Source organism: Bacillus sp. USDA818B3_A, assembly GCF_009928415.1.
Lineage (GTDB): Bacteria > Bacillota > Bacilli > Bacillales > Cytobacillaceae > Neobacillus.
In genome coordinates this window covers 57,672-111,753 of record NZ_JAABNN010000018.1, presented here as the reverse complement: position 1 = coordinate 111,753, position 54,082 = coordinate 57,672, and the positions used below count along the sequence as shown (strand labels likewise).

The following is a 54,082-nucleotide window of genomic DNA, read 5'->3' as shown; positions in this document are numbered from 1 at the left end:
GGCTCCCCGGCACGCCCGCGGAAAGCGAAGCCGCCTGGAACGGAAATCAACAGCCCAATTTAGACACACACCTAAATTTTAGAGACTTTTTCAGTGCCCTCGAGTTATTTTTTCTTTTGTTCAGCCAGTTGAAGTGCTTCCACATTGTTAATAATCCCATTTCCAAAATAAGGACTTCTTTTGGATTGTTGATTCACTCGTTGGGCGGTCTGGCTAATGATTTTGGTTACTTCCGTATTTGTCAACTTAGGATTAATCGAACGAATTAAAGCCGCCAAGGCCGTAACATGCGGGGCAGCCATGGAAGTACCGGAAAGTGACGCATATTCCCCGTTAGAAAAAGTGCTTGGAATATCAACACCAGGCGCGGCTACATCCACATAATCCCCAAAATTAGAGAATTCAGCCCGTTTTCCATCCCAGTCGACTGCTGAAACCCCTAAGACCCCTGGATAGGCAGCAGGGTAGCTTCGCTGGCTGGTATTATCATTTCCAGCTGCAGAAATGACCACGACATTTTTCTCCAAGGCATAGTCAATTGCACTTTCAAGGACATCGCATGTCTGATAATTTCCAAGGCTTAAGTTAATCACGTCTGCTCCATGGTCCACTGCCCATCGGATTCCTTCTGAAACATAAAAGGAACCGCCCGTTCCATCAGCGCCCATAACCTTTACTGGCATAATCGGGTTATACCAAGTAATCCCCGCCATGCCAACACCATTGTTCGTATCTGCCGCAATAATTCCTGCAACATGGGATCCGTGTCCATTATCATCATCTGCGTTATTGCTGTCATCAATAGCATTATAGCCTGTAGTTAAACGCCGGGCGAGATCCGGATGATCAAGGTCAACACCTGTATCCACAACCGCAATTTTTACTTTTTTAGAACCACGGGTAAGATTCCAGCCCCGTTCCGTTCCAACCGCTGGTAAATTCCATTGATAACTTTGATAATAGGTGTCATTTACATCATTGGGTAAAATGATGTAATGAGGTTCTGCATATTCTACTGCAGGATTATTAATAAAGTACTTTTCAAGTTCTTTGGCTGTTTGGTTATTGGACTTAAAATTATATACTGTTTCATGTTTTTCTTTCACACTTCCATCAATACCCTTAAGATACTGATTTAGACTCTCCTGTGACGGGATGGTTTTAAAACCTACGACTATTTCATTTTCATAGTAATGGCTTTTGTCCTGCTTATTATGATGAATCACCTTGATAGCGGAACTGTTGTTTAGCCTGTGTAGAACCTGATGATTGGCCTTAATCATATTAATTCTTTGAATATGTCCATTACGTGATTGGACATTTTGTACCTGCAATGGTTTGCCAGTGGTATCCGTCCGGGTAATTGTGTAATTCCGCTGTTCCCCTTTATCCAAAAAGTAGGGACGGAGCGTAGCAAACAAGATAATACCTAAACCTAAGGAAAAAATCCCAAAAATTAACCTTTTTCGCATAGCTGCACCTCTAGTAGTAGATAGTTTCATTATTAGCATGTTTCTTTTTAAGACTTTTATGAATACTACTGGAAAACACTCGCAGAAGCATTTTTACATATAGGAGAGATGGAATGAGGGAAAGGCTCAAGTAAGCGCATGAAGAAGAGCATTGAGTGTTTAAAATTGCAATTATAACTATTTGGGAGCATCTTAAAATCAAAGGGAACCCGCTGAATTTCAATCAGCGGGTTCCCTGTTTCTCTACAGGCCTATGCATTTAAAATTTCATTAATTTGTTCAAGACTATCGCAAGATATCTTCACACCAGAAGCCTTTACATTTTCTAAAAGCTGTTCAGGACGGCTTGCCCCGATGAGGGCACTTGCCACATTCGGCTGTCTCAAAATCCAGGCAAGTGCGAGCTGGCTTAAGGTTAGATTTTCATCTGATGCAATTTTCTTTAACTGTTCCACTTTATCTAAGTTTTGCTCGGTAAGTACATGTGATAGATTTAAATCTTTTTGTGCGGCACGGCTTCCTTCTGGCGGAAGTTCGCCTTTTTTGTATTTTCCTGTTAATACGCCTTGTGCTAATGGAGAGAAGACCACCTGACCAATGCCGTGTTTTTCGCTTACCGGAATAACTTCCTTTTCAATATAGCGGTGCAGCATGCTGTAATTTGGCTGATTGACAACAATACGATCCAGTAACTTTTTATCGGCAATATGAACAGCCTCGGAAATTTGTTCAGCTGTCCATTCACTTACTCCCAGATAAAGAACCTTTCCTTGGCGGACAAGATCATCCAATGCCCGTAGTGTTTCTTCCAGCGGGGTTTCATGATGGAAACGGTGACAATAGTAAATATCAATATAATCCATGCCAAGACGCTTTAGGCTGGCATTACATTGTTCAATAATATGTTTGCGGGATAGGCCATGATCGTTCGGTCCTTCGCCCATATTGCCAAATACCTTGGTTGCTAAGACATAAGAACTTCTTGGATATTTGCTTAACGCTTTTCCTACAACCTTTTCGGCCTCGCCTCTGATGTAAACGTTTGCGGTATCGAAGAAATTAATCCCTAATTCATAGGCTTGATCGATAGAGGCAACGGCATTTTGTTCTTCAACATATCCGCCGTATGTAAGCCAACTTCCTAAACTGATTTCACTGACCTTTAATCCAGTATTGCCTAAACGTCGATATTGCATCTAAAAAATCCTCCAATACATGTGAATTTAGGGGTGATTTACAATGTCTTGCCAATTCAAACTATACTACATAACTATGGTTAGGTCTAATGTTAACTACTTAATAACTTTATGAAATTTAACTTCAATCGTAAGGATAGGTTTAGTAAAATAAAATAGAATGGTCATTCAGGGAGGGAAGTAAATTATGGTGGACAATCAAGTAATAGTTGTAACAGGCGCAACGAGAGGAATCGGCCGAAATACTGCCTTATATTTTGCAGAAAAGGGTTATCAAGTAGTTGGGACAGGAAGGGATTCCGAGAAACTAAAAGAAGTTCAAAAGGAACTAGAAGACTATTCAACGGAACATACAATGGTTCGTATGGATATAACCAACCCTGCTGAAGTAAAACAAGTAGCAGAAGATGTTTTTAAAAAATACGGGCGCATTGATGTTTGGGTTAATAATGCCGGTGCCTTCATGGCAATTGGTCCTACTTGGGAAGTAAAACAAGAAGATTGGGTCAACGATGTAACTACCAACTTGATTGGAACATTTCACTGTACCCAAGCAATTATCCCGATTATGCTAAAGCAAGGATTTGGCAGTATGATCAATATTGTTGGCGGCGGAACTATAGGAGCCTTTAAATATGGAAGTGGATACGGAACCTCTAAAACAGCGATTGCCCGATTTACTGAAAATTTATCGGAAGAGTTGAAGGAAACTCCTATTCAAGTATTTGCCCTTGATCCAGGATTGAATGATACGGACATGACCAGGTACCAAAGATATACAGAAGTTGGTCAATCCTATTTAATAGATATCGAATCGCTATTTGAACAAAACATTGACGTTCCACCGCATCAAGCACCACAGTTTGTTTATTACATGGCAGCAGGGGAACTAAATGACTATGTCGGACGCATTGTATCCGTCTATGAGGACATTGAGACATTAAAGAATCTTAGTAAAGAAGATATTGATGCTGACTTTTATAAACTTAGATTAAAGAAATAAGTGGAAAGATTTCTTGGCTTACCGTAAAGGTAGGTCATTTTTCATATGTTCATCTCTTTGCATGGGAGGTGTATACTGTGAGAATACTTTTAGGGCATAACCTTTTTAGTGGGAGGTCTAATGAAGGTTTTATCAATGAAACAGCCATGGGCAAGCCTTTTTGTTTTAAGAGAAGCCAAATATGAAACAAGAACATGGAAAACCGCCTATCGAGGGCCATTAGCCATTCATACAAGTAAACAAGTGGATAAAGCTGCATGCTCTCATAAAGCTATTCAAGCCTTACTGGGGAAACATGGTCATTCAGTGGATCATCTTCCAACAGGGAAAATTATTGCGGTTTGTAATCTAATCAACTGTTTAAGGGTTGCAGACAATCAAACCACATGGGCCAACCTCGAAAATGGCGCCATCGTATCAGGTAATGACTACTTCTTAGGAGACTTCAACGAGGGAAACTACGCCTGGGAAGTAACAGACATGAAGCAACTAGAACAGCCCATCCCAGCAAAAGGGCACCTTGGATTATGGGAATACGATATCTGAAGTGTCAGCCACCAGTGGACACTGTCTTTCCACGGTGCCTGACACCATTAATACTATATCTGTAGCTTAAACTTGGCATTTTTCTTTAAAGTTACAGCGCTGGCATTTGTTCGATGCTTTCTTTTCGAATTGGTCTATGCTGAGGGGTTTATTTCTCGCCGGGTTGTCGAGAAGCCCAAGCATGTGATAGATGCTATCATTCATTAATGTTTGAGCAGAATCTATTTCGAACGGAGTTAATTTATACTCCTGGCTTGTCCCGGTTAACAAATACTCATTTCTTAGGACAATGTCTTCAATTGGAATATGGTGCTGCTTTGAAAGAAAGAGGGCATAGAAGGCGAGCTGTTTTCGGTCATCTTCTGATTCTTTACCCGTTTTCCAATCGACCACAATCCATTTATTCTGACTAACATCCTTGTAAACAAAGTCGAGGACAACAAACACATCGACACCATTTACTTCAAAAGTTTGAAAGTCCTCCGAGTGCAGGACGTGCATCTCTAATTTGTTGAGAATATCTTGATAGGTTTTACTGCTAAAGAAATGGTTAATACATAGCCGCAGTTTCGTTTTTGCAGAGGCAATTACGTCAGGACTGAGCCCCTCACCATAATAAATTTCGTGAAGCATTTGATATCGCTTCGGTTTCTGAAACCACGAACTGCGAAATTTAGTGGAGTCTAAATAGGCCTTATTTAAGTTCCTCGTTACCAAATCAACCATTTCGCCCGCTAATAAAAGTCCTTTACCGTTTAAAAAGTTTTTCAGCTGCTGGTCAATCACTTTATGGATTTCATCCCCTAAGAGGATGGGAATGTTCTTTATGTTTTTAAGACGATAGGCGGATTTGTTTTCTTCTGGAGCATCATACTCCCAGCCATTATGAGATTCATAATATTGGTGATAATATTTCCGTACGCATTCTAAAAAAGTCTTATGCCTTGAGTTGGACCAAGAAAATTGGGGATAATCGCGGTAAACGTACATAATTACTCCTCTTCACTTACATTAGATTCATACTAGTTTTATTGTAGGGGCAAAAGGATGAATAAATCAATTGGCATGTTTTAGGTGTAGTCATGCTAAAATAAATCTAACATCAAATGGAAGGTAAGGTAGATTAAATTTTATGAAGAAGGCAACAGCCAATATACAAGCCATATTAATTGCAGATCTTCCGGAGACATTTGTAACAAGAAGGATTCCCGAGACGTTACTTGAATTTGGCGGAATTAGGGGCGACCGCCATTTTGGGCTGACAAGTAAGGCAGATTCAAGACAGCCAATGTATCCAAGAGGTACAGAAATCCTAAACCGCCGGCAGATTACGATTGTTTCAGAGGAAGAACTAAGTCAAATCGCTAGCGAACTTGGGGTTGAAAAAGTACTGCCAGAGTGGTTAGGGGCAAATCTGTTAGTTAAGGGATTTCCTGAGTTAACAAAATTACCGCTAGGTTCACGAATTTTATTCCCAAGTGGGGCGGGCTTAATTTGTATGGGGGAAAATATGCCATGTACCCTGCCAGGAGAAGAAATTCAAAAACAGTATGAAACTCATAGTAAGCTCGCCACTCGTTTTGTTAAGGCAGGCTTTAAGCGGAGAGGCGTAGTTTGTGCTGTCGAAAGACCGGGCACAATCAACGAAACAGATGAAGTACAAATTTTAATTAACAACTACTCAAACCCTATGCAATAAACTGGAAAAAATAAACTGACTCAAAAAACGTGAGTCAGTTTTGTCCATTATATAAAAATACCTTCAAATTATCCTTTGAATCAAGTGTGGCAAGCAGGACGTCTTTGACTTCCGTCTGATATAAACGTTCTAAAGAGGATATGACCCAGCTTTCGTCTTTATGTATTTGTTTTAACTCTTCTGGATTGAATCTGCCTTCTTTAATAATTGTTCTTGGTAACTCAAATGGTTCTGTATTTATTTTGCCGGCAGCGGGTGTAATAGGTGAGTATTTAGGGTCTATAAAGACTGAAATTTTTCCATCCGCTTCCCAGAGGGCTAAGGCTACTTTTTTAATATCCGCCACTTTTTCTTCACGCAATTCCTCTAATAAAACATCAATTGATATTCTCGCTTTCTTTAACCCTTTATAAATAATTTCTCCATCTTTAACAATCGTAATCGGGGCATGATTCATTAACTTCCTAAACCATGGCCATTTAAGTATCAGCCAAATGCCGCAAAGATACAGGACAACTAAAACAACCGTCGTTATAACTGAACCTTTAAATTCCAGATGCTGGTCGGATAACGGGTGGGCGATAATATTGCCGATCACTAGGGCGATAACAAAATCAAGCAATCTTAATTGGGAGATAGCCCGCTGACCTAATACTTTTGCGACAATCAGCAAAAAGAAAAAGGCAACAATGGCCCGGAGGCTCCATTCAAGCAAAGTCAGCGATTCCTGAGCTTCTGTGAAATTCAAACTAGACACCACACTTTCTTAACCTGCACTACAGTTTAGTTTATCACTGATGTTTTTGTGTAATTCCTTAGAAAACCTTTTTTAAAATAAATCAAAGAAGGCCCAGTCCTACTTGTTATAGGGACTGGGCCTTCTATTTCATTAACCAAAAGGAGCAATCGACATTAGTAAAAATTACTCTTCCTCTGTATAGGCTTCTACTGTTGTATCTCTACATTCCCAGCATTCAGTCCTATTTCTCTCCATAATTGATAATTCTTTTCCACAAGAAATACAAATATCCATAGGTCAAGATTCCCCTTTCCAGTGAAAATGTTTTACAAGTATATGAGTACAAATAATCAAATATGACTGTATTTACAATGTATGTCAGCTTATAAACGTTTGCCCTTGTCTAATTGAAAAATTTTATTGCTGGAAAAATAATTTTTATTGTTAGTCAATCGGGGGATGGGATGATTGTAATGGCTGATTTAGATGGTTTGAAGGAAGAATAATCTATGGACAAAGAAGGGTACAAAGTGGGACCAAAATTACCAGTCGAACTAGGAATTCGATCATTGGGCAGCTCCTTCGTTTATTATTTGATAACCACAGTATAGGCTGTATTTGTAAACTGAAGGTCTATTAAATGTAAATTTACTGTCAATTTTAGTTAGTGGGAGTTCCTTTACCCTTCAGAGGAAAAATTGGGAACTGTCGGTCAATGAAAAAAGGGTTCATTGCCCTTCAGAAGAAAAAAGGGAAGCTGGTGGTCAATGAAGTAAGTTCATTGACCGAGAAAGGCTTTAGTGCAACCAAAACAAGGATAATATCCAGCTTAATAATTAAAACGGAGCTAATTGCAGATAATTTAAATAGGACAACTAAAAGGAGGGCAGGCAAATGGAAACTAACAACTTTGATCCAAACCTAGATCCATCATCTAAAGGGAATCAAAAAGAGAATCTAGAAATAAGTTCAACTGGTTATGGACTCGAATCCGTTACAAATGAAACTCGAGAAGGACATAATAAACAAACCAAAGGGTCGAACCAATCTTGCGGTGGTTTGTAAACAAGTGGTAAAACAAATCCCCCAAACGAAAAGTATGGGGGATTTATTAGCAATGTAATCACTTTTTTAAGTATTTCTCCCGTAAATCAGCAATCCCCTCTTTACAAACCCCATAAGAGAGCCAGGAGCATCCTTTACAAATATAATCCAAATCATCTGGCTCCACTTTTTCAGCAGTTAATTGAACTAAAAAGGACTTATTGTAAACAGCTCCTTCGATCAATCCCAGGTGACGAATGACATTGAGGTCCATTGTTAGGACATGTTCATTTGAACCAATACTTGCCTCACAAGTGGTTTTTCCCTTATGGGGGCAAGTACAGCAGGTATCATCTAGCGCTGCTACTACTTGGATTGGATAGTCCAAACGATCATCCCTGATTTGCTCGACAATTTCACTCATTTTTTTTACAAAATCAGGGCTATAGCCCATCCCACGAAAGCCATGAACGCACAACAAATGGTGTCCACGTAAACTCAAACTCATCCAGGTTCACTCCTTTGTCTTCGATTATACCGTTTTTTTCTGAATTATTTATCGTAATTTAGTGATGTAAACTTGATTAATAAATGTTAATATTATTAGAAATATATTCCAATTTGGTTAAGCGCACTACTAGAATACGGTTGTTTTTTGTAACAGTAAAAAAGAAATTCAAAAGAAAAGATCAAGATAGCGGAGAGGTTATAAAATGAAATGAAGTGAGTAACTTGGGGGGGAAATACATGGATCAGCACTTGTATAGTATCATTGTCATTATCGCCATCGTTATCTTCGGCATTTATCGGCGGGTTCGCCGGAATATTGGCTGGCAGGAACTGAATCCTAGGAAACTAGTTATCAGGACGATTATTTTCTTTATTATTGGGCTGGTCTTTTTATTCGGGGGACTTACCCATCCAATCAGCTTAATTTCAGACGGAATCGGGATTTTATTAGGTATCCTTCTCGCCTATTATGGAGCAGCCCTGACAACCTTTGAGAAGAGAGAAATGTTCTGGTATTACCGTCCAAATATATGGATTGGCAGTACGGTTACTTTTATCTTTTTAGCTCGACTGATCTATCGATTTTACCGGATGAGCACATCTGGGATTTTAACCACTGCAGCCACACAAAAGCAAACAAATAGTTACCAAAATATGAATGCTGCCTTCGGAAACTCATGGACAGCGGGACTATTGCTGATCATGTTTGCTTATTACATTTTCTACTATTTAATTTTACTAAGAAAAAAGAAGCAATTAACACAAACAGAAAACTAACATCATGTGCAATAAAAGCCTCTCTGTAAATGAAGAGAGGCTGGTAATTAGTTCTCTGTATGAGATTATTCTAAATAATTCTTACACCCTGTTCATCAATTACGACTTTTTCATTTTCACTTAGGTTGGTAAATACGACTGGTGTAATGATCGACGGCACTTTCTCTTTAATGAGATCAAAATCAACCTCGAGCAGTTTTTGCCCCTTCTTAACGGTTTGCCCATCCTTGACAAAAGAAGTAAACCCTTCGCCTTTTAAGCTAACCGTATCCATCCCAACATGGATTAAGATTTCTTTTCCGTTATGATCCATAAGGCTCACAGCATGTTTGGTAGGAAAGACACTTACTACTTTTCCATCGACTGGTGAAACAACCGTTCCATTTACAGGTTGGACAGCGAAACCATCTCCCATCATTTTCTGTGAAAAGACAGGATCTGGGACGGTCTCAAGTGGTACTATTTTTCCCTCTAACGGTTGTAAGATAAATGGATCACTTTCAGCCGTTTTCTTTTTGAATAAGCCTTTAAACATTTGAAAAACCACCTTTATGTATTCTACAAAATAGGACTTAGGAACCGGTTCCAAATCCGGATTATAAAATTTATGGAATTATTTTAATTTTAATAAACTACAGAAAAAAATTCAACGATTATATTCTAAACGACTTTCTTAATGGTAAAAATGATTTTATACTAAAATAGATGATCTAAAAAGAAAAACTATTAAATTAGCCGATGAATGAAAAATACAAATTGGTTAGAGGAAAAATGAGGTTGAAGTTATGAAAACTATTGCAGACATTGCCCGATTATCGGGTGTTGCCAAGAGTACTGTTTCTAGGTATCTAAATGGCGGGTCTGTCAGCGACTTAACGAAAAAAAAGATTGAGCGGGTGATAAAAGAAACGGGTTATATTCCGAATACTTTTGCTCAAAGTTTAAAGGCGAAGAAACCAAATATTATTGGGACAATTGTGCCTCGCTTGGATTCCTACGCGACCTCCCAAACTTTAATAGGAATCGATGAGCAGCTTAGACAACTGAATTACCAAATGTTAATATCAAACACTAGTCAGGATCTAGAACGTGAAATCGATAATATTTACACCATGGCAAGGCAAAAGGTGGCAGGAATTATTTTATTAGCAACACAAATTACAAATACGCATCTGGAAGCCATTCAACAGGTACAAATTCCAATTCTGCTCGTTGGACAACAGCATAATGAAGTGTACAGTTTGATTCATAATGATTATGAAGCCGGCTATGATATAGGAAAATATATCTTAGCTAAAGGACATCGGAAAATTGCCTTCTTGGGTGTACCTGAATACGATATTGCTGTTGGGGTAAAAAGAAAGGAAGGGTTTAGACAAGCTATCCAAGAAGGCCATGGCTGTGAAGTGAAGTATTACGAAACAAGTTTTAAAATGGCTGAAGCTATTGACAAAGTACCGGAGATTATTGATGATTTTAACCCAACTATATTAGTTTGTGCTACTGACAATATTGCACTGGGAGCGATCAAAGCGGCTCATTTAAAAGGGATAAGTGTCCCAAGAGACTTATCTGTTACAGGATTCGGCGGGTATGAGGTAACCGAGATTGTTCATCCTAGTTTAACAACGGTTAAATTTTTCTATAAAGAGGCGGGCCAAACGGCCGCCCAAAGTATGGTCCAACTAATCAACAGTGAAGAGCTGCCATCGTTAATTTATTCAAAATATGAAATTATAGAAAGAGAAAGCGTTGACAACATAAATAATCATAAATTATAATATAGTGGAATCGGTTCCATAAAGGAACCTTTTAATCGGTCCTCGATTAGAACCGGTTCCACGTTCAACTAAAGAATGGAACTTATATTTTTTTTAATAATTTTGGAACCGGTTCCCAAAATTATTTATTTTTTATTCACTGGAACCGGTACCACCCAAAAGCTATAATAAAGGAGAATGAGAAATGAACCACAAAGAAGTTGCACAGGCGATTTTAACTGCCATTGGCGGTAAAGAAAATGTTTCAGCTGCAGCACATTGTGCTACAAGATTACGTTTAGTTTTACATGATGAAGAAAAGGTCGACCAAGCTGGGTTAGATGGAATAGAGACGGTTAAAGGAACCTTTTCAACAGGTGGACAATTTCAAATCATTCTCGGTGCCGGAATTGTTAACGAAGTGTATAAACATTTGATTCAACTAGCAGGAATCTCCGAGATGTCCACAACTCAGGTAAAAAATGAAGGAACGAAGAAACAAAACCCACTCCTGCAGCTCGTAAAATTACTTTCAGATATTTTTGTCCCGATTATCCCTGCGATTGTTGCAGGCGGTTTGTTAATGGGATTAAATAACGTATTAACGGCAAAGGATTTATTTTTAGAGGGAAAATCGTTAATCGATGCGAATCCGGGGATGGCTGATTTAGCCGGGATGATCAACACGTTTGCAAATGCAGCCTTCGTATTTTTACCCGTATTAATCGGATTCTCAGCTACAAAACGCTTTGGAGGAAATGCTTTTTTGGGAGCGGCATTAGGGATGATTATGGTTCATCCGGACCTGTTAAATGCCTATAATTACGGGGCTGCTTTAGTTGATCATAAAGTACCTGTCTGGAACATATTTGGCTTTGAGATAGAAAAAGTAGGCTATCAAGGAACCGTATTACCCGTTTTGGCATCTTCTTTCATACTAGCAAAAATTGAAATTAGTTTACGGAAGATCATTCCATCTGCGTTAGATAACCTGCTTACCCCGCTATTATCTATTTTGGTAACGAGTGCGTTAACTTTTACCGTCGTAGGTCCAATCATGAGAACGGCTGGTAACCTTTTTACAGACGGACTTGTTTGGTTATATGATACAACCGGATTTATTGGCGGCGCTCTCTTAGGATTATTCTATGCCCCAATCGTTATAACTGGTATGCATCAAAGCTTTATTGCTGTTGAAACACAACTGATTTCTGACATAGCAAAAACGGGCGGGTCGTTCCTTTTCCCAATTGCTGCAATGTCCAACGTAGCTCAAGGTGCGGCAACTCTGGCTGTACTCTTAGTAACTAAAGACCAAAAGCTGAAGAGTCTTGCTTCTGCTTCAGGTATTTCGGCACTATTAGGGATTACAGAGCCTGCCATGTTCGGCGTCAATTTAAAGCTGAAATATCCATTTATCGGAGCAATTATTGGGTCTGGCGTTGCATCTGGATTTGTCACCTTCTTTAAGGTAAAAGCAGTTGCACTAGGTGCTGCCGGCCTGCCAGGAATCATTTCAATTAAGCCGGGCTCGATTTTATCTTACGTAATAGGAATGGCTATCTCCATTTTAACAGCCTTTATCGTTACCTTTGTACTAGCGAAACGTGATGCTAGAAAAAGTCATGCAGATAAGATCAAACAAGCGGCATAATCAATAAAAGGGGGGAATCACTAGATTCTCCTTTCTTTCTTAAGGAGTAAACAATCATGATTTGGACAAAAGAGCGGCGGTATCGCCGAATAGAAGAGGCGGACAAAGAAGAACTCTTACAATTAGAATTGCAGGTTAGGGATTGTCAATGGCGTCAAACCTATCATATACAGCCGGAAACAGGTTTATTAAATGATCCTAATGGATTTTCTTATTATAACGGGGAGTATCATTTGTTTTATCAATGGTTCCCGCTAGGACCTGTTCATGGTCTGAAATATTGGTATCACACGAAGTCAAAGGATTTGGTACATTGGGAGAATGCTGGGATTGGGATTGAGCCGGATCATGATTATGACAGCCATGGCGCCTATTCAGGCAGTGCTATTGAACATGACGGCAAATTGTATTTACTTTATACAGGGAATACACGCGATGAGCAGTGGGTTCGGCATCCCTATCAGTGTCTGGCAATTATGGATCAAACGGGGGAAATAAACAAATGGGACCAGCCTGTTATACTGGATGTACCAGAAGGTTATACGGATCATTTTCGTGATCCGAAAGTTTGGAAAAAAGGCAATGACTTCTACGCGGTAATCGGAGCACAGCGGGAAAACGAAACCGGCTGTGTGGTGTTATATCAATCAGCCGACCTAATTAATTGGAAATTCAAAGGAGAAGTGCAGACAAACCTAACCTCGTTTGGCTATATGTGGGAATGTCCCGACTATTTTGAACTGCAGGAACAAGGTGTATTGATTTTCTCTCCCCAAGGATTAACCCCGAGTGGGGATCAATATCAAAATATTTATCAATCTGGATATGTGATTGGCGGTCAGCTTGATTTCAATAACCAGACCCTGACTCATGGGGCATTTCAGGAGCTTGATAGAGGATTTGATTTTTATGCCCCGCAAACCATGTTAGATCCAGACGGCCGCAGAATCTTAGTAGGCTGGATGGGGCTTCCGGAAATAGATTATCCATCCGATAAAAATGGATGGGCTCACTGTTTAACATTACCAAGAGAAGTATCGATCCGTGGTGAAAAACTTATCCAGCAACCTGTAAAAGAGCTTCAAAGACTTCGCAAACAGCAGTATGATATAAAAGACAGGATCGACTGTGAGATAAAGGTCTATGAACATTTTAACGGGTCATCCTTTGAAATGGTATGTGAATTTGAGGATTTTGATGCTGAAGTAGTTGGTGTTGAATTCAGGGCCGGGGAAAAAGAAAAAACAGTCATCAAATATGATGCCAAACAGAAAAAAATCATTTTAGATCGTACTAACTCAGGAGAGCCTGTTGGCGAAACATTTGGAACGGTGAGAAAATGCGTCATGGATACTCAAGCGATAAAGTTTCACCTTTTTGTGGACACTTCTTCAGTTGAAATCTTTATAAATGATGGGGAAGAGGTATTTACAAGCCGGATTTTTCCAGGGCCGGACAGCAAGGAGATTCGTTTCTTTGCAGAGGGCGGAAAAGCATTATTCAAAGCTAGCAAATGGAACATTTAACAAAATCAAGAGGTGAAGAAATTGAAATCATTGTGTTCAATAGGGGAAGTTCTAATTGATTTTATCCCTCTCCAAAAGGGTAAAGCATTAAAGGATGTAAATGGGTTTGAGCGCGCCCCGGGAGGCGCTCCTGCAAATGTGGCAGCAGCAGTGGCGAAATTTGGCGGGAAGGCATCGATGATTACCAAGCTGGGCAAGGATGCGTTTGGTGATTTTCTTTTAGAGCAGCTGCAGCAGGCGGGGGTGAACACAGATAAAATCTCAAGAACTAGTGAGGCAAATACAGGGCTTGCCTTTGTATCGCTAAAGGAGAATGGTGAACGGGATTTTTCTTTCTATCGCAACCCATCTGCCGACCTTTTGTTACATGAAAATGAAATAGAGGAGAAGTGGTTTAGTGAGGGCGATATTCTTCACTTCTGTTCTGTAGATTTAGTGGAAAGTCCAATGAAACAGGCACATGTCAAGGCTATTTCTTCAGCTAAGGCGAAGGGCAGTCTGATCAGCTTTGATCCGAATGTGCGGCTGCCGCTCTGGGAAAAACCAGATGAATGCCGAAAAACCATACTGGAATTTATCCCAGCGGCACACTTGGTAAAGATATCTGATGAAGAGCTGGAGTTCATTACGGGGATTCAAGATGTAGAACAAGCGATTGAATCCTTATTCGTTGGGGACGTACATGCTGTTATTTTTACAAAAGGTTCTCAAGGCGCAGAACTATTTGTGAGAGGACAACATTATCAATCAACAGGGTTCTCTGTGAATGTGCAGGATACTACCGGTGCAGGAGATGCTTTCATTGGCGGCTTTTTATACAAGCTGCTAGAAAAAAACGTCAGTCAAAAAAACTTAGAAGAAGTTCTATGTAAACACCACCAAGAGATTCTTACGTTCTCCAATGCAAGCGGTGCCCTTACGACCACAGGAAAAGGCGCGATATCCTCACTGCCAACAATAGAGGAAATCAACCAAATTCTTTAAAAACATTAGCAATGTTATTAAAAATTAATTATTGACAATTTTTACATAGCTTGTTAAGGTTGTAAAAAAATATTCTTATCCAGAGAGGCGGAGGGACTGGCCCGATGAAACCTCAGCAACAGGTCTGCAGAGACACTGTGCTAATTCCTGTGGGTGAAGACCCTGATAGATGAGAGCATTCGTTTCTATTTGTCAGCTGCGCACTCGTTTGAGTGCGTTTTTGTTTTACCTGGATAGAACTAAAGGAGTGTAATATGGAGAATAAAAACAGGCAAGAATTTCAAAGAAAGATGCACGCACGTCATTTAATTATGCTATCGCTTGGCGGGGTAATAGGCACTGGATTATTTCTAAGTACAGGTTACACCATTCAACAAGCAGGTCCGTTTGGTACCATTTTATCCTATCTAATTGGAGCGTTAGTTGTTTATCTTGTTATGCTTTGTTTGGGGGAACTCTCCGTACATATGCCCGAAACAGGGGCATTTCATAGCTATGCTGCGAAATATATTGGACCGGCGACGGGGTATACTGTAGCCTGGTTGTATTGGCTGACTTGGACCGTTGCATTAGGTTCAGAATTTACTGCGGCGGGCTTACTTATGCAGAGATGGTTTCCATCTATCAATGTCTGGGTCTGGAGTGCCTTCTTTGCCATTTTGATTTTTGTACTAAATGTATTAACCGTCAAGTTTTTCGCTGAGTCCGAATTTTGGTTTTCTTCGATAAAGGTCATTGCTATTGTACTATTTATTGTTTTAGGTGCGGCCGCACTTGCTGGGATACTTCCAATGTCTCATCCGAATTCAGCTCCATTCTCTAATTTTACAAATGCAGGCTTATTCCCTCATGGTGTTACTGGAATTTTAATGACTATGCTTGCGGTTAATTTTGCGTTTTCAGGAACAGAACTAATAGGAATTGCTGCAGGAGAAACAGAGAATCCGGAGAAATCGATACCGAAAGCGATTCGAACCACCTTGTGGCGATTGATTATCTTTTTTGTCGGAACGATTGTTATTTTATCTACGTTATTACCTATGTCGGATGCTGGGGTATTAGAGAGCCCATTTGTTGCGGTACTTGAACGAATAGGGGTACCTTATGCAGCGGACATTATGAACTTTGTGATTCTGACTGCTATTCTATCAGCAGCAAACTCAGGCCTGTACGCCTCCTCTAGAATGCTTTGGTCGCTAGCAGACAAGAAAACCATATCGCCGATCTTTAGAAAAATGACAACAAAAGGAGTTCCAATTAATGCGGTCATTTTCAGTATGGCAGGCGGAGCTTTAGCCTTACTCTCAAGTATTGTTGCACCAGATACGATTTATATCGTGTTAGTTTCCATTTCTGGATTAGCAGTGGTTGTAGTTTGGATGAGCATTAGCGCGTCACAGTTCTTTTTTAGAAGACAATATTTAAAAGAGGGGAACTCTGAAAAGGACTTGGTGTATCGTACACCACTATATCCTCTCGTACCAATTGCATCATTCATTCTGTGCCTGGCATCATGTGTTGGAATCGCATTTGATCCCACACAACGAATTGCTCTATATTGCGGGGTTCCATTTATTTTATTTTGCTATGTTAGTTATTATCTAACACAAAATGTAAAGAAGAGGGGTGTAGAATATGTCCAACAAAATCAACCCAATTAATTCAATCTTATCTCAACATTCTATTATGATTCTTGACGGGGCCTTAGCTACAGAATTGGAGGCACACGGTTGTAACTTGGCCGACCCACTTTGGTCGGCAAGAGTGCTAATAGAAAATCCAGATTTAATTTATCAGGTTCATTTGGATTATTTTCGTGCTGGAGCCGATTGTGCGATAACGGCAAGCTATCAAGCTACTATTGAGGGATTTGCTGCCCGTGGAATTCAAGACGACGAAGCGCTGGAGTTAATAAAGAAAACGGTGCTGTTAGCAAAAAGAGCAAGAGATGATTTTTGGAAGGAAAATACGGAAGAAAATCGTCCCAAACCATTGGTTGTTGCCTCTGTTGGACCTTATGGGGCATATCTTGCTGATGGTTCTGAATATGTAGGAAATTATGGTGTTTCTGATGAGACGTTAGCAGCGTTTCACCGTCCTAGAATTTCCGCGTTGATTGAAGCAGGTGCAGACCTATTAGCATTTGAAACGATTCCATCCTTGCAGGAAGCGCGTGTACTTAATTCATTGTTGAGTGAATTTCCAGAAGCATATGCTTGGCTATCTTTTTCCTTGAAAAATGAAGACGAGATTAGTGAGGGGACTAAGCTCGCTGAATGTGCTAGTTTTTTTGAGCACAGTGAACAAATTGCCGCGATTGGACTTAATTGTGCACCAACTGATGTGGTTACAGGTGCGATTCAAAAGTTTAGGGAGAATACCAAGAAGCCTATTCTTGTTTATCCGAACTCTGGGGAAACTTATAATCCAGAAACAAAAACATGGCATGGAGAGGAACAATGTAAAGCGTTTGACACTCTATCCGAAGAATGGTATCAAGCAGGGGCACGACTCATAGGAGGATGTTGCAGAACTGCTCCTAGGCATATTGAGGAGATTTCAAAAAAATGGCGCTCTGCTCAGGTTCTAAATCAGTAAGTTAATAGGAAGATAGCAAAAAAGGGGCAGCAATTTAACTTTGCTGCCTTATTTTTTAGGCTTTGCTATAGGTCATTGCTGATATTGTAATAAATGTTCATTGGGCATAATATTTTCATTTCGCAGGTTATTAACTGCTAAAATACTTATTTTCTATTTTTTCTGCGGTCCTTGTTGCTAAAGCTTGGGTTGTAAGAGTGGGGTTAGGTCCGCCAAGGCTATTGAAAAGGACGCTGTTATCCGCGATGAATAGTCTTTTAACCTGATGTGCTTCGCAGTTTGTGTCTGTCACATAACCAATCCGCATGGTGCTGTGCATATGAATAAATACACCTGGCGGCATGTTTGTGCGAATGATTTGTTTGGCACCGGCCTTTTTCAAAATTTCTGCTGCAATTCTAGTCAAGTATTCCCTTTTAGGATAATCCTTTTTACTAGGTTTATATGTAAGGATGGGAACATGGCCATTTACATCCAATCGAACGGGGTCTAAAGAAATTCCATTCCTATGATTCGCCTCATCACCAATGATTACGGCAATACTTAAAGTTCTTGAATACTCGGACATGACCTCCTTTAGTGCTGTACCCGTAAGGACTCCTTCAAAAACTGATGGAGCGGCAGGATTAAAAAGGGCATAACCTGATTGGCTTGACCCGTATAATAAGGTTGAATAGGCACCAGGGCTAGTTCCAAAAGCCAAAAGCATCCCAAGCCCAGGGTAGTCAAATCGCGCCCCGGAAGTTTGTCCAATGTACGGTAATCCCTCAGAAATACCCAAAAGATTATTTAAAACCCTCTCATCAAATACACCGGTAATACAATCAAACCAATGGTTCGTCAAACCTTTACCCACCCAAGGATTTTCTGGCAGTTTCGAATTCAGCCAAAGGCGGGGCGTTTCAATCACACCAGCTGCAGAAACAATAACTTTTGCTCTTATGTCTGCTGTTTCCGCTGTCCATGTGTTCCTAATCTTTACCCCGCTCGCTCTAACCCCGCCAGCTGGATCATTCTCAGTTAGAATCTTAGAGACAAAGGTGTTTGGTCGAATCTCGACATTTCCTGTCTTTAGTGCAAGTGGTATATAACTTACTAAAGTAGATCGTTTTGCCACAGTTTCAATGGAAGGGCCTGTTTTACATCCATTGATACAATGACCTCTGAGCGTACATCCTAAATGAGGCTCATTGAAATCAAATGCAGGATTATTTATCTCAGGGTCAGGCTGGAGAATGGCATTGGGCTGCGGACGGTATCCTGGAGTTGTCACATTTTGAGTCGTTAACAGGGACCAGCCTGCTTTTTTTGCTCCATAAAAAAATAATTCTTCTTTTGCTGTCATAGGTGCAGGTTTCACTGGAAGAGTCGCTTCAACCTTTTCGTAGTAGGGAATCATTTCCCGATATGAAATGGGCCAAACTTGGTCTACTGCACTTGGATAGGCCCGTGGTGAGTTTGCCAGATATTGAAGGGTGGTACCGCCGACTCCGGAATTCTGCCAGATAAATCCTTTCTGCTGAATGCCTCGAAACCATGGCTTTTGATTTCTATCTGCCGGTCCCCAGCGGAATTTTCCTGACACCAAATCGTTCATGTCTTCTTCATAATCAGTAAAACAATCGTCCAAAATTTTTTTATCCAAATCTGCTGCGCTTGAGCTGCTCAAAGCCCCAGGGTTCTTGTTGGGCTCAGGCCATTTATTGTTTCCGTACCATGGCCCGGCTTCCAAAAGTAATACAGATAGCCCTTTTTCACCAAGTTCTTTGGCGATGACCGCTCCGCCGCCGCCGGCACCAATTACAATTACATCAGCATCAAGACACATGGCAACTGCCTCCTATTCTATACACTGATCGACCAGGTATCCCCGAAATGCGTGATAACCTTTAGATGGGCCAGGGTATTTAACTTGGATCCAACTTATGGGAAATCCCTCTAACTCACGATAGTTAGGCGGGTATAAACGTGTCCGGCCATACCCGGACCATTCGGAATAGAAACCAAACATAACAAGCCTGTTCAAGAGATCAATGACAGGCAGTATAAAACGCGGATTTTGGTTAAAAGGATAAGGTATATCAGCAGGCTTGACAGCAAGGTGTTCTAAAAGAGTGACAGAACGTAAACGGTCTTCGGGTGATAGGCTTGAGAAAATTCCTTCATTAGGAATCTTATATAAGTTAAGGGGTTGTAAATTCCCACTGTTTAGAACTAATTGATGGGCTGATATTTCTAGCAGTTCTGCAGTTTGTCTTGATAATGAGTAGTTTGTATTATTTATAAGGGATATGGAATGGTCTAGTGTCCAGATGATGTATTCATGGATAAGTAAATCAGATGCACCAAAGTATTGTATGGTACCAAGCTTTAGATCATGCTGTGGAGTATTTGGGATTATTGCAGTTGCAAATGCTTTAAATACGGTATTTGTAAATGAATCAGTGTTCAGAGCCCCCGTATTTAAATACATATATTCCACCCCTATAACTAGGTTTCTAAGCTCTTATATTTATATGTCCGATTAACGGGGGAAATTTCTAATTTTTTTTTGGACAAAGCTTGAAATCTTATATGGACAATAATAGGGAGCCGAAGTCATCTTTATCCTTATAAAGTACCTCTAATGAGGAAGGCGTTCTTCCTTATTGAGAAAATACCTTTGCCTGAAGTATAGCCATGGCATGTTCAATTTCCTTTAACTCTTCTGTCGACGCATTTTGTATTCGATCGAAAAAACGAGATTCTATCGATGCAAAGGCTTCATTCATCATCTTTTTTCCATTATCCGAAAGACGAATATATTGTTTCCGTCGATCTTCTGTATCAGTTATCTTTTCAATTAAACCTTTTTCAATAAGCTTTCTAAGCTCACGGCTCGTGTTTGGCATAGACATATTAAGACAATCGTTAATTTCACTTGGTGTCACAGGGTGACCAACCGCGATATTTTCAAGGATATTATATTGAACTTGAGAAATGGAATCTGATTTCACGTCTTTTGTTAATTCATTTGTTACACGATGAACAGATGCGGTAAATGATACAAGTTTATAGAATAATTCTCTTTTGTCCAATTTCTTTCACCTCTTATTGTGAAGATATCAAAAATATTATCAAAATACAATTATCAATTGATAAACAACTAAAATGGTGCTACTATTTACTTATCAGATGATAAGTAAGGGGTGCGATATGAATCTGCTAGTTATTTATACCTATCCAAATCATCAAAGTTTAAATTACGAATTTTTGCAAAAAGTGATTAAGGGCAGTAAAGAAAATCCTGCCATTAAAGAATTACAAATCTTGGATTTATATGAAGAGAACTTTAATCCTCTGCTGGTCTTTAATGAACAAAAAAAGAGACGTGACATGCATATCGATCCGGGTACTGAAAAGTATAGACATCAAATTAAATGGGCTGACAAGATTGTATTTATCTATCCAATATGGTGGGGAAGACCTCCTGCTATGCTAATGGGTTATATCGATCAACTATTTGCTTCCAATTTTGCTTATAAAGACAAGAAAGGACTCTTCCCAGAAGGGCTTTTGAAAGGAAGGTCTGTGGTATGTATATCAACGATGAAGGGACCTGCTCACTATCCATTACTCTGGCTGCATAATGCTCATAAAATTCTAATGAAACGTGCTTTATTTAATTTCGTGGGAATCAAGAAAGTGAAGTTTTTTGAGTTTGGTAATATGGAAAGTCCAAAGGGAAACCATGGAAGGAAGCTTGAGAAGATATATAAATATTTTAAATATATAGCTGATTAAGAGGTTATCACCATTTATACTTGTGTTGTCCTAATATAGGAGAGGGGAGATACTTTGTTAATCCACCCTTTCCTTTGGGAATTAAGCTAGGTATTTATTACCAGGAGTATATTATTAAAATGTTTAATGAAAGCGTTGACATTCAGTTAATACGTGATAGAATGAAAGCATAAACAAACAACCAAATAAATCTTTTAGGATTGTTACTGGTCCGGCAGGCAAAACCTAAATTACTCAAAGTATAAGAATGCTATTTTCTTATATTATGAGTAATTTAGGTTTTTTGTTTTTCTCGGACTGAAAGCGAATACAAAAACTGTTTTTAAAATTATGGAGGTGTTCTTAATGGCTAAAAAGGACTACACAGGCCTAACGAGGAACATTTTAGAGTTAGTCGGAGGAAAAGAGAATATCAACAGTGTTTTCCACTGTGTGACAAGACTTCGTTTTAAATTAAAGGACGAGAAACTTGCTAAAACGGAAGAAATCAAAAACTTAGATGGTGTTGTGACCGTTATGCAAAGCGGCGGGCAATATCAGGTTGTCATCGGAAACCATGTACCTGATGTCTATGCCACATTCTTAGAAGTCGCAAACATCAGTGCCACAACAAACGACGATTCAAGCAGCAATGAAAAAGTTGGAGTTGGCGCCAAATTCATCGATATGATTTCAGGAGTATTCACTCCGATCCTTGGTGTGTTGGCGGCAACTGGTATGATTAAAGGTTTTGCTGCATTAATCCTTGCTTTAGGCTGGGTGTCAGCGACATCAGGGACCTATAACTTACTGAATATTGCTGGAGACGGTTTATTCAATTTCTTACCAATCTTCCTAGGTTACACAGCAATGAAAAAATTCGGTGGAACACCGTTTATCGGAATGGCTATCGCAGCAGCGTTAGTGCATCCGACATTGACAACACTAACAACAGGAGATCCGCTTTACACATTATTCAAAGGTTCGTTATTCCAGTCTGATATTCGCATCACTTTCTTAGGTATTCCAGTGATTATGATGAGTTATGCTTCATCCGTTATACCGATTCTAGTTTCAGCGTTTTTTGCGGCTAAGGTAGAAAAAGGTTTCAAAAAAATCATTCCAGATGTTGTAAAAACATTCATCGTTCCATTTTTAACGATTATGGTTATGGTTCCATTAACTTTCTTAGTGATTGGCCCCGTTTCTACATGGGCAGGTACTCTTCTTGGTGCAGCGACTTTATGGGTTTATAAGTTAAGCCCTGTTATAGCTGGATTAATCATCGGAGGATTTTGGCAAATATTTGTTATCTTCGGGCTTCACTGGGGACTTGTTCCGATCGCTATTAACAACTTAACCACTCTGCATTACGACCCAGTTCTAGCCACAACCGTTATGGTATGTTTCGCACAAATTGGTGCAGTATTAGCGGTTATGTTAAAAACAAAAAACAAAGGTCTAAAATCACTAAGTGTTCCAGCTTTCATCTCAGGTATTTTCGGTGTCACAGAACCAGCTATTTACGGGATTACACTGCCACTTAAGAAACCATTTATTATGAGCTGTATTGGTGGTGCAGTCGGCGGTGGTATTATTGCTGCTACTGCAGGGAAACTATGGATGTTTGGGGGAATGGGTATCTTCGTTTTCCCAGCCTTTATCAAACCAGGTGCATCCCTGGATATGTCTTTCTATGGGGCAATCATTGCATTAGTTGCAGGCTTTGCTGTAGCGTTCATTTTAACTTATCTATTCGGTTTTAAAGATCCGGCAAGTAAAGAAAAAACAGCAAATGAACCAAAGAAAGAAAAAGTTTTTGATAAAAACCGTATTCAAGAGGTTGCCAGCCCTTTAAAAGGGAAGGTTATTCCATTGAATCAAGTTGAAGACGCGGCATTTTCAAGTGAAGCATTAGGAAAAGGAATTGCCATTGAACCAACGGAAGGAAGAGTAGTTTCTCCAGTCAACGGTGTGGTAACGACTTTGTTTAAAACAAAGCATGCCATTGGGATTACATCAGATAATGGCGTAGAAATTCTGATTCATATTGGGATGGATACGGTTAAATTAGAGGGTGAACCTTTTACCGCACATATCCAACAAGGTGATTCAGTCAAAGTCGGTGATTTATTAGTAGAATTTGATATTGCTAAAATCAAGGCTGCCGGCTTAGAAGTAACAACGCCTGTTATTATCACAAATAGCGGGGATTATGCAGAAATTAATCCAACAGCAAATAAAGCGATTGAACAGAAGGAAACATTATTGACGATTTGTGGTTAATGAAAAGGACCATCCTTATGATTCACAAAAGTGCCTTACCCAATCAGGGTTAAGGCACTTTTTGTTGTTAGTAAAAGTATGATAGACTTTTAATGAGGTGGAGAATTTGGAGCAGCTGATTTATACGCTTTTGGCTTATATAAACAATTCACTTAATAAGGATATCAATTATTACATAGCAAAAAGTCTATTGGAACATATCAAAAGAATAGAGAGTTTTTCTTTAGAGGAGATTGCAGAGGCTTGTAATGTGGCTCCGTCGACCATTAATCGTTTTTGCAAAAGGATTGGTTTTAAAAACTTCTCAAATCTAAGAAATAGTGCAGCTAGTCCCATGAATGCATCTTTGTACGAACATGCTCATTCAGATTTAAATCCACAGATGTTTTTTAACCAATTAAATGAGAATATTGAAATGATCGACCATATCCCTCTGGTAGATATTGATCGGATTGTAAACCAGATTCACCAATCGAAAAGAATTGTGATTTTAGGTTTTGAAAAATATCAAATTCAAGCGATGGAATTGCAAAAAAGATTATTTCTACTTGGCAAGCTTTCCGAATGTGATACAAATCTTTTTAAACAGATTGATACATTGACTGATTTAACAGAGGAAGACATGATAATAACCATTTCCATTCAAGGAAATATCCTATCTAATCATTTTCCTATCAGTGAAAAAATCAAAAAAGCTAAAGGAAAGAAATTGCTCATAACTTTTTCTAGTGAACTTGATAAATTACAGCTGTTTCATGAAATTCTGCAATGCGGCAAAATTGAAAATAGTAGTGTAAGCAGCTATACCCTTTTGCGGGTATTTGATGTATTAATGGATCGCTATCAACGTTATTGTGAATCTATCTAGTTTTTAACTGGTCTTAACAAGACCAGTTTTTTTTGTCGAATGATAGTATGCTTATCTTATCAGCGAATTAATATTAATCATAATCGGAGGTATTCTGATGAAACACAATCGTTTTCCAGAAGGTTTTTTATGGGGCGGAGCAACCGCAGCCAATCAATTAGAAGGTGCGTATAATGAAGGCGGCAAAGGTTTATCCATTTTTGATATGGTATCCTTTATCCCGAAAGAAGAACGCACCAACGATATCGAAATGGATGTCAGAAGTGAAGAAGAATTAGCAGCATTATTAGCAGGAAAAGAGGGAGACAACTTCCCAAAACGCCGTGGAATCGATTTTTATCACCGCTATAAGGAAGACATTGCCTTGTTTGCCGAAATGGGCTTTAAGACATTCCGTATGTCCATTTCTTGGCCGCGCATTTTCCCAAATGGGGATGAGTTAGTGCCGAATGAGGAAGGATTAGCATTCTATGACAGAGTATTTGATGAATTATTAAAATATGATATCGAGCCTTTGGTGACTTTATCACACTATGAAATGCCGCTTCACTTGGTGCAAAATAATAATGGCTGGACCGACCGCCGTGTAGTAGATTACTTTGTTCATTATGCTGAAACTGTATTTAAGCGTTATAAAGGGAAAGTAAAATACTGGTTAACGTTTAATGAGATTAACGTATCAACCATTTCTCCGTACATTGGCAGCGGGATCCTTGTCGACCGTGTTGAGCATAAGGAACAAGCCGTTTATCAAGCGCTTCACCATCAATTTGTTGCAAGTGCACGTGCAGTAAAAGCATGTCATGAAATCATTCCGGAAGCGATGATCGGCTGTATGCTGGCACGTATGGAAGTTTACCCAGAAACATGCAGTCCAGATGATGTGTTAGCGGCATTGGAAGAAGATCAGAAGAATCTATTCTTCACAGATGTTCAAGTACGCGGCTATTATCCAAGCTTTATGTTAAGTTATTTTGAAAAAAATAATATCAAAATTGAGATGTTACCTGGTGATGAAGAACTCTTGCTGCAGCATCCAGTAGACTTCTTATCATTTAGCTACTACATGACAATGGTGACAAGTGGTGATACAGATCGTTTAAAAGAAAAAGGGAACTTCTTCAGCGGTATTAAAAACCCTTATTTACAAGCTTCTGATTGGGGCTGGCAAATCGATCCGAAAGGCTTGCGGATTACCTTGAAAAAAATGTACGACCGCTATCAAGTACCTTTATTTATCGTGGAAAATGGTTTAGGTGCCTACGATAAAGTAGAGGAGGATGGCTCCATCAACGATGATTACCGGATTGATTATCTGCGCGCCCATATCGATCAAATGGGAGAAGCGATCAAAGATGGAGTAGAAGTAATGGGTTACACCAGCTGGGGTTGTATTGATCTAATTAGCGCAAGCACCTCAGAAATGTCTAAACGCTACGGATTCATTTATGTCGATCAAGATGACTATGGTAACGGAACATTAGAAAGAAAGAAGAAGAAATCATTCGATTGGTACAAAAACGTCATCGAAACAAACGGTGAAGAATTGTAATAGTGTGTTAAGGGGACGGTTTTCCTGCTTCCAAAGCAGAAAAAATCGTCCCCTTGTTTCATTCTTCGTCCATTTTAAAAACAGGGCTCTTCCAATATGAACAAGCACCGATTTTCTCCAATAAACTGAAACTAGCTATGCTAGTACGTAAAATAAGGGAGAAGGAAAAATGGGAATGATTAATGGAACAGAGTTTACAGACCGGTTAGATCAGTTGGAGAATGAGCTTTGGCTGGATGGTGAAAAAATAACGGGGAAAATCTCCGAGCACCCTGCCTTTAAAGGGATTGTCCAGGCAAAGGCGTCCCTTTATGACCTGCAAAATGATCCTGATTTTATAGACGAAATGATGTTCTTTTCAGCAGATACAAAAGAACCAACGGGAGTTTCCTATTTACAGCCAAAAACAAAAGAGGATCTTAAGAAAAGAAGAAGGATGATTGAACACTGGGCTAGGCTCAGTAATGGGATGATGGGCAGAAGTCCCGACTATATGAACACAGCAGTTATGAGCTTTGCCTCGTCTGCGGGCCTATTGGCTGGAAGAGAAAATTGTTTTCCTGAAAATATTCAAGCCCTCTACAAACGGGCAATGGAACAAGACCTCTCCTTTACACATACTTTTATTACTCCCCAGGTCAACCGATCTCAAGGCTATATCGAATTATCCGAGAAGCCAATTTCTGCTAAAGTTGTTGATAGAAACGAGAAAGGCATTGTGATAAAAGGAGCCCGCTTGCTCGCTACTCAAGGCGGCTTGACGGATGAAGTTTTAGTCATTACTGCTCCCAGGTTATTTTTAGATGCAGATGAAGCATTCGCCTTTTCCATCCCCTCTAATACAAAAGGATTAAAGTTTATTTGCAGAGAATCTTTTGTAGGGGGAGAATCGAGTTTTAATTATCCTCTAAGCTCAAGATATGAGGAAATGGACTCCATCGTTGTTTTTGATCATGTACTAGTTCCATGGAATCGAGTATTTTATTACGATAATGTGGAAGCGGCAACTGACTTCATGACTAGGAGCTCCTTTCATACCTTTGCTTACCATCAAGTAGTGACAAGACAAATCATAAAAACAGAATTTATTCTCGGTGTTGCCGAGCTTCTTGTCCAAACTTTGAATGTTAGTGAGTATCAACATATACAGGAAAAAATATCTGAAATTATCATTGGTCTTGAAACGATGAGAGCACTTTTAGAGAAGGCGGAAAACGATGCTGAAATAGATGAGTGGGGCCTTATGCGTCCTAGTATGATACCATTACAGACAGCCTGTAACATTTTCCCTAAACTATATCCACGTTTCACCGAGATCATCCAAATAATTGGCGCCAGTGGGATGGTTTCATTACCAACTGAAAAATCCTTTGATTCTGAGATAAGACCAGAACTAGACCAATATCTGCAGGCCCAATCGACGACTGCCGAGACCCGAGTGAAGATATTCCGCTTAGCATGGGATCTTACGATGAGCTCATTTGGTACAAGGCAAACACAATATGAAAGATACTTCTTTGGCGACCCTATACGATTGTCCAGTAATTTATATCAGACCTATCCAAAGGAAATGCATGTCGACAGGATAAACGAATTATTAAATCGTGGATGCTGATTATTAATACAAAAGAACTGTATCCAGGATTTAAAAACTAGGTAAAATGTATTATAATATAGAAAATTATTATTCTGAAAAAGGCAAACTACTCCGAAAGGGTAGGACGCAAAGCCATGAGCCTACACGCAGCTTTTAAACGCGTATGGTCGTCAGGTTGCCAGGTTCCATTCTGTGAGCCTTGGGTGACAGAATGGAGGTAAAGTTCATGAAAAAACTAGTAATCTCAGCCCTTGTTTTTTTCTCAATTTTTGCTGGGTCCTTTGGATGCGCAAAAGCTTCCGACAATCAAACCTTAGCTACATGGCTTTGGAATCCTTGGGAATTGGTGAATAACGAATCTGGTACTCTCGCTTTTCTTGAGGGGAAGAATGTGAACAAAGTATATCTGCAGATTGACCGTGATATCCCGCTTAATGTTTACCAAAGTTTTATTGAGAAGGCTTCTGCCAAGGGAATCAAGATTTATGCATTAGACGGGGGACCTAACTGGGTGGCTCCAAAAGGCGATCGAAACCTAGATCAACTAGTAAATTGGCTGCAGACCTATCAAAAAGGTTCTTCCACTCTTCAAAAGTTTGCTGGGATTCATTTAGACGTGGAACCTTATTTATACAGCGGCTGGTCGACCAATCAGGCCGGAACGATAAAATCCTATCAAGCCTTATTTTTGAAAGCTAAAAGCAGTGCGGCTGCTTTAGCTCTGCCGCTAGAGGCAGATATTCCTTTCTGGTTTGATGAGACCACTTATAAAAACACCTATGGTAAAGGGACGTTAGCTGAATGGGTAATAGCTAACACAAACAGTGTGTCAATTATGGCCTATCGTGATTCAGCGGCAATGATTATTGACCTCGTGAAAAATGAAATAGCCCTTGCTGGAAAATATAATAAGCAGCTATTAATAGGTGTAGAAACAGGACAAACAAGTGAGGGTGACAATATATCCTTCTATGAAGAAGGGGAAGCTTATATGAACCAGGAGCTGGACAAGGTAAAAAGCTATTATGCCGGGACAGCCGGATATAGTGGAATTGCTGTTCACCATGTTGGCAGCTGGGAGACAATGAAACCTTAAAAAAAGCAGCGACCGTCATATGACGGAGCTGCTTTTTTTTGGAATAGATTAAATTAGAATGATTCCAAATCCCTCACTCAAAACCAATCAATTTGTCCAGCCACCCTTAATTAGTTACAATAATAAAAAAAGGGTGGGAGAGAACATTAAATGAAAAGAGTAGTGGTTACAGGTATGGGAGCAGTCACACCTTTGGGGAATGACGCTTTGACTACATGGGATAACATAAAAAAGGGAGTTTCAGGGATCGGACCAGCTACCTTATTTGATATAAATAAAGTAGATGTCAAAATCGCTGCGGAGGTAAAGGACTTTACTCCAGAAGCCTATATGGATCGAAAAGAAGCAAGAAGAATGGGGCGTTATAGTCAGTTTGCTGTAGCCGCAAGTAAAATGGCAGTAAAGGATGCCGGCATTGAGATTGGTGCCGATATCCAACCAGAACGAGTTGGTGTCTGGATCGGATCAGGTATTGGCGGTTTAGGTGAATTCGAGGAACAGCATCAGAAATTTATTGAAAAAGGCCAAAGACGGGTCAATCCGTTTACCATTCCGATGTTTATCCCGGACATGGCAGCAGGCCAGGTTTCCATCGAACTTGGTGCAAAGGGAATTAACAATTGTTCTGTGACCGCATGTGCGTCCGGAGCCAATTCCATCGGTGATGCCTTTCGTGTGATTCAAAAGGGCGATGTGGATATGATGATTGCCGGCGGGACAGAAGCGACAGTTACAGCAATGACGGTTGCCGGTTTTTCGAATATGACCGCTCTTTCAAAAAATCCAGATCCGAACACAGCAAGCCGTCCTTTTGATAAAAATCGTGATGGGTTTGTGATTGGTGAAGGTGCTGGAATTGTCGTGTTAGAGGAATTAGAGCATGCATTAGCCCGTGGTGCTCACATATATGGAGAATTGATGGGTTACGGGGCTACAGGTGATGCTCATCATATTACAACACCAGCACCAGAAGGGGAAGGCGCCCAGCGGGCAATGAAATTAGCATTAGAGGATGCCAGAATCTCACCAGAACAAGTGGACTACATTAATGCACATGGTACATCCACTTATTATAATGATTTGAACGAAACAGCAGCGATAAAAGAAGTATTTAAAGAACATGCTTATCGGCTTTCGGTCAGTTCGACAAAATCAATGACGGGTCACCTATTGGGGGCAACCGGAGCGATTGAGGCGATTTTTTCTCTATTAGCCATCAAAGAAGGCGTGATTCCCCCAACCATTAATTATGAAACACCTGATGAAGGACTTGATTTAGATTATGTCCCGAATGTAGCTAAGAAGAAGGACGTAGATGTAGTTTTATCGAATTCATTAGGTTTTGGCGGACATAATGCCACATTGATTTTTAAAAAATTTACTGAATAACAATAGATGGGTCCTCTAGGAAAAGGTAAAAAAAGAAGGTATCTAAAAATCTTTAGGTACCTTCTTTTAAAATTTCTGAGCTTATACTTTTCTAATTTGTTTGCTTCTTAACTGTCCGCACGCAGCATCGATGTCTGTTCCATGTTCTTGGCGGATTTTGCAATTAATACCGCCTTTTTTCAACGTATCATAAAACGAGAGAACTGACTCCTGTTCACTTCTTTGATATTGACTATGTTCATCCACTGGATTATAGGGAATTAAGTTCACATAGACCTGTTGTCCTAGAGGATGAAGAAGTGAGGCAAGCTGCTCGGCTTCTTGCTTATGATCATTTACTTCCCTCAACAGAATATACTCAATCGTAATTCGACGATTTGTTTTTTCGATATAATACTCCATCGCCTTCATGAGTTTTTCAATGGGAATGGCACGGTTTATTTTCATAATACGAGTACGAAGCTCATTATTTGGTGCATGTAAGGAGACGGCCAGGTTTACCTGCAGATGTAAATCCGTGAATTCAATAATCTTGTCGGCAAGACCACTGGTTGATACGGTAATCCGTCTAGCAGCAATGGCAAGCCCTTTATCATCTTTGATCACCTTAATAAAGTCCAATAGGTTCTCAAAATTATCAAATGGTTCACCAATACCCATCACTACCACATGACTCACCATTTCTTCTTGACCTTTTTTGTCGAGATGCAGTTGGACATTCATAATCTGCTCGACAATTTCTCCGCTGGATAAATCGCGGCTTTTCGCTAATAGACCGCTCGCGCAAAAACTGCATCCTATATTACAGCCTACTTGCGTGGTTACACAAACCGAAAGACCATATTTTTGGCGCATTAAAACTGTTTCAATTAAGTTGCCATCCTGCAATTTAAACAAGAATTTAATCGTTCCATCGGCAGATTCTTGCTTAATATGCTCCTGTAAAGTATGAATGGCGAAGTTCTCTGACAGTAATTGAACACAAGCTTGATTTACATCTGTCATATCCGAGAAAGCTGTTACACGTTTTCGATAAAGATATTCCCAAACTTGTTGAGCCCTTGACTTTTTATGACCGTGTTCCATTAGCCATGCTGTCAATTGATCTATAGTTAATCCATATATCGACTCTTTTTTCATACATTCTCCTCATTTCTTAACGATAAAACTTACCTTATTACACTCAGATTACTTATAGCAAAATGAATAGACTCTAATTGAGCCCAATCAATCAATTACATACAAGCACTTCTCGAATAAATAACCCCTTTTTTGCAACAGCTCGATCAATAATTGAAAATCTTGCATTTATTAGGATTTCATCTATGGGTTCAACAGTGACCACGACTACTCTGGTTGCAAACCTACGAGCACTTTGGAGTATTTCCAGCTGTTCTTCTGCAGTTATTACTGAACACAAATTATAGGGTAAATCAATAATGGCGACATCATAATGATTGGTGATATCGCGAATATCTCTTTCGGTTATTTCACCAGTAAGACCAAAATATGCCATGTTTTCTCGTGCCCCAGGGAGAATCAATTGATTTCGATCGCTTCCCACCATATTAATTCCCATGGACCGGGCTTCAACTAGGACCGTACCAATACCACAGCAAGGATCGATGGCCTTAATTCCAGATGGATTTGGGATAGCAATATTTACTACTGCTCTAGCAACACGCGTATTGAGTGCAGTCGAGTACCCATTTGGCTTTTTTTGATGTCGAAACCAAACGGACTCACTTTTCAGATACTCCCCAAATACCCATCGTCCGTTAACATTCATGACACCAAACCATCGATCAGGTTGACGAAGATCTGCTTTACCATGGATGTGTAATCCAATCTCACGTTCAATTGAACGCCGTTTCTCGAAGCCTGCCTTTTCACTTTTGGTCTGACCATTATTTTTTACATAAGTGACTTTAAACGTAGCTCCGCATAGCTGTAAAGTTTCTACCTGTAAAAAAAGTTCCTCAAGGCTTTCCGCCGTATAAGTTACTGTAATTCTTTCCTTAATAAAAGGGCTGCGATTTGGATCAATTTTTACAAAGCTTTCCAAGACGTTAGATTGAGACATCTCACCAAATAATGAGCGCATTTCCAACGCACATAAAGAACGTTCATCTTCTGAATAGGCGTAGGTATATATATAAGCCGGTTCTTTTTGGGGAGTAATACCCAAAGCGACATCAAACATTAAATTTTCTATTTCATCTTCACCTCAAGTTTTTCTGAAAAAAATAATCACCCCGAGTAGTTTGCTGCTTCACCTTATTATTCATTATACCAAGAAACGACACATTAGTTAAAACACCTTTAATTGGGATTTAAAAAGGTATAAAAAGTTAATGGTTAAAAATACTATCGAAATAGTTCCCATGATAGTAGTATAGTGATAAAATAAAAGTTAGAATATTCTAATTTATTATTCTGCTGAGCTAAGAGATAGATTCGAAGGAGACGAGGAGATCATGGAGAAAGTAAATACTGAGGTCAAAGGTTATTTTGGTGAGTTTGGAGGCAGTTTTGTTCCTGAGGATTTACAGACTGTCATGAACGTATTGGAAGAACAATTTTTGCGGTATAAGGATGATCCTGAGTTTATCGAAGAATATAATTATTATTTAAAAGAATATATTGGCCGGGAAAACCCTCTCACATTTGCCGGGAATTTGACTGCAAGAGTAGGAGGAGCGAAAATCTACTTGAAGCGGGAAGATTTAAACCATACTGGAGCCCACAAAATCAATAATGCCATCGGGCAGATTTTATTAGCCAAACGAATGGGCGTTAAGCGGATTATTGCGGAAACCGGGGCAGGCCAGCATGGCGTGGCGACGGCTACGGCGTGTGCGATGTTTGGGATGGAATGTGTCATCTATATGGGTAAGCTTGACACCGAACGACAAGCACTGAACGTTTTTCGGATGGAATTACTTGGCGCAAAGGTAATACCTGTTTCAAAAGGGCAAGGACGCCTAAAGGATGCGGTTGATGAAGCTTTAGGGGATTTAGTCCAAAACTATAAAAATACTTTTTATTTATTGGGTTCAGCTGTTGGACCTCATCCGTACCCAACCATGGTCAAACATTTCCAGGCAATCATTAGTGAAGAATCCAAACGCCAGATCCTTGAAAAAGAAGGCAAGCTGCCGACTGCCGTCATCGCCTGTGCAGGCGGTGGAAGCAACGCGATTGGAGCATTTGCCCACTATATAGACGAAAAGGATGTCCGCCTTATTGGGGTAGAACCAGCGGAAGCCCCAACCCTAAGTGAAGGCGTTCCAGCTGTCATTCATGGATTTAAATGTTTGACATTATTAGATGAAAACGGAGAACCTAAACCAACCTACTCGATTGCAGCCGGTCTGGATTATCCTGGTGTAGGACCAGAACACAGCTACTTAAAGACAAGTGGAAGAGGCGAGTATGTAACGGTTACGGGACAAGAAGCTTTAGAGGCTTTTCTTTTACTAAGTAAGACAGAAGGGATTATTCCAGCATTGGAAAGTTCACATGCAGTCGCCTATGCTGTCAAACTAGCTGCAGAATTACAAGCTGATGATGTGTTGGTGGTGAATTTATCCGGACGCGGCGATAAGGATGTTGAGCAAGTTTTTGATATGATTAAAAAATAGTCCAAGACTAAAAGCCCACTGCGAATTTTGAAAAGTTGTAACAAGATACCATTTTTTGACGTTTATTTTATAATTGAAAAGTATTAGAATATTTGTTAAAATACAAATAAATTTAAAAGGCTATGTGTGACTGGCGAAACACGGAAAACCGTGGGGGAGCACATAGTGTCGGAGCCGTTCGCCTGGGCAGAGGTAAGGGAGGAAGAAGGATCCCTTACCTCTTTCTATATATTAGGAGGCGATCTTCCATCATTTTGTAAGAGGTCATTCATCGTACTGGCGAATCAAGAGTTAATTAAGAATATAAAAAACTATTATATCTAAAGTGAGGTAGACAAGATGAGCACACTAGTTATAGACAACGTGAAGACTATTAAAACATTAAACAATATCGCAGAAAGCGGCCTAAAGGTATTTAATAAAGGAAATTTTACTATTGATAATGACAGTGAAAATCCCGATGCAATTGTTGTCCGCAGTTTTAATATGCATTCACTTGAATTCGGCACTAATTTAAAAGCGATCGCACGTGCTGGGGCCGGTGTTAATAACATTCCGGTTGAAAAATGCACAGAGCAAGGGATTGTTGTCTTTAATACACCTGGTGCGAATGCGAATGCGGTAAAAGAGATGGTCTTAACTTCTTTAATTTCATCTTCTCGTAACCTTTTTGATGGTGTGGCTTGGACAAAAACGCTAGTGGGTGAAGGCGAACAGGTGCCAAAGCTTGTTGAAGCAGGAAAGAAACAATTTGTTGGAAAAGAAATCAAAGGAAAAACGCTTGGTATAATCGGTTTAGGTGCAATTGGTGCACTTGTAGCGAATGATGCCCTTGATTTAGATATGGATGTAATCGGGTTTGACCCATTCATTTCAGTTGATACAGCATGGAACTTGTCTCGAAATGTACAGCGTGCGATGACAATTGAACAATTGTTTGCAGAGTCAGATTATATTACTGTCCACGTACCATTAACCAATGATACAAAAGGCATGTTTAACCAAAAGGCATTCAGCATTATGAAGCCGGGTGTTCAAATTCTTAATTTCTCACGTGGTGAGTTAGTAAATGAAGTGGACATGGCTGTGGCATTAGAAGAAGGCAGCGTTGGCAGGTATATTACAGACTTCCCGAATGAAACAGTATTAAAAATGAAAAACACGATTTCTATTCCTCATCTTGGAGCTTCTACAGCAGAGTCTGAGGAAAACTGTGCCATTATGGCAGCTCGTCAAGTGAAGGAACTATTAGAAACAGGAAACATCAAAAACTCAGTCAATTTCCCAAATGCTGAACTTCCTTACACAGGAAAACGACGTGTCGCAGCATTCCACCGCAATATTCCAAACATGGTGGGTCAGATCACATCAGCGATCTCCAGCTACAATCTAAACATCGCTGACATGGTGAACAGAAGCCGCGGTGACTACGCATATACAATGATTGACATTGAAGATAAAGTAAACGGTGATGTGATTCCTGGTTTGTCAGAAAAAATCAACCAAATTGAAGGAATCGTTACAGCACGAATTATCTAATCATCAGCCTGAAATAAAAGAAGCACAGGGATGGTTCTTCTGCTTTAAGAAGCATTTGAACCGTCACTGTGCTTCTTTGTTTGAAACGAACCGGTCACAGTATATTGACTAGAGAGGGCCCGGGCCCGGAAATAGTACTTTGTATCAGATTTTAACCCAGTAAATTGTACACTTACTATAAAATCATGCTTATCATCGGCTGAACTGGTCTTGATATGTATGTTCTGTTTAAAACTACTGTCAGTAGAAATTTCAAATTGTACTCTTGTGTTTCCATTGGTACGAGCCCATAGGACCGCGGAGGCGTCAGTTACCTCGCCGTTAGAGACTCCATGTGAAATAAACGGCCTCTCCAGTAAATGGACCAGCTGGTCTGTATGATTGGTGAATTGACCATCCACACCCAGTGCTAGCAAGAATACCATATCGTCCTCGGAATTGACCGTCCATGGGTGGACCAATAGGTAATTCTGGTGAGCGGCCTTTATCAGTCTTCGCCCTACAAGTTCCTTGCTGGGACCAACACCCGATGCATAGGCAGAGACTCGTTTAAATTCCTGGGACAGATTCTTGCCTGCCAGCATACTTCCTTTATAAAGCTGAATCAGCTTGACGTCAGGGGCGAGGTACTTTAATTTACGAAGGCTTCCCTCACTGAATGATTCGATGAAAAGTTTTTCCTGAGAGAGGACATTCATTTCTCTTAAGGCATTAATTATTTTCTCTTCCATCCCAGGGTAAAGGCCTGGTGCTTTTGTTTCTATGTAAATTCCGGTTTTTCCATTCCCTTGTTGTTTGATTAAGTCGATTGCTTCTCCAAGGGTTGGGACATGTTGATTGTTGTATTCGCTATTCGCCTGATCCGGATAAGCGCTATTAAACCAAGAACCTGCATCAAGCCGGCGAATTTCTTGGAGTGTAAAATCCTTTACCTGCCAAGGTGCACGATTGGGAAAAAGTTCTTTTGCATTGGTGGTTCTCTCCAGTGTTTCATCATGCATGGCAATCAATTGGCCATCCCTCGTCATTTGCAAGTCCAGTTCCACATAATCGGCCTTCATCAGAATCGCCTGCTTATAGGCTGCCAGCGTATTTTCTGGTCCGTAGGCAGAAGCCCCTCGATGAGCAATGACCATTACTTCTGTCGAGAGCGGACGTAAGGTGGTTTGTCTGTATTTTACCTCAACACTTTGAAGTGACTGTCCTGCAGCTGAATAGGGAGCCGCTGTCATAGATAGACAAGTTAGAAAGGCAATCATGCTTTTTTTCATTAGTCAATCATCTCCTAACGTCCTTTTACATGAGAAAAGATTATCACCGAAGACTGTTATACAAAAACCTTCCAAATCAATGACAGATCAGGAAGGTCTTTATTACTATTAATGAGGCCTCGTGCTCCGATTATTGCCTCTTTGCATTTCAGCTTCCTTTTTTAATCCTGCCAGTAAGGAATAGCACATGGCAAGCATGATAATGGCAAAAGGAAGAGCAGCAGCGATAGAAGCGGTTTGTAATACATCCAAACCGCCGGCGAGCAGCAAAACAGCAGATAAGGCAGATTGGATGACACCCCAAGTCATTTTTATTTTGTTAGAAGGATTAAGCGTTCCGCCTTCACTTAACATCCCCAATACAAAAGTCGCAGTATCGGCAACAGTTATATAATAAATAGCTACCACGGCAAAACCTAAAATGCTTAATAAGGTGCTTAATGGAAGATGGTCGAAGAATATAAAGATAGACAAGTTTATATTTTCGGCGATATGTTTTGCCAAATCGCGATTTTCGGGATTTTGAACAAGATCAAGTGCTGAGCCGCCAAACACGGACATCCACAGACATGTTCCAAGTGTGGGAACAACCAATACACCAATCACAAACTCCTTGATGGTCCTCCCCCTTGAAACCCGGGCAATGAACATGCCGACGAATGGAGCCCAGGCAATCCACCAGGCCCAGTAAAACAAGGTCCATGAAGCAATCCATTGTTCGCCCTCTCCAAAGGGACTTATTCGTAAACTCATTTGTAAAAAATCACTTAAATATAGTCCCATTGTATTGAAAAAAACCTTAATAACCGTTAATGCTGGTCCGACGAGCATAATTAGTACAAGAATGGCCACTGAAAAGATGATAGCTGCGTTAGATAAGAACTTTATTCCTTTTTCCAAGCCCGTATTAAGAGAGATGATAAAAAGGACTGTTGCAACCAGGATGACAATCAGTTGTATTAATAACGTATTGGGAATGCCGAATATGTCATGCATGCCTGCAGTAACCTGCATGGCCCCGAGCCCCAATGAAGTGGCAATACCGAAGACTGTTGCAAAGATAGACAGAATATCGATTGTTTTGCCAATCGGACCGTAAATCCTTTCGCCCAAAATAGGATAGAATGCAGAACTGATCGCTGCAGGAAGCCTTTTATTATATTGAAAAAAGGCAAGGGTTAACCCAATAACGGTGTAGATTGCCCATGGGTGCAGTCCCCAATGAAAAAATGTAAATTTCATAGCGGTGTTCGCTGCGTCAACAGTATATCCTTTTCCATACGGAGGGGCAGTGTAGTGGGTTACTGGTTCGGCGACACTCCAGTAAACAATACCAACACCCATACCAGCGCCAAATAGCATGGACAGCCATGAGGCAGTAGAGAAATCAGGTGTGTCAGTTTTCCTGCCGAGTCGGATATTTCCATATCTTGAGAAAAATAAATAGATCGAAAAAATGACGAAGAATAGAGTGGCACCGAGATAAACCCAGCCGAGATAATCAATTGAACCATTATAAACGGCATTGGTGACCTTCGTGAGATTATTTGTAAAGAAAACGCCCCAGATAATAAAAATAAGGGTCAGCAATAAAGAAATGATAAAAACACTATTTTCTTTAATTTTATCCATGGGAACCTCCTGGCATATGAAGATACTTAATATATGGATGTAGCTCTGTTAGTTATTAAAGGGATTATATTGAAATTCCCACTTATCCGTATCCATCAATTCTTCATGCGGAACCTCTATTCCGGCTCCAAGATAAATGGTGTGCCCTTCGATTGCCACCACCATAGCCTCGATTAATACATCACTGTCCTTCTTTTTAAAAATGTCTCCCAATTGCGCCGATAGCTCACTGTATGGATGAACAATTTGCGGGCCAGCGTCATCTAAGTTTTCCTCCACATTGATCATGTCTTTATAATCGATGGGATGACTGTCTGGAGCACGGCCAGGAACCATTAATAAATATTCGCTATGCTTGATCCCATCCAAGTCGCTTGTAACGACCCCTTTGTTATCAACGGTTTCAACCACTTCAAATTCATTTAAGGAATAATGATCCAGGGAATCCGGGGCAGGATTGTTAATTAAAATATAATCTCCTGCGACAGGTCTTTGATGATTCCGGAGTGTGTATACTTTATGATTAAAAATAAAACTGTCATTTTCCCTTGGTATATATTTCTCCACACTCGCTGCATTGGTTATATGCTGTGTTAAATCCCTCAGCTTTATAAGATGAATGGACAGTTTAAACATTGGTTTGACACCGTATACCTTGTGTAATTCATTATTGTAGTATACAAATTGCCCTTTTCTTACTTGATACAGCTTCACAATTAATCCCCCTTAAATCATTGATTGAGCAGGATTCAAACAAAATGATCATTCGATGCTTTGTCCTACTTTTTAGAATGCCTTTTTTTGAATATCCAATTCTTTTTAACAAAACATAATTAAATGAATAACGGAGCCATGAATGGTTTTCTTTAACCTAGAGTATCGTGTAAATCTATTAAAAAAGGACTTTTGCGTTTCAAAATCTCTGAGAGGGTTATAGTAAGATACATAACGATACGATTTAAGGGAGGCTTTAAGAAGTGGAGAAAATTCTTCAAAACCAAGTTGCTTTCATTACAGGTGCTGGATCAGGAATAGGTAAGGCTGCGGCGATAAAACTCGCTGAAAGTGGAGCGAAGATTGCTCTAGTAGATTTGCATAAAGAAAACGTGGAAGAAGTTAAAAATCAGATAGAAGAATTGGGTAGTGAAGCATTAGTTTTAGAAGCGAATGTTTCTCATCCAGAGGAAATGGAGCAATGTTACAAAAAGACGATCGATCAATGGGGAAAACTTGATGTAGTGTTCGCTAATGCCGGAATAAACGGTGAAGTCACACCAATTGAAGAGATGGATCCGAAAGATTGGAATCTGACCATTTCAAACAATTTAACAAGCACCTTTTTAACTGTTAAATATGCCATTCCACATTTAAAAACAAACGGAGGAAGTATCATTATCACCAGCTCCATAAATGGAAACAGAGTATATAAAAATTTTGGCATGTCTGCCTATAGTACCTCAAAAATAGGCCAGATGGGCTTTGGGAAAATGGCGGCACTTGAACTCGCTAAGTACGGTATAAGAGTCAATGTGGTTTGTCCAGGCGCCATTGATACCAATATCAATGAGAATACCTGGAAAGACAATGAAAAATTAAAAGAGGTTCAAATTCCTGTTGAATATCCCGAAGGCAGCCAGCCGCTGGAACAGAGAGCAGGAAAGCCTGAACAAGTCGCCGACCTGGTCCTGTTCCTTGCCTCTAACCAATCCAGTCATATTACTGGCAGTGAGATTTTTATTGATGGGGCAGAATCGCTTTTATAATAATAAATAAGGCCAGCTCTTGGGAGACGGCCTTATTTATTTAAAATCAATAAGAATAAAACATTCGTCATCACTTTTATGATTGATATCTTTTTCCTTCGTTAAGGATTGTAATATTTTCTCTTTTAGTTTAATTAAAGGTAAGGAAACTGTATTTTTTAATAAAGGGGCTAAATGATTGGAAGCAAGGGGATCAATCCCATCTGTGTAAAGGAGCAGTCTGCCTCCTTTTCTCAAGGGAAAGGTTTTTGTCTTATATTCGATTCCCTCAAAGGTTCCAAGCGGCGGGGCTGCAGCGTATAATTCATATTGCTTTCCGTCAGGGTCCTGCCATAAAGCAGGGGGATGACCTGCATTGATATACTCTATTTGTTGTTTTTCTGTATCAATTAAAAGGTAGATGGCTGCAGAGAAGTGTCTCGCCTCCTCATTGTTTTGAAACAGCTTGTGGAGATGGCTGTCCAATTCCTTCAGAACAATATCAACAGCCGCTCCTGCGGAAATTAATCTTTGAAACAAGGAGTGCAGCGTCATCGTAATTAAAGCGGAAGAAATGCCGTGGCCCATTACATCAAGCAAAATAATACCATAGCGATGCTGATCAATTCGATAAATCCCGTAAATATCACCGGATAATTCACCAGAGGGGTTGTAAAATACCTCCATTTGAATATTTTCATCGTTCATTGCATCGGTTAGCGATGTTTCTTGAATGATTCTGGCAAGCTCCAATTCTTTTTTTGTTTCAATTTTATATGTATGATTCTGCTTGTACAGTTCGAGCAGTTCTTCTTTTTGTATTTCCATCTCTTTAAGTGTAGTCTCTAATTCTGCATTCATTTGATCCTTTTCTTTTAATGCCGCTTCGATCTCCTTTTTAGCATGAAGAAGTTCATTTTCAAACTCGTTTCTTTTGCGCATCGGGATAAGGATACACTCAAGCACTGTTCCCGCGTTTCCCTTTCTTTCGACTGCATTAATAAGAACAGGAATCTCTTCGTTTTTATTCGACTTTAGTGAAACATACATTTCCTCCACATGATGATCTAATTTTACAAGCGGAAAAAAATAAAACTCAAAAAACAGACGGGCCGGGACAGTGAGGATCCTCTTGACATGCTGTCCCGTTAATTGATCTTCAGTGTAACCAAGTATCTGAAGCAATGTCTGATTAATGGATAAAATCATACCGCTTTCAGTTAAAGTTAGAAATCCACAAGGTGCATAATTCAATTGTTCGTCCATTAAATTCTTTCTCCTCTAACCGCTAAGCCGGGTTCTAAAGCTGCCTGGTTCAGATATTCTTTGATGAGGCGAATCGTCTCCTTTGGATGACTCATATGCGGGCAATGTCCCGTTGCTTCCATTATTCTCAGTATACTGCCTAGAAGATGCTGATGAATGTACTGTCCCACTGTTAGTGGAGCAATGATATCATTTGAACATTGTAAAATAAGGGTTGGTACCGTTACTTTTGGTATGTCGCTGCGGTTGTCTGCAAAAAAAGCAGCTTCCGCGAATTGTCTTGCAATAATCGGATCTGTCGAACAAAAACGTTCTTCCAGCTGGAGTTTAACATCGGGCCTTTTTTCGTTATTGGTTACGGTCGAGGCAAATACATTTGCCCAGCCTATGTAATTTTTCTCCATCATATCAATTAAGCCTAAAAGCTCCTCTTGTTCAAAGCCTCCAAAGTATTGAGGAGGATCATTGAGGTAGCATGGAGAAGGGCCGATCATAACAAGATGAGAGAAGTACTCAGGATGACGTAATGACGCAATCATACCAATCATACTGCCAACAGAGTGTCCAACGAATACAGCGTCTTTTACATCTAAAGCGGAACAAACATCAAGTACATCTTGGGCGTAGCCGATAAGACTACTATATCTGTTCGAGTCATAAGCAGATATGTCTGATTGTCCCAAACCCACATAATCAAATAAAACAACTCGGTAGTCATCTTCGAATGCTGCTGCAACGGAATTCCAAACAGATTGATCACAGCCAAAGCCAGGAGCAAAGATAATGAACTGTTTTCCTTTGCCCTTAACTTTCACATTATTGCGAAATAAGATGTCTTTGTCCATCCTGATGCTCCTTTCTAGTATATGTATATCTATCATACCACTTACTTCCAGAGAATGGGGGTTTCTTACTCTAGTGCTTATGTCCCCACTTTAAAAGATTATTATATTGAACTTTTGGACCTATTAAATGAGAATAAAACAAATCACTTGAAAATAAGAGATTATGTAATATACTTAGTTTATGCACTAGACTAACAAACATAAGAAAATGTAAGCCTTATCATTTAGAGATGGAGGAGTAGTCATGAAAAAGGTAGTAGTAACAGGAGGAAGCGGGCTTCTAGGGCGAGACGTCATAAAAGAATTCTTAAATAATGGGTATGATGTGGTAAATGCAGATATGAAAAATCCTAAAGAAGCGCTTTGCCGGACTGTAATTACAGACTTGACCAATTTAGGTGAAGTGTATGGCGTATTGGCTGGTGCCGATGCCGTGGTCCATCTTGCAGCCATCCCTGTAGCTTATTCACATCCAAACGAAGTAACTTTTCAGAACAATGTCTTGTCCACTTATAACATTTTAGAAGCTGCAGGAAATTTGGGAATCAAGAAGGCAGTCATTTCATCAAGTGAATCGTCTTATGGTATTTGTTTTTCAAAACAAAACCTGCAGCCTCAGTATGTACCAATCGATGAAGACCATCCGCAGCTGCCTGAAGAAAGCTATGGATTATCCAAAATCGTGAATGAGAAGACAGCCGATATGATTAACCGGAGAACAGGAATGCAGGTGGTGTCTTTTAGGCTGGGAAATGTGATTTCACCTGAGATGTATAAGAATTTCCCTGGATTTATTCATGATCCAGAGCAGCGAAAGACCATCCTTTGGAGTTATATTGATACGAGAGATGCTGCGACCGCTTACCGGCTGGCCGTTGAGACAGACGGACTCGGTTCAGTTGCCCTTAATATCGGTGCTGATGAATCAAGTATGGACATGGAGAGCAAGCAGCTAATGGAAACTTGCTATCCATCTGTAAAGGACTTCCGCCGAGATTTATCAGGCTTCGCCCCATTATTAAACAATGAAAAGGCAAAAAAACTGTTAAATTGGCAGCCTGTCCATAAATGGAGAGATTACGTAGAACTTTAATTCTATGTCCAATCTATATTAATCTTTTATAAAGGAGAGATAATCTATGATTACTAGTTTAAAAAGTACTGTGACTTTACATAATGGAGTCGAAATGCCTTGGGTAGGCTTAGGTGTGTTTCTGGTAAAAGACGGCGAGGAAGTTGTCAATTCAGTTAAAACGGCTCTGGAGGTTGGTTACCGGAGCATCGACACAGCGGCTATTTATAAAAACGAGGAAGGTGTAGGCAAAGCCATTGCGGAATCAAACGTACCTCGTGAGGAGCTATTTATTACCACGAAACTTTGGAACGCTGATCAAGGATATGAAGAGACACTAAAAGCATTTGATGTAAGTATGGAAAAGCTGGGACTAGATTATTTAGATCTTTATCTCATTCACTGGCCTCTTCCATCTCATGGAAAGTACGTAAAGACCTGGCAGGCGCTTGAAAAACTTTATAAGGATGGACGGGTCCGTGCGATTGGGGTTAGTAATTTTAAAGTTCATCACTTAGAAGATATTTTGGCAGATTGTGAAATTAAGCCGATGGTCAATCAAGTAGAATATCACCCGCGGTTTAATCAAAGGGAACTTCATGATTTTTGCAAAAAGAACGGAATACAGCTTGAAGCATGGTCTCCATTAATGCAAGGAGGTCTGCTGGAGGAGCCTACGTTAGTTGAGATTGCTAATAAATATAATAAATCAGTTGCTCAAGTGATTATCCGCTGGGATATTCAAACGGGCGTTGTGACCATTCCGAAGTCTGTTAAGCCACATCGAATTGCTGAAAATGCCGATGTCTTTGATTTCGAGCTTTCACAAGAAGATATGGATAAAATAAACGCCCTTAATCAGGACAAGCGGATGTTTGCTGATCCTGATGAATTCAGCAGAGTATAAATAAGTAGAATCGAAAAGAGGCTCATCTTGCAGTCGGATGAGCCTCTTTTTAATTTGATATAAAAAGAGAAAGCCGCTTTACTATCGGGAAAGATAGCAAAGCGGCATTCGGGTAATTTTATTAATTGCGGATGAGGTAATCGAAAGCACCTAATGCTGCTGTAGCACCTGATCCCATGGAAATAATAATCTGTTTGTATGGGCTGTCAGTACAATCTCCTGCAGCAAATACACCAGGGATACTTGTTGCAGCATTTTTATCTACAATAATTTCACCTATGCGAGTACGCTCAAGTGTTCCTTCTAACCAGTCTGTATTTGGTACAAGACCAATCTGTACAAAGATACCTGCCAATTCAATGTGATGTTCAGAACCTGTTTCACGGTCAATATAAGTAATGCCGTTTACTTTGTCAGTTCCAGTGATCTCTTTTGTTTGAGCATTCTTGATAACTGTCACATTTGGAAGGCTGTTTAGGCGATCCTGAAGGACAGAATCCGCTTTTAATTCCGGCGCAAACTCAAGAACAGTTACGTGATTTACAATACCAGCGAGGTCAATCGCTGCTTCAATCCCGGAATTACCGCCGCCAATAACAGCTACGTCTTTTCCAGCAAACAATGGACCATCACAGTGCGGGCAGTAGGCAACCCCTTTGTTCTTGAACTCATCTTCGCCAGGGACACCAACATTGCGCCAGCGGGCACCTGTTGAAAGAATCACTGTTTTACTTCTTAAAATCGCACCGTTTTCTAATTCGACTGCAATATAGTCCTTTTTCTCTAAACGTTTCGCACGCTGTAAATTCATAATATCCACATTGTATTCTTTTACGTGCTCTTCAAGACTTGCTGCAAGTTTAGGACCTTCTGTATATTTCGTTCCGATAAAGTTCTCAATACCTAATGTGTCCATGATTTGGCCGCCAAAACGTTCTGCCACAATACCAGTACGGATTCCTTTACGTGCCGCATAAACAGCTGCACTTGCACCAGCAGGACCCCCGCCAATAACGAGTACATCAAATGGTTCCTTATCAGAAAGTTCAGATGCATCGGAGCCGCTGCCCATCTTAGCAAGGATTTCCTCAAGTGACATACGGCCGCTGCCGAATGATTCTCCATTTAGGAATACAGTTGGTACAGCCATGATGCCTTTGCTTTCAACCTCTTCTTTAAACGCACCGCCATCGATCATCGTATGCGTAATATTAGGGTTAAGGTTGCTCATTACGTTTAGGGCTTGTACTACGTCAGGGCAGTTGTGGCAAGTAAGGCTGATATATGATTCGAAATGATATTCACCTTTAATATTTTTTACTTGGTCGATAAGCTTTTGATCTACTTTAGGCGCTCTGCCGCTAACCTGTAGTAAAGCTAAAACTAATGAAGTGAATTCGTGTCCAAGAGGAACACCGGCAAAAGTAATCCCAGTATCTTCGCCAATGCGATTCACACTAAAGCTTGGGGTTCTTTCTAATTCAGTCTTCTCTACTTTAATGCGGGAAGACATGTTGGCCAATTCGTCTACTAAAGCAAGCGTATCACGGGAAACATCATCAGTTCCTGCGCTTACTTTAAGCAGTACGTCACCTTCCAATAATTGAAGATATTGTTCTAACTGATCTTTTATATCTTTATCTAGTATCATTAATCTCTCACTCCTTAAATTTTTCCTGCGAGTCAGTTGGTGTTTTCAAATAATAATAATTCTAATTCAATAATTATTATCGTATAGAACTCGTTATTTTGTCAAGCAGAAAGTATCTATATTTTGGCCTATAATAAGGAAAAGTGATGTGGTAGATTTGACTTGCTATGTACTAAAAAAGGGAATTGGATTCTTCCAATTCCCTTAGTATTTTTATACGTGCAAACGCACCTTAGATTTTACCTACAAGGTCAAGGCTTGGCTTAAGTGTTTCGCCGCCTTCTTGCCATTTAGCTGGGCAAACTTCGCCTGGATTGTTACGAACATATTGTGCTGCTTTAATTTTGTTTACAAGAGTGCTTGCGTCACGGCCAATGCCATCTGCATTGATTTCCATTGCTTGTACTTTACCGTCTGGATCGATAATGAAAGTACCGCGTTGTGCAAGACCTTCTTCTTCATCTAATACATCAAAGATACGAGAAATCTTTTGAGAAGGGTCACCAACCATGATGTATTCAATTTTGCCGATAGCTGGTGAGTTATCATGCCATGCTTTATGAGTAAAATGAGTATCTGTTGATACTGAGTAAACTTCTACACCAAGATCTTTTAAAGTTGCATATTGGTTTTGAAGGTCTTCTAATTCAGTTGGACATACGAAAGTGAAATCCGCTGGATAGAAGCAAACGACACTCCATTTTCCTTTGAAGTTTTGATCAGATACAGTGATGAAATCACCATTATGGTAAGCTTGTGCTGTGAATGCTTGTACTTCTTTTCCGATTAATGACATATTCAAATTCCTCCTAAATATAGTGTATAGTTTTTTGCAAACTATAATAATTCTAATTCAATAAGTATTATCATATACCTCTTATTACATTGTCAAGTGATATGTATCAATTTAACAATACTTTGTTTTGTAAAGTTAAAACCATAATAAAAGTATTTCTGTTTTTACTATTATTATTCTCATTTAGGTGGGTTACTGAGAAATTGCTATTCCAGTTAAGAATTAAGCTTTGGTAAATAACAAAGTCTCTTTTATGTTATACAGTGCTAATAGAAATATGTAATCAACCGTTTAAAAATCAAAAAACGATTATGATATTTTCTTCTTGATAATTTTAATATACATTTTTCTAATATCGTAAAAATTGAACAGAATATACAATGAAAATGAGTCATTATCTAATCATTTTTAATTAGTGATATACTTGAGAACTATAGCGTCTTTTAAAAAGGAGATAATTAAATTGAAATATATTAAATCGCAAATGCAACAGCTTATCAAGGACAATAAGGAACTGCATACACGCTTAAAAGAATTGAAGGCCGAGCACGGTCTTGAAAAAAACAATGCCCTCAAGGCTTTATATCATTCTGAAGTTGCTGACGGGGGAAAGTACCAGCTAGCTTACCAAGCACTTGATCAGCCTAAAAAATAGAATCATTCATGAACTTGATTGTTAGGAGAGTGAAAGATGAAAATTTATGTCGATGCGGATGCTTGTCCTGTAAAGGATATTATTATATCTGAGAGCAGGGAGGCAAAGCTTCCTGTTATACTTGTGACGAGCTTTTCTCATTTTTCAACTGCAGAGCAGCCGCTGGGTGTTGAAATCATTTATGTAGATGAAGGTGCAGATGCTGCTGATTATCGGATTATGAAATTAGCTGTGGCAGGAGATATCATAGTTACACAAGATTATGGACTAGCCTCACTTGGTTTAGCAAAAAAATGTATTGTCCTCCACCATAAAGGGTTTAGGTATTCTAATGAGAATATCGATCAATTATTACAAACACGCTATTTAAGCGCTATGGCTCGTAAAAGCGGAAAACGAACAAAGGGACCCAAGCCTTTCACAGCGGAAGATCGGGAGCAGTTTAGGAAGCTATTTAAACAAACTATTTCTATTGAGTGTTAGCACCAGGAGGACAGCTTGGAATGATGACAGAAGGGACATTTAATGGGGGCGACGGAACTGACTTGTTTTTTCGAGTGATCGAACCCGTAACAGCTCCAAAAGCCGCCGTCATAGTAGTTCACGGACATGGTGACCACAGCGGCGGTCTACAAAATCTTAGTGAAAGACTAGTGAACAAAGAATATATTGTATATGCCTTTGATCTGCGTGGACATGGAAGAAGCTCAGGTAAAAGGGGATATATACGGTCATGGGATGAATTCAGGGATGATTTACACAAGTTCCGAAAGCTCGTTTCTCTTGATCAGCCTGGAGTGCCGATCTATATTGTGGGACATAGTATTGGCGGCTTAATTACACTTGAGTATGCTTTGGATTATAGTGGGGGTATTTCAGGGATCATTGCCATTTCACCGGCCATTTCTTACGAAGTGACGGCGGTTGAGCAGTTAGGCATAAGCCTGATGGGACGTTTAAAACCAGACTACAGTATCAAAAAAACTCACAGGCTTCGATTACTAAAGAAAAAATCAGCGATACGGACTAGATACGAATCGGATTCGTTACGCCACAATATCGTGACCCCTGGTTTAGGTCGAAGCTTAATCCAAGCGGTTTCGCGAGTGGTTAATAAAGCACCATCGATTTCCTTGCCATTCTTATTACAATTCGGCCTTGACGATAAAATAACTCCTCCAACAAAGCTTCGCAGCTTCTTTAACACAGTTGCCTCATCCAATAAACAGCTAATTGAGTACCCTTTAAGTAAGCATCGTCCATTTGACGAGGAGGGAAAAGAGAAGTTCTTAGATGATCTAATTGGCTGGCTGGACAAACAGCATGATAATAACATGTGCGACTGAGTAATGGTGCCTGTCACTCAGTATAAGTAGAGGAGATTTTCTATGAAAGAGCATTTTACAATCGGCGAAGTATCAAAGCTATTTCAAGTCAAAATTGCCACGCTTAGGTATTATGATGAGATTGGTCTATTGCGTCCAGAGTTTACTGATGAAAAGACCAATTATCGATATTATTCAACACAGCAGTTTGAAAGATTAAATTCAATAAAATATCTGAGAGCGCTAGATCTGCCAATAAGCAAGATTATCGATTTTTTTAATTATCGGGAAATTGATACTCTTGTAGAGATGTTGAAAAAGCAACAGGCTGAAGTTGTTAAAAAAAAGAGAGAATTAGAGGTTATTGAAACAAAACTATCAAGCCGGCTATCGCAAATTGAAGATGCTATCAATTCTCCTCTAGATAAAATATCAGAAGTAAGGCTTCCTGAAATGCGTGTAGCCTATTTACGCCGAGAATATGTTTTAGGTGACGACATTGAATTACCCATTACAGAATTAAGGAATAGTCTTGGAATGAATGGGGAGATTTTTTTAGGGAAAATAGGAATCTCCATCTCAATTCCTAATTTAAATAACAACGTTTTTGATAAATATTCAAGTGTGTTCATGGTTCTTGAAGAAGGAGACGAGATCACACCTTCTACGGTTACAATACCACCAAGAGACTATTTAAGAATCCGCTTTAAAGGTACACATATGGATGCAGCCGACTATTATAAAAAGTTATTAGCACACATGAAAGAGCGTCATTATGAACTGATAGATGATTCTATTGAAATAACACTAATTGATTATGGCATAACGAATGACATAGACAAATATGTGACGGAGTTATTATTGCCGTACACCAACAAATGAACAATAACTACTTGACCCTCTAGTTACTAGAGGGTTTATTTTATTATTAGTTTGTACTATAAATATTTGTGAAAAGGAGAATAAATGCATGTTTGGAACCATCTTTAACACATTGATGATCATAGCGGGGAGCTTGATCGGAAGCATCTTTAAGAAGGGGATTAAAGATGAGTATCATGAAATTCTGATGCAGGCTATGGGGTTAGTCGCTATGGGGTTAGGAATAAACGCACTTGTGCAGCATTTGCCTTCGAGCAAATATCCTGTGCTATTTATTGTTAGTTTAGCCATAGGGGGATTACTTGGACAAAAACTGAAGCTGGAATCAAGATTTAATACTTTAGTAAATAAATATTCTAAAGGAAATCTAGCCGAAGGCTTATCGACTGCCATTCTTTTATTTTGTATTGGTACATTATCTATCCTGGGTCCTGTGGAGGCAGCTTTAAAGAAGGATTATACCTATCTGCTTGCAAATGGGATGTTAGATGGGATCACTTCAATTGTCCTAGCATCCACTTTTGGTCTGGGAATCGCTGTGGCGGGGCTGGTATTGTTTACTTGGCAGGGCTCTATTTACTTGATTGCTATTTTTATGAAAGATTCCTTAAGTAATGATCTTTTGAATGAAGTAACGATTGTAGGAGGTATATTGATTTTAGCGTCTGGCTTAAGTATTTTGGGGATTAAAAAATGTAATACTTTAAATCTGCTGCCATCATTAATGATTCCACCTATTGTATTATTAGTGATTCATTTGGCCCATTTATAAATGATTCCCGCCAACGTTACATGTGCTGCTTCGTATAGTCTGCACTTCAAACAATTGACTCTGCTGGGAAAAAGTAAGAAATAAAATAATTAATGAGGTTAAACCTTTCAAAAATTGTTATAAAATACTAGTAGTAAATAAATTAAATGATGAGGTACTAGAATGAAAATTGAAACAACGAAGTTATCACCAGAACAACAGGAAGGACTACTCAATATATTGAAAGCTCGTTTTGAAAAAAACATGAATCGTCATAGTGGTATAGAATGGGCTAAAGTACAAGCGAAGCTTGAAGCAAATCCTGAAAAACTGTGGTCGCTCCACGAAATGGAAGAAACAGGCGGCGAGCCGGATGTAGTTGGTCATGATCGTAACACAGACGAATACGTTTATTACGATTGTTCAGCGGAAAGCCCTAAAGGCCGCAGGAGTGTTTGTTACGATCGGGAAGCGCTGGAGTCAAGGAAACAGCACAAACCGCAGAACAGTGCTATTGAAATGGCTGCTGACATGGGTATTGAGATATTAACGGAGGAACAATACCGGGAGCTGCAGCAACTTGGCAGTTTTGATATGAAAACATCGAGTTGGGTGAGAACTCCTGATAATATTAGAAAACTCGGCGGGGCCATCTTTTGTGACCGACGTTACGACACGGTCTTTGTGTACCACAATGGAGCAGAATCCTACTATGCTGCCAGGGGTTTCCGCGGCTCACTAAGGGTATAACATAAATCGTTCTAAAATACAGGTAAAACTATTTTTTGATGGCAGAGTCAGTTTTTTTACTTCACTATCTAATTCATTTTTAATGAAAATAAAGTAAAAAGGTGTAATCAACTCATAAATGGGTGATTATACCTTTTTTATGTTTGAGAGGACTTTTTCAGTTGTTTTCCTAAAATGGTAACAATAATCTCTGATTATTATACAAAATTGTCGGTTTTTTGTAGGTATGGGTAACATTTTTCTATTAAACTAATAATTAATAAGTTAATAATAATATTTACTAAACATAAAAAGGAAAACGCTTTCCGAACTTTAGATAGGGGAGCTTATTGAATGACATGAAAAAGAAATGGTCAAAATTTGCAAATATCTATAAAAATTTAAAGTTAAACGCAAAGCTTTTTATAACGATTACATTAATTATGCTGACTACGCTTGTATTGGTATTGGGTGGTCTGCAATATGCATTCTCTCTATATGATGAGCAGCTTTATACTAAATCCTCACAAGTATTGATGATGTCGTCTAACAGTATAGAAAAGGAGTTAGAGAGAGTAGAAGAGCTCAACTATAATATTGCTGTCGATCCTCAGATTCAAAAAAATTTAATAGAGCTTCATAAAAATGTAAACAGGTATGATCTCTATCGTCTAGAACAGGAAATAGAAGATGAATTAGCCAAATATGTCAGTTCGGAAAAATATATTCAATCTATTTATCTTTATGATTTGGAAGGAAGGGAATTTCTTGCTGGCTCCAGCAGTAACCCTATTAAAAAGACAGATAGGAACCTAGCTTTATTACAGGCAGATAAGTATGCGGGTGAAAATTATTGGCGGGAGTTAGAAGGAAATAATGGAGATTTAATTTCTGTGCGCCAAATCCGTTCTTATGAAAACCTGAATTTTGAAAAAATCGGCCACCTGCTGGTTCGGGTTAATCTAGATAAAATTGTAGGAGATTTACCAAAGCCCCAGGGAGAAATTGCTGGAAATATGGTGATGACTAAGAAAGACCACGTTTTCTATTCTGAAAAAGGAATGAATCTTCCAAAAGACTATCAATTACAGGCTAAAAAAAATCAAGGTTATGGGATTGTAAATATCAATGGGAATCGGACCTTTGTCAACCATATTAAAACCGATTTTCAGGGCTGGACTTACTGGAGCATCATCCCATTTAACGTCATGTTCGCAAAAATTACTGCTGCAAAATATACTTTGGTGTTGGTTTTTATGTTGATGTTCGTATTTCTTATAACCCTTGGCTTTAATTTTTTAAGGAAGATTACGAATCCTATTCTGGACTTGGCGACGACCATGCAGGAGGTTCAAAAAGGGGACTTTACCGTGGTTCATTCATTAGACCCTTCTATGAGTAATGAGGACGAAATCGGAATTCTTTATCGGAATTTTAAAACGATGATTGAACAAATTGATGAGTTAATAAAGGAGAACTACTCGAAACAGTTATTAATAAAAGAAACTGAGTTTAAAGCATTGCAGGCTCAAATCAATCCGCATTTTCTGTACAATACGATGGAATCGATCAATTGGCTGGCAAGGACAAATAAACAGGAGCAAATTTCAAATATGGTTCAGGCCCTCAGTCATCTCTTGAGAAATTCCTTAAGTTTTAAAAACGATATCATCACATTCCAGGAAGAACTTTACATTGTTAATAGCTATTTAACCATTCAAAAGTACCGATTCGATGACAAGTTTCATTTTCAAATGGACATTTCTTCCGGTGTTACAAAATATAAGATTCCAAAATTAATATTGCAGCCGCTCCTAGAAAATACATTCAAGCATGTAGTTGAGTCTTCTATCGATGTGTCAAAAATTGAACTGCGCGCGTTTCAGGTGGAGGACAGACTTTTTATCCGAATAGAAGATAATGGGCCAGGAATAGATCCCGATATCATACAAAAGGTACAAGAAGGTAAAGTTAAACCAAAAGGTACAGGTATAGGTCTGAATAATATTGATAATAGAATCAAGCTTTATGCTGGAGAACAGTATGGCTTGAAGATTGAAAATCTTTCAGGAAATGGAACCGCAATCACAGTGGTTTTACCTGCTCAACGGGGTGATGAGATTGTCTTATAAAGTCTTACTAGTAGATGACGAAAAAATAATTGTCGAAGGGATTTCTAGTTTAGTTGATTGGAAGTCATTAGATACAGAACTTGTCGCAACTGCAAGAAACGGGATTGAGGCATACGAAAAAATCAGGGCACTAAAACCTGATATTGTGATCAGTGATATTAAAATGCCTGGTATGGATGGACTAACTCTTGTTTCAAAGATTAATGAAGAGTTTCCAACTATAAAATTTATCCTATTATCCGGATTCAGTGAGTTTGAATATGCACAGACCGCCATGCATTATGGGGTAAAAAATTATTTATTAAAGCCTTGTAATGAGGATAAGATTGCCGCTGCCCTAAACGATATTATTAGTGAATTAAAGGATCAAAAGGCTCAGGATACCTTTATCAGCGAGCTCCGGGAAAAATATAAAAAAGCCCAACCCTATATTAAAACACGTCTGTTAACTGAATTCTTAACTAGTAAGAGTTATTCAAACAAAGATTTATCTTACTATCAGCAGCTTTTTGATATCGAGATAAAGGATCAAGAAGTAAGGCTTATCCTTTTTAAATTAGAAGGTGATTTTTCCTATGAGCATCTATTTGCCATTAAAAATATTGGGGAAGAGATATTTGATTCTATCCTGTTAAATAGCAATATTGGTGAAAATGCACTATTTCTTATTGAGGATCAGGGGCACTCAGAAAAACTGCATGACCAAATCGAACAGATAAGAGAACTCATTAACGAGTATTACAAAAGAGATACCACTGTTGCCATTAGTGAAGGGGGCCCTATCCGTAAAGCTCGAAACCTGTACCGTGAGGCTATGGAGTGTTTGGAACATCGTTTCTATTTGGGAGAAGGAAGCATTATCACAAAAAATGATATTTTACCCAGTAATAAAGATTGTCCAAAAGGTGATTTTATTATCGATGAACAGCAAATTGTACTGAAAATCAAGTCGGGACATGTTCAAGATGTATGTAAAGAAATTTCTAGAGCCTTTGAAAAAATGGCTGAATTGCGAATGGGAATTCATCTGACCAAATCCTATTGCATACAGCTCTATATGGCTATTATACAGACTGTCGATACAGAGCATATGCAAGACTATCTAATGGGAACCTCTGCCTTGCTAAAAATGGAAACGGTTCAACATATGAAGGAATATATCGAAACCACCGCCAAAAAAATGAC

The 54,082-nt window shown here is 39.4% G+C and carries 48 protein-coding genes, 1 pseudogene and 3 riboswitches (1 of these 52 running past the window's edge); of the genes and pseudogenes, 31 read left to right on the top strand and 18 right to left on the bottom strand.

The annotated features are described in order from the left end of the window. Positions 1-104: 104 nt before the first annotated feature. Together GXK58_RS21335 and GXK58_RS21330 are read right to left on the bottom strand one after the other, a co-directional pair. Positions 105-1,472, bottom strand: coding sequence for a S8 family peptidase (locus GXK58_RS21335; RefSeq protein ID WP_160725196.1), 1,368 nt, complete (start codon positions 1,470-1,472; stop codon positions 105-107). A 251-nt stretch (positions 1,473-1,723) separates the two neighbouring features. Beyond that, positions 1,724-2,668, bottom strand: a complete 945-nt coding sequence (locus tag GXK58_RS21330; RefSeq protein WP_160725195.1) for an aldo/keto reductase family protein — start codon at positions 2,666-2,668, stop codon at positions 1,724-1,726. Positions 2,669-2,855: 187 nt separating this feature from the next. On the opposite strand from GXK58_RS21330, the gene GXK58_RS21325 reads away from it, so the two are divergent. Next, a complete protein-coding gene (locus GXK58_RS21325; protein WP_160725194.1) occupies positions 2,856-3,671 on the top strand; it encodes an SDR family oxidoreductase in 816 nt (271 codons plus the stop codon). Positions 3,672-3,791: 120 nt separating this feature from the next. Beyond that, positions 3,792-4,217, top strand: coding sequence for an ASCH domain-containing protein (locus GXK58_RS21320; RefSeq protein WP_160725193.1), 426 nt, complete (start codon positions 3,792-3,794; stop codon positions 4,215-4,217). 66 nt (positions 4,218-4,283) lie between these two features. Here the strand turns inward: GXK58_RS21320 and GXK58_RS21315 are convergent, their stop codons facing one another. After that, positions 4,284-5,207, bottom strand: a complete 924-nt coding sequence (locus tag GXK58_RS21315) for a PD-(D/E)XK nuclease family protein (protein WP_160725192.1) — start codon at positions 5,205-5,207, stop codon at positions 4,284-4,286. Positions 5,208-5,349: 142 nt separating this feature from the next. Here GXK58_RS21315 and GXK58_RS21310 point away from each other — a divergent pair, with 142 nt between their 5' ends. Continuing rightward, positions 5,350-5,916, top strand: coding sequence for an MOSC domain-containing protein (locus tag GXK58_RS21310; protein ID WP_160725191.1), 567 nt, complete (start codon positions 5,350-5,352; stop codon positions 5,914-5,916). A 34-nt stretch (positions 5,917-5,950) separates the two neighbouring features. Here the strand turns inward: GXK58_RS21310 and GXK58_RS21305 are convergent, their stop codons facing one another. Further along, complete coding sequence (locus GXK58_RS21305) at positions 5,951-6,664, bottom strand: DUF421 domain-containing protein (RefSeq protein ID WP_160725190.1); 714 nt, start codon at positions 6,662-6,664, stop codon at positions 5,951-5,953. A gap of 885 nt (positions 6,665-7,549) precedes the next feature. Between GXK58_RS21305 and GXK58_RS27115 the strand changes: the two genes are divergently transcribed. Beyond that, entirely contained in the window at positions 7,550-7,720 is a 171-nt protein-coding gene (locus GXK58_RS27115) for a hypothetical protein (protein ID WP_202171423.1), read from the top strand. Positions 7,721-7,778: 58 nt separating this feature from the next. Here GXK58_RS27115 and GXK58_RS21300 read toward each other — a convergent pair whose 3' ends face one another. Further along, positions 7,779-8,207, bottom strand: coding sequence for a DUF1284 domain-containing protein (locus GXK58_RS21300; protein WP_160725189.1), 429 nt, complete (start codon positions 8,205-8,207; stop codon positions 7,779-7,781). A 239-nt stretch (positions 8,208-8,446) separates the two neighbouring features. Here GXK58_RS21300 and GXK58_RS21295 point away from each other — a divergent pair, with 239 nt between their 5' ends. Then, positions 8,447-8,986: a hypothetical protein gene (locus GXK58_RS21295; protein WP_160725188.1), complete on the top strand. Its 540-nt coding sequence runs from the start codon at positions 8,447-8,449 to the stop codon at positions 8,984-8,986. A gap of 70 nt (positions 8,987-9,056) precedes the next feature. Here the strand turns inward: GXK58_RS21295 and GXK58_RS21290 are convergent. Continuing rightward, a pseudogene (locus tag GXK58_RS21290) lies at positions 9,057-9,473 on the bottom strand (PTS sugar transporter subunit IIA); the annotation flags it as partial. Positions 9,474-9,771: 298 nt separating this feature from the next. Between GXK58_RS21290 and GXK58_RS21285 the strand changes: the two are divergent. The 6 genes from GXK58_RS21285 (at position 9,772) to mmuM (ending at position 17,508) form a co-directional block, all read left to right on the top strand. Then, positions 9,772-10,767, top strand: coding sequence for a LacI family DNA-binding transcriptional regulator (locus tag GXK58_RS21285; RefSeq protein WP_160725186.1), 996 nt, complete (start codon positions 9,772-9,774; stop codon positions 10,765-10,767). A gap of 184 nt (positions 10,768-10,951) precedes the next feature. Beyond that, positions 10,952-12,400 carry a sucrose-specific PTS transporter subunit IIBC gene (locus tag GXK58_RS21280; RefSeq protein WP_160725185.1) on the top strand — a complete coding sequence of 483 codons (1,449 nt, stop codon included), beginning with the start codon at positions 10,952-10,954 and terminating at the stop codon, positions 12,398-12,400. A gap of 56 nt (positions 12,401-12,456) precedes the next feature. Further along, positions 12,457-13,926 (top strand): glycoside hydrolase family 32 protein, encoded by a 1,470-nt coding sequence (locus tag GXK58_RS21275; protein WP_160725184.1) that lies wholly within the window; start codon positions 12,457-12,459, stop codon positions 13,924-13,926. Positions 13,927-13,947: 21 nt separating this feature from the next. After that, positions 13,948-14,910: a carbohydrate kinase family protein gene (locus tag GXK58_RS21270; RefSeq protein WP_160725183.1), complete on the top strand. Its 963-nt coding sequence runs from the start codon at positions 13,948-13,950 to the stop codon at positions 14,908-14,910. Between the two features lie 72 nt (positions 14,911-14,982). Next, positions 14,983-15,086, top strand: a riboswitch (SAM riboswitch). A gap of 78 nt (positions 15,087-15,164) precedes the next feature. Further along, complete coding sequence (gene mmuP, locus GXK58_RS21265) at positions 15,165-16,571, top strand: S-methylmethionine permease (protein ID WP_160725182.1); 1,407 nt, start codon at positions 15,165-15,167, stop codon at positions 16,569-16,571. Next, on the top strand, positions 16,546-17,508 hold the full coding sequence (gene mmuM, locus GXK58_RS21260) for a homocysteine S-methyltransferase (protein WP_160725181.1): 963 nt from the start codon (positions 16,546-16,548) through the stop codon (positions 17,506-17,508). Before mmuP ends, mmuM begins: the two co-directional genes overlap by 26 nt. Before the next feature lie 130 nt (positions 17,509-17,638). Here mmuM and GXK58_RS21255 read toward each other — a convergent pair whose 3' ends face one another. The 3 genes from GXK58_RS21255 to GXK58_RS21245 all read right to left on the bottom strand — a co-directional run bounded on the left by GXK58_RS21255 (position 17,639) and on the right by GXK58_RS21245 (position 20,585). Next, a complete protein-coding gene (locus GXK58_RS21255) occupies positions 17,639-19,336 on the bottom strand; it encodes a GMC family oxidoreductase N-terminal domain-containing protein (protein ID WP_160725180.1) in 1,698 nt (565 codons plus the stop codon). Between the two features lie 12 nt (positions 19,337-19,348). Further along, positions 19,349-19,981, bottom strand: coding sequence for a hypothetical protein (locus tag GXK58_RS21250; protein ID WP_160725179.1), 633 nt, complete (start codon positions 19,979-19,981; stop codon positions 19,349-19,351). Between the two features lie 172 nt (positions 19,982-20,153). Beyond that, positions 20,154-20,585, bottom strand: a complete 432-nt coding sequence (locus GXK58_RS21245; protein WP_160725178.1) for a MarR family winged helix-turn-helix transcriptional regulator — start codon at positions 20,583-20,585, stop codon at positions 20,154-20,156. A 118-nt stretch (positions 20,586-20,703) separates the two neighbouring features. On the opposite strand from GXK58_RS21245, the gene GXK58_RS21240 reads away from it, so the two are divergent. The 7 genes from GXK58_RS21240 to fabF all read left to right on the top strand — a co-directional run bounded on the left by GXK58_RS21240 (position 20,704) and on the right by fabF (position 30,058). Further along, positions 20,704-21,291, top strand: coding sequence for an NAD(P)H-dependent oxidoreductase (locus GXK58_RS21240; RefSeq protein ID WP_160725177.1), 588 nt, complete (start codon positions 20,704-20,706; stop codon positions 21,289-21,291). Between the two features lie 345 nt (positions 21,292-21,636). Continuing rightward, positions 21,637-23,556 carry a beta-glucoside-specific PTS transporter subunit IIABC gene (locus GXK58_RS21235; RefSeq protein WP_160725176.1) on the top strand — a complete coding sequence of 640 codons (1,920 nt, stop codon included), beginning with the start codon at positions 21,637-21,639 and terminating at the stop codon, positions 23,554-23,556. A gap of 106 nt (positions 23,557-23,662) precedes the next feature. After that, positions 23,663-24,424: a MurR/RpiR family transcriptional regulator gene (locus GXK58_RS21230; RefSeq protein ID WP_160725175.1), complete on the top strand. Its 762-nt coding sequence runs from the start codon at positions 23,663-23,665 to the stop codon at positions 24,422-24,424. A 97-nt stretch (positions 24,425-24,521) separates the two neighbouring features. Further along, complete coding sequence (locus GXK58_RS21225) at positions 24,522-25,976, top strand: glycoside hydrolase family 1 protein (RefSeq protein WP_160725174.1); 1,455 nt, start codon at positions 24,522-24,524, stop codon at positions 25,974-25,976. A gap of 169 nt (positions 25,977-26,145) precedes the next feature. Then, the gene (gene hpaB, locus GXK58_RS21220) at positions 26,146-27,591 is read left to right on the top strand and encodes a 4-hydroxyphenylacetate 3-monooxygenase, oxygenase component (RefSeq protein ID WP_160725173.1); all 1,446 of its coding nucleotides are present in this window, start codon (positions 26,146-26,148) and stop codon (positions 27,589-27,591) included. Positions 27,592-27,663: 72 nt separating this feature from the next. Continuing rightward, positions 27,664-27,756, top strand: a riboswitch (cyclic di-GMP riboswitch). A gap of 43 nt (positions 27,757-27,799) precedes the next feature. Then, positions 27,800-28,669 (top strand): amidase, encoded by an 870-nt coding sequence (locus tag GXK58_RS21215; RefSeq protein WP_160725172.1) that lies wholly within the window; start codon positions 27,800-27,802, stop codon positions 28,667-28,669. Positions 28,670-28,819: 150 nt separating this feature from the next. Then, positions 28,820-30,058, top strand: coding sequence for a beta-ketoacyl-ACP synthase II (gene fabF / locus GXK58_RS21210; protein WP_160725171.1), 1,239 nt, complete (start codon positions 28,820-28,822; stop codon positions 30,056-30,058). An 81-nt stretch (positions 30,059-30,139) separates the two neighbouring features. On the opposite strand, the gene rlmN is transcribed toward fabF, so the two are convergent. Both rlmN and GXK58_RS21200 read right to left on the bottom strand, forming a co-directional pair. Next, the gene (rlmN, locus tag GXK58_RS21205; protein ID WP_160725170.1) at positions 30,140-31,198 is read right to left on the bottom strand and encodes a 23S rRNA (adenine(2503)-C(2))-methyltransferase RlmN; all 1,059 of its coding nucleotides are present in this window, start codon (positions 31,196-31,198) and stop codon (positions 30,140-30,142) included. Between the two features lie 91 nt (positions 31,199-31,289). Continuing rightward, a complete protein-coding gene (locus GXK58_RS21200) occupies positions 31,290-32,261 on the bottom strand; it encodes a TRM11 family SAM-dependent methyltransferase (protein ID WP_160725169.1) in 972 nt (323 codons plus the stop codon). 274 nt (positions 32,262-32,535) lie between these two features. On the opposite strand from GXK58_RS21200, the gene trpB reads away from it, so the two are divergent. Together trpB and GXK58_RS21190 are read left to right on the top strand one after the other, a co-directional pair. Then, the gene (trpB, locus tag GXK58_RS21195) at positions 32,536-33,702 is read left to right on the top strand and encodes a tryptophan synthase subunit beta (protein WP_160725168.1); all 1,167 of its coding nucleotides are present in this window, start codon (positions 32,536-32,538) and stop codon (positions 33,700-33,702) included. A gap of 116 nt (positions 33,703-33,818) precedes the next feature. Next, positions 33,819-33,897, top strand: a riboswitch (ZMP/ZTP riboswitch). Between the two features lie 144 nt (positions 33,898-34,041). Continuing rightward, a complete protein-coding gene (locus tag GXK58_RS21190; RefSeq protein WP_160725167.1) occupies positions 34,042-35,241 on the top strand; it encodes a phosphoglycerate dehydrogenase in 1,200 nt (399 codons plus the stop codon). A gap of 44 nt (positions 35,242-35,285) precedes the next feature. Here GXK58_RS21190 and GXK58_RS21185 read toward each other — a convergent pair whose 3' ends face one another. The 3 genes from GXK58_RS21185 to GXK58_RS21175 form a co-directional block, all read right to left on the bottom strand. Beyond that, positions 35,286-36,512, bottom strand: coding sequence for a glycerophosphodiester phosphodiesterase (locus tag GXK58_RS21185; RefSeq protein ID WP_160725166.1), 1,227 nt, complete (start codon positions 36,510-36,512; stop codon positions 35,286-35,288). A gap of 108 nt (positions 36,513-36,620) precedes the next feature. Beyond that, complete coding sequence (locus GXK58_RS21180) at positions 36,621-38,144, bottom strand: glycine betaine uptake BCCT transporter (RefSeq protein ID WP_160725165.1); 1,524 nt, start codon at positions 38,142-38,144, stop codon at positions 36,621-36,623. A 48-nt stretch (positions 38,145-38,192) separates the two neighbouring features. Beyond that, positions 38,193-38,858 (bottom strand): hypothetical protein, encoded by a 666-nt coding sequence (locus GXK58_RS21175; protein ID WP_160725164.1) that lies wholly within the window; start codon positions 38,856-38,858, stop codon positions 38,193-38,195. Positions 38,859-39,121: 263 nt separating this feature from the next. Here GXK58_RS21175 and GXK58_RS21170 point away from each other — a divergent pair, with 263 nt between their 5' ends. Next, positions 39,122-39,907: an SDR family oxidoreductase gene (locus GXK58_RS21170; RefSeq protein ID WP_160725163.1), complete on the top strand. Its 786-nt coding sequence runs from the start codon at positions 39,122-39,124 to the stop codon at positions 39,905-39,907. 36 nt (positions 39,908-39,943) lie between these two features. Here GXK58_RS21170 and GXK58_RS21165 read toward each other — a convergent pair whose 3' ends face one another. Both GXK58_RS21165 and GXK58_RS21160 read right to left on the bottom strand, forming a co-directional pair. Further along, on the bottom strand, positions 39,944-41,152 hold the full coding sequence (locus tag GXK58_RS21165; protein WP_160725162.1) for a SpoIIE family protein phosphatase: 1,209 nt from the start codon (positions 41,150-41,152) through the stop codon (positions 39,944-39,946). Continuing rightward, positions 41,152-41,997, bottom strand: coding sequence for an alpha/beta fold hydrolase (locus GXK58_RS21160; RefSeq protein WP_160725161.1), 846 nt, complete (start codon positions 41,995-41,997; stop codon positions 41,152-41,154). Before GXK58_RS21160 ends, GXK58_RS21165 begins: the two co-directional genes overlap by 1 nt. Before the next feature lie 244 nt (positions 41,998-42,241). Here GXK58_RS21160 and GXK58_RS21155 point away from each other — a divergent pair, with 244 nt between their 5' ends. Both GXK58_RS21155 and GXK58_RS21150 read left to right on the top strand, forming a co-directional pair. Further along, positions 42,242-43,090: an NAD-dependent epimerase/dehydratase family protein gene (locus GXK58_RS21155; protein ID WP_160725160.1), complete on the top strand. Its 849-nt coding sequence runs from the start codon at positions 42,242-42,244 to the stop codon at positions 43,088-43,090. A gap of 46 nt (positions 43,091-43,136) precedes the next feature. Next, positions 43,137-43,976: an aldo/keto reductase gene (locus tag GXK58_RS21150; RefSeq protein ID WP_160725159.1), complete on the top strand. Its 840-nt coding sequence runs from the start codon at positions 43,137-43,139 to the stop codon at positions 43,974-43,976. Between the two features lie 121 nt (positions 43,977-44,097). On the opposite strand, the gene ahpF is transcribed toward GXK58_RS21150, so the two are convergent. Further along, positions 44,098-45,627, bottom strand: a complete 1,530-nt coding sequence (ahpF, locus tag GXK58_RS21145; protein WP_160725158.1) for an alkyl hydroperoxide reductase subunit F — start codon at positions 45,625-45,627, stop codon at positions 44,098-44,100. 232 nt (positions 45,628-45,859) lie between these two features. Further along, a complete protein-coding gene (gene ahpC / locus GXK58_RS21140) occupies positions 45,860-46,423 on the bottom strand; it encodes an alkyl hydroperoxide reductase subunit C (RefSeq protein ID WP_160725157.1) in 564 nt (187 codons plus the stop codon). A gap of 463 nt (positions 46,424-46,886) precedes the next feature. On the opposite strand from ahpC, the gene GXK58_RS21135 reads away from it, so the two are divergent. From GXK58_RS21135 to GXK58_RS21100, 8 genes are all read left to right on the top strand, one after another. Next, the gene (locus GXK58_RS21135; RefSeq protein WP_160725156.1) at positions 46,887-47,078 is read left to right on the top strand and encodes a hypothetical protein; all 192 of its coding nucleotides are present in this window, start codon (positions 46,887-46,889) and stop codon (positions 47,076-47,078) included. A 36-nt stretch (positions 47,079-47,114) separates the two neighbouring features. Continuing rightward, complete coding sequence (locus tag GXK58_RS21130; protein ID WP_160725155.1) at positions 47,115-47,561, top strand: YaiI/YqxD family protein; 447 nt, start codon at positions 47,115-47,117, stop codon at positions 47,559-47,561. 20 nt (positions 47,562-47,581) lie between these two features. After that, complete coding sequence (locus GXK58_RS21125; RefSeq protein ID WP_160725154.1) at positions 47,582-48,424, top strand: alpha/beta hydrolase; 843 nt, start codon at positions 47,582-47,584, stop codon at positions 48,422-48,424. A gap of 42 nt (positions 48,425-48,466) precedes the next feature. Then, on the top strand, positions 48,467-49,285 hold the full coding sequence (locus GXK58_RS21120) for a MerR family transcriptional regulator (protein WP_160725153.1): 819 nt from the start codon (positions 48,467-48,469) through the stop codon (positions 49,283-49,285). A gap of 88 nt (positions 49,286-49,373) precedes the next feature. Next, entirely contained in the window at positions 49,374-50,057 is a 684-nt protein-coding gene (locus tag GXK58_RS21115; protein WP_160725152.1) for a DUF554 domain-containing protein, read from the top strand. A gap of 162 nt (positions 50,058-50,219) precedes the next feature. Further along, the gene (locus tag GXK58_RS21110; protein ID WP_160725151.1) at positions 50,220-50,786 is read left to right on the top strand and encodes a DUF4256 domain-containing protein; all 567 of its coding nucleotides are present in this window, start codon (positions 50,220-50,222) and stop codon (positions 50,784-50,786) included. Between the two features lie 338 nt (positions 50,787-51,124). Next, complete coding sequence (locus GXK58_RS21105; protein ID WP_160725150.1) at positions 51,125-52,897, top strand: cache domain-containing sensor histidine kinase; 1,773 nt, start codon at positions 51,125-51,127, stop codon at positions 52,895-52,897. Beyond that, on the top strand, positions 52,887-54,082 hold the 5' portion of the coding sequence (locus GXK58_RS21100) for a response regulator transcription factor (RefSeq protein WP_160725149.1). 361 nt of this gene lie beyond the right edge of the window; the window shows 1,196 of its 1,557 coding nt (coding positions 1-1,196); its start codon is at positions 52,887-52,889; its stop codon lies off the right edge, out of view. Before GXK58_RS21105 ends, GXK58_RS21100 begins: the two co-directional genes overlap by 11 nt.

What these genes read in the sequence shown, in the direction of transcription:
- GXK58_RS21335 (WP_160725196.1), bottom strand. Translation starts at nt 1,472, where the DNA reads ATGCGAAAAAGGTTAATTTTTGGGATTTTTTCCTTAGGTTTAGGTATT.
- GXK58_RS21330 (WP_160725195.1), bottom strand. Translation starts at nt 2,668, where the DNA reads ATGCAATATCGACGTTTAGGCAATACTGGATTAAAGGTCAGTGAAATC.
- GXK58_RS21325 (WP_160725194.1), top strand. Translation starts at nt 2,856, where the DNA reads ATGGTGGACAATCAAGTAATAGTTGTAACAGGCGCAACGAGAGGAATC.
- GXK58_RS21320 (WP_160725193.1), top strand. Translation starts at nt 3,792, where the DNA reads ATGAAGGTTTTATCAATGAAACAGCCATGGGCAAGCCTTTTTGTTTTA.
- GXK58_RS21315 (WP_160725192.1), bottom strand. Translation starts at nt 5,207, where the DNA reads ATGTACGTTTACCGCGATTATCCCCAATTTTCTTGGTCCAACTCAAGG.
- GXK58_RS21310 (WP_160725191.1), top strand. Translation starts at nt 5,350, where the DNA reads ATGAAGAAGGCAACAGCCAATATACAAGCCATATTAATTGCAGATCTT.
- GXK58_RS27115 (WP_202171423.1), top strand. Translation starts at nt 7,550, where the DNA reads ATGGAAACTAACAACTTTGATCCAAACCTAGATCCATCATCTAAAGGG.
- GXK58_RS21300 (WP_160725189.1), bottom strand. Translation starts at nt 8,207, where the DNA reads ATGAGTTTGAGTTTACGTGGACACCATTTGTTGTGCGTTCATGGCTTT.
- GXK58_RS21295 (WP_160725188.1), top strand. Translation starts at nt 8,447, where the DNA reads ATGGATCAGCACTTGTATAGTATCATTGTCATTATCGCCATCGTTATC.
- GXK58_RS21285 (WP_160725186.1), top strand. Translation starts at nt 9,772, where the DNA reads ATGAAAACTATTGCAGACATTGCCCGATTATCGGGTGTTGCCAAGAGT.
- GXK58_RS21280 (WP_160725185.1), top strand. Translation starts at nt 10,952, where the DNA reads ATGAACCACAAAGAAGTTGCACAGGCGATTTTAACTGCCATTGGCGGT.
- GXK58_RS21275 (WP_160725184.1), top strand. Translation starts at nt 12,457, where the DNA reads ATGATTTGGACAAAAGAGCGGCGGTATCGCCGAATAGAAGAGGCGGAC.
- mmuP (WP_160725182.1), top strand. Translation starts at nt 15,165, where the DNA reads ATGGAGAATAAAAACAGGCAAGAATTTCAAAGAAAGATGCACGCACGT.
- mmuM (WP_160725181.1), top strand. Translation starts at nt 16,546, where the DNA reads ATGTCCAACAAAATCAACCCAATTAATTCAATCTTATCTCAACATTCT.
- GXK58_RS21255 (WP_160725180.1), bottom strand. Translation starts at nt 19,336, where the DNA reads ATGTGTCTTGATGCTGATGTAATTGTAATTGGTGCCGGCGGCGGCGGA.
- GXK58_RS21250 (WP_160725179.1), bottom strand. Translation starts at nt 19,981, where the DNA reads ATGTATTTAAATACGGGGGCTCTGAACACTGATTCATTTACAAATACC.
- GXK58_RS21240 (WP_160725177.1), top strand. Translation starts at nt 20,704, where the DNA reads ATGAATCTGCTAGTTATTTATACCTATCCAAATCATCAAAGTTTAAAT.
- GXK58_RS21235 (WP_160725176.1), top strand. Translation starts at nt 21,637, where the DNA reads ATGGCTAAAAAGGACTACACAGGCCTAACGAGGAACATTTTAGAGTTA.
- GXK58_RS21225 (WP_160725174.1), top strand. Translation starts at nt 24,522, where the DNA reads ATGAAACACAATCGTTTTCCAGAAGGTTTTTTATGGGGCGGAGCAACC.
- hpaB (WP_160725173.1), top strand. Translation starts at nt 26,146, where the DNA reads ATGGGAATGATTAATGGAACAGAGTTTACAGACCGGTTAGATCAGTTG.
- GXK58_RS21215 (WP_160725172.1), top strand. Translation starts at nt 27,800, where the DNA reads ATGAAAAAACTAGTAATCTCAGCCCTTGTTTTTTTCTCAATTTTTGCT.
- fabF (WP_160725171.1), top strand. Translation starts at nt 28,820, where the DNA reads ATGAAAAGAGTAGTGGTTACAGGTATGGGAGCAGTCACACCTTTGGGG.
- rlmN (WP_160725170.1), bottom strand. Translation starts at nt 31,198, where the DNA reads ATGAAAAAAGAGTCGATATATGGATTAACTATAGATCAATTGACAGCA.
- GXK58_RS21200 (WP_160725169.1), bottom strand. Translation starts at nt 32,261, where the DNA reads ATGTTTGATGTCGCTTTGGGTATTACTCCCCAAAAAGAACCGGCTTAT.
- trpB (WP_160725168.1), top strand. Translation starts at nt 32,536, where the DNA reads ATGGAGAAAGTAAATACTGAGGTCAAAGGTTATTTTGGTGAGTTTGGA.
- GXK58_RS21190 (WP_160725167.1), top strand. Translation starts at nt 34,042, where the DNA reads ATGAGCACACTAGTTATAGACAACGTGAAGACTATTAAAACATTAAAC.
- GXK58_RS21185 (WP_160725166.1), bottom strand. Translation starts at nt 36,512, where the DNA reads ATGAAAAAAAGCATGATTGCCTTTCTAACTTGTCTATCTATGACAGCG.
- GXK58_RS21180 (WP_160725165.1), bottom strand. Translation starts at nt 38,144, where the DNA reads ATGGATAAAATTAAAGAAAATAGTGTTTTTATCATTTCTTTATTGCTG.
- GXK58_RS21165 (WP_160725162.1), bottom strand. Translation starts at nt 41,152, where the DNA reads ATGGACGAACAATTGAATTATGCACCTTGTGGATTTCTAACTTTAACT.
- GXK58_RS21160 (WP_160725161.1), bottom strand. Translation starts at nt 41,997, where the DNA reads ATGGACAAAGACATCTTATTTCGCAATAATGTGAAAGTTAAGGGCAAA.
- GXK58_RS21155 (WP_160725160.1), top strand. Translation starts at nt 42,242, where the DNA reads ATGAAAAAGGTAGTAGTAACAGGAGGAAGCGGGCTTCTAGGGCGAGAC.
- GXK58_RS21150 (WP_160725159.1), top strand. Translation starts at nt 43,137, where the DNA reads ATGATTACTAGTTTAAAAAGTACTGTGACTTTACATAATGGAGTCGAA.
- ahpF (WP_160725158.1), bottom strand. Translation starts at nt 45,627, where the DNA reads ATGATACTAGATAAAGATATAAAAGATCAGTTAGAACAATATCTTCAA.
- ahpC (WP_160725157.1), bottom strand. Translation starts at nt 46,423, where the DNA reads ATGTCATTAATCGGAAAAGAAGTACAAGCATTCACAGCACAAGCTTAC.
- GXK58_RS21130 (WP_160725155.1), top strand. Translation starts at nt 47,115, where the DNA reads ATGAAAATTTATGTCGATGCGGATGCTTGTCCTGTAAAGGATATTATT.
- GXK58_RS21125 (WP_160725154.1), top strand. Translation starts at nt 47,582, where the DNA reads ATGATGACAGAAGGGACATTTAATGGGGGCGACGGAACTGACTTGTTT.
- GXK58_RS21120 (WP_160725153.1), top strand. Translation starts at nt 48,467, where the DNA reads ATGAAAGAGCATTTTACAATCGGCGAAGTATCAAAGCTATTTCAAGTC.
- GXK58_RS21115 (WP_160725152.1), top strand. Translation starts at nt 49,374, where the DNA reads ATGTTTGGAACCATCTTTAACACATTGATGATCATAGCGGGGAGCTTG.
- GXK58_RS21110 (WP_160725151.1), top strand. Translation starts at nt 50,220, where the DNA reads ATGAAAATTGAAACAACGAAGTTATCACCAGAACAACAGGAAGGACTA.
- GXK58_RS21105 (WP_160725150.1), top strand. Translation starts at nt 51,125, where the DNA reads ATGAAAAAGAAATGGTCAAAATTTGCAAATATCTATAAAAATTTAAAG.